Genomic DNA, 57,671 nt, shown 5'->3' with positions numbered 1-57,671 from the left:
AGCTTGCCGACTATCGGTGTTTCGTTACTTATAAAGTTGTTTGTCATTGTAATTCTCCTTCTTACTGGATATGTATTAAATTTTCTCTCTCCTCGACGGATTTTTTCCGTCTACGACCTTATTTTACATTTACATTACAAATATATCATAAGTAGCGATATTTTTCAAGTGACATATCGTATTATTTTGCATAAAAAGTATAAAAATATTTTGTACAAAATTATTTATTTTTGAATTTCACTTAAAAGTTGTTTTATTGATTTTCCATTTACGGGATTTTTTATATAAGGCGCTATCTCACAAAGCGGTTTTAAAACAAATTCTCTGTTTTCCATTTCGATATGAGGTATGATTAAATCGTCCTCGTACATAACAACATCGTCATAAAGAATAATATCCAAATCAAGTGTTCTCGGTCCCCAATGAACAATGCGTTCTCTGTTATGTGCCTGTTCGATTTTATGCAAAAAATCAAGCAATTCATACGGTGTGTAAAGCGTTTCAAGTTCAAGACAGCCGTTTAAAAAATCGTCCTGTTCAACACCGCCGACAGGCTCTGTCACGATAAACTCCGACACTTTTTTCACTCTGCAACACTTATCCGCGTCAAGTTCTTTGACAGCACCGTCAAGGTGACCTTTGCTGTCACCCATATTTGAACCGAGTGCAATATATGCCCTGTGCCATTTTCTCGTTATGCTCACTTCCACAGTATCAACACTCATCATAATCGGCGCCCAAGGTTTTTTTAATGTTATTGTTACTTCTCTTATTAAATCGTATTCAAGCAATATTTTCTCGGCAATATTTTCCGCCGCCGCCTCAATAAGCTTAAATGTGTTGTTTCTCATTACTTTGGTAATAAGATTGCACACTTCTGCATAATTCACCGATTTTTCAAGATTATCCTCTTTGCCCGCAATTCTTGTGTCACACACAAGCTCCGCATTCACGATAAATTTTTGTCCGAGTACGTTTTCTTCTTTGAAAACACCGTGATTTGCAAAAACTTCAAGTCCTCTGATAGATATTTTGTCCATTTTCCGCTCCTTTTATCAGCTGTTTATTATTGCCTCGGTCATAAGTATCGCACGTTTGTTTTCAAGCACATCGTGTACCCTTACAAATCTGCAGCCTTTCATAACTCCTATAACCGATGTTGCAACAGTCCCCTCAACTCTTTGGTCTGACGGCAAATCGAGCGTCAAGCCTATCATTGACTTTCTTGACGTACCGAGCAAAACAGGGTAGCCGAGTTCGTTAAGTCTGTCTACGTTATTCGTTATAATAAGATTTTGTTCATACGACTTCGCAAAACCCACACCGGGGTCAAGTATTATTTTATCGTCAGCAATACCCGCTTTTTTCGCAATGGCTATTGTTTCTCTAAGGTCGTCAAGTACGTCCTCCACAAAGGAATTATATTCTGCTCTTTCTCTGTTGTGCATAAGACAACACGCCGCACCCGATTTTGCAATCACTTCCGCCATATTCTTATCGTATTTCAATCCCCATATATCATTTACAAGATCCGCGCCTGCTCCGACAGCCGCCGCGGCTACCTTGCTTTTATATGTGTCTATCGAAACGGGCACATCAAAATCAGCCTTGATTTTTTCTATTACAGGCACAACTCTTTCAATTTCTTCTTCATCACTGATTTTTGTATAATTCGGTCTTGTCGATTCACCGCCGACATCAATTACATCCGCACCGTCATTTATAAGCTGTTCGGTATGCTTTAAAGCACTGTCAATATTATTAAACTTACCTCCGTCCGAAAATGAATCAGGCGTCACATTCAATATACCCATTACATATGTATGATTTCCGAATTCCTTGTTTCCTATTATCATTTTTATCCCCCTTACAACACTATATCTGTATTTTTCTCATTTTCGCTCCACTTGCAGGTATCTATTGCGTTGCACATCATACACAAACGTGTTCTCTTATCCGCAATCGCAATAATATCGCCGAGTGTTTCCGCTTTTTCGGGTATTTTCCTATGCGCCCTTACCGCTTCAACCATATATTCAATCTCATCACTTGCAAACCCACATTCACAAAGTATTTTTTTCGCAATTTCACCGCCTGCTTTGTGATGATTTGTGCCGTTTTTATATTGCTCATACCGTCCTATATCGTGCAGTAAAGCCGTACCGTATATAATCTCTTTCGGTATGTTAAGTCCGTTTTCCAAATTCAAAATATACGCACTTCTTGCAACGTCTAAAAGATGGTCAATTCCGTGATTGCAGTAAATTCTGTCCTTTTCGGCAGAATTGATTTTTGACAGAATGTCACGAAAATTTTTATTCTTCAAAATATTGTTGCATTTTCGCATACTTATTATGTCGTCCGTTTTTCTTTTCAATTCACCCAAAAACGACAATGAACCGAACGCAATAACAACGCAGTCCGTCATATTAAGGCACAATTTAAGTGCTGTATCAAAGCTTACCGCCTCAACATTTTGATTATATTCACTTATTGCACTTGCATATTTTTCGTTTGATAACGCTCGCGGATTGTTCGGTGTAATCGTGTATATCTTTTGTGCAAGCGGTGCGGTTATTTCGGCAATTTGCTTGTATGCCTTATCCGCAAACACACCTGTTATATACACGATTTTTCGATTGCCGTAATACTTTTCGATACTTTCTTTGAGCCTTTTCACACCGTCAATATTATGTGCGCCGTCAATTATAAATTCCGGTTTATCGCATATTTTTTCAAACCTGCCGTGCCATACCGTATTTATTAAACCGTTCTTTATATCATTTTCGCTCACACCGTCAATATGCCTGCACACTTCTTCCGCAACGGCGGCATTTTCGCGTTGATATTCACCGTCAAGCGATATTTCATATTCCGTCACATTGTCGGCTTTTATAAGCCGTGCATTTTTTTCACAGCACTCGTTTTCTATGACATTCATCACACAATTTTCCTGTTTTGCCGTAACGACAAGTCCGTTGTTTTTTATAATACCCGACTTTTGATATGCGATTTCTTCCAGCGTGTTGCCGAGGAATTTCATATGGTCCATACTTATCGGAGTTATCACCGATACAAGACTTTTCGGAATAATATTGGTTGCGTCCTCACGTCCGCCCATACCGACTTCAATCAAAACAACATCACATTGTTCTTCTTTAAAATACAAAAATGCCGCCGCCGTTTCCATTTCAAAAGGTGTAGGGTGCGGAGTCATTTTGTCCGCAACTTCACTGATACGGCTTATATAATAAGCATATCTGTCCTCAATCATATTTTCTGCATTTATACGAAACTGTTCAAGATAATCAAAAACCGACGGTGAAACATATCGTCCGACTTTCTTGCCGGACTCAATCAAAATCTGTTCGGCAAAAGCACCTACACTTCCTTTACCGTTAGTGCCGGCGATGTGAATAACATCAAGTTCATTCTGCGGATTACCGAGTTTATCGCAGAGATTTGATATATTATCCAATCCCGGAACAATCCCATATTGCGAGGCTTTTTTTATGTACTCTCTTGCCTCTTTGTAATTCATCAACTTCATATCCTTTCAGACAAAGCCGTCCCGTTAAAAAGAAAAAGCTCCCTTGCCATAGGGAGCTTAAATAATATTCTCTACCGTAAATCAGCGGGATGCAATCCGTATACCGCAAGCCTAAGGCTTTTCGTCAAAGTGACAACTCCCCGTTCACTCCGCACTTCACGCACACGAATCTACTCTGTTATTTTTTAATGCTGAGCCTGTCAACAAAATAAAGCAGACAAAACTGCAACGGTTTTGTCTGCAGCATATTTATATTATATACCACTTCACGCATAATTGCAATTATATTTTAATCAAATTCACACCGTCTGTCCTAAAAGTAGAAAAATAGACAAAAAATTTTATTAATTTTGTTTTTTTTGCTGTCTTGATAAAATGCACTTATAGGAGTAAAATTAATTCTTAGATTTAAAAAATTAATACTTATTTATATAGGAGGCAACAACAATGGAATCTTACAAATATTTACTCGACATTGCACTTATTTTGATAAGTACAAAAATCCTCGGACTTTTAACAAGACGTATCCAACTGCCACAGGTAGTCGGTGCTCTTATCGCCGGACTTCTTTTAGGTCCTGCCTGTTTCGGAGTTTTGCAGGAAACCGATTTTATCAAGAACATTGCCGAAATCGGTGTTATCGTACTTATGTTCGCAGCCGGTCTTGAAACAGACGTTCAGGAACTGAAAAAGACAGGTCTTGCGTCGTTTATAATCGCTCTGCTCGGCGTTATCGTACCGCTTGTCGGCGGATACTTTGTAGCCACGATCTACAACCCGATAACCGACCAACAGACAATGCTGCAAAACATATTTGTCGGTGTCGTTCTAACCGCAACATCTGTCAGTATCACAGTTGAAACACTTAAAGAACTCGGCAAACTTTCGACAAAAACAGGTAACGCAATCTTGGGTGCGGCACTTATAGATGACGTACTCGGTATTATTGCACTTACTGTTATTTCAAGCTTTGCCGGCAGTGACGTTTCTCTGTGGGTAATACTTCTGAAGATACTCGGTTTCTTCATATTCTGCGGAGTTGTGGCATTTCTTTTCATCAAGTTTGTCAATCCATGGATTAACAAATACAAAAAGGATTTAAGACGTTTCGTAATTCTTGCATTTGCATTCTGTTTGCTTATGTCATTCGCCGCCGAATATTTCTTCGGTGTAAGTGATATTACAGGTGCGTTTGTTGCAGGTCTTATCCTTTCAAACAACAAAAAAACTTCGTATATGCTAAACCGTTTCGATACGGTTTCATACGTTCTTCTTTCACCGGTATTCTTTGCAAGCGTTGGTCTTAAAGTAACATTCAGCAATATGTCTGCAACGGTTGTAGTACTTACCGTATTATTGCTTGTAGTTGCAGTTCTTTCAAAGATGATTGGTTGCGGACTTGGTGCCAAGATATGCAAATACACAAATCTTCAATCGGTTAAAATCGGTATCGGTATGATTTCAAGAGGTGAAGTTGCACTTATCGTTGCCACAAAGGGTATGTCAATGGGACTTATGAAAGACGAATTTTTCGCACCGCTTGTACTTGTCGTTGTTGCGACAACCATCGTTACACCGATACTTTTGAAACTTGCATATAAATATCAGGCAAGCCGTGAGGCGGACGTTCCTATGGCATCATCGCTTGTCGATAAGGTTGAGGAAAGAAACGACCTTGAAAAAATTACTCAAAACGCCGCAAATATGCACGAAGAAATGAAGGAAATTCATAAATAACACCACTAAAGAACCGACAATAAAATCGGTTCTTTTTTCTTGATATTATATACCGTTTTATGCTATAATATAATCAATCAAACGAAAGGATATTTAAAATGCTGACAGATTTTCATACACATATTTTCCCAGACAAAATAGCGGACAAAACGATAAAATTACTTGAATCGAACATCAGAGAAGAATACAGGCCACACAAAGCCGAACTACGCGGTACACTTGACGCACTCAAGCAGTCAATGCATGAAAACAACGTTGACATATCGCTTGTACTTCCGATTGCCACGAACGTAAAGCAATCAACAACAATAAATAACTTCGCCGCATCAATAAACGGTATTGACGGTATTTATTCACTCGGCAGTCTGCACCCTATGCAATCGGATTGGGAAAGTGTTTTGTATGACATCAAAGAAAAAGGGCTTAAAGGTATCAAGCTACACCCCGAATATCAGCAATTTTACATCGACAGCAAAGAATCAATACAAATTCTGAAAAAATGTGAGGAATTCGACCTTATAACCGTACTTCATTCGGGCAAAGATATAGGTATCGATCCGCCTGTTCACTGTACTCCCGAAAGGCTTTCTCACATTCTTGACTACGTTAAAGGCGACAAAATCGTTGCCGCACATTTGGGCGGCTGGAAGTTATGGGACGATGTCGAAAAATACCTTGTCGGCACACCGATATATTTCGACACAGCCTTTACGCTTGACTTTATCACAGATGAACAGCTTTTACGCATAATCAAAAATCACGGCAGTGAAAAAATACTTCACGCGACAGATTCACCTTGGGAAAAGCAAGGTCGAATGGCAAAACATTTATCTGCCTTACCTCTTTCAGAGGAAGATTGTAACAATATTTTTTACAAAAATGCGAAAAAACTTCTGAAAATAGGTTGAGTTAAAACGAATAATACGATATAATAATAGTATATGGCTATAAGCATTTTGCGTATAGTCCGATTTTGTTAATTTAGGAGCAGAAATATGTTCAATAATGATATAAGTATAGACTTAGGCACTGCGACGGTGCTTGTCTATATCAAAAACAAGGGCATTGTACTGCGTGAGCCTACCGTTATCGCGGTAAACACCAAAACAAACGAAGTTTGTGCCGTAGGCAAAGACGCACTCGCAATGCTCGGAAGAACTCCGCCGCATATACAGGCTGTTCGTCCGCTTATTGATGGTGTAATTTCAAATCTTACGCTTACACAGGAAATGATTAAACATTTCTTTTCAAAAATATTTTCACGAACAATCGGTCACCCACGCATAATGATGTGCGTTCCGAGCGGTGTTACGGACGTTGAACAAAGAGCCGTAATTGAGGCGGCAAGAGATGTCGGTGCAAAAGATATTTACATTATCGAAGAACCTGTTGCTGCGGCACTCGGTGCAGGGTTTGACATTTCACGTCCGCACGGTACTATGGTTGTGGACATAGGCGGAGGTACAACCGACATTGCAGTATTATCGCTTGGCGGTATCGTTGTCAGCCGTTCGCTGAAAATCGCCGGTGATGAATTTAACGAGGCGATTATTCGTTATATGCGCAAAGAAATGGGTATGATTATCGGTCCGCGAACAGCCGAAAGAATTAAAATGGAAATCGGCGGTGTTATACCGCGTTCAAATGAGCTGTTATGCAAAGCAAAAGGTATCAGCGTACTTTCGGGGCTTCCGAAAGAAGTAACTATTTCTTCAAATGACCTATACCCCGCATTTGATGATTTTGTTTATAATATGACTGAGAGAATTAAGGAAGTGCTTGAAGAAACACCTCCCGAACTTCACGGTGACATTATACAAGACGGAATAATAATGACAGGCGGCGGTTCTTTGATTTACGGTTTGGACAAGCGTATTTCGGACGACATCGGCGTCAAAGTGGTGCTTGCACCGGATATAATCGACTGCGTTGCAAAAGGTGCGGGAATTGCACTTGACAATATCGACACAGTTACCGAGCCGACTCATATATTCCACAAAAAAGCATACATCAGAGATTAAAAAAGAGAGGATATATTAATTATGAAAAACGAACCAATCACACTAACAAACGTAGAAATCCAAAAAATTCTTCCGCACCGTTATCCGTTTTTGCTTATAGACAAAATTGTTGATTTTGAAGAAGGCAAAAGCATAACAGGTATCAAAAACGTAACGGCAAACGAACCTCAATTTACAGGTCACTTCCCGGGTAACCCAATTATGCCGGGCGTACTTATTACAGAGGCACTTGCACAAGTCGGTGCTGTAATGCTTTTGTCAATGCCCGAAAACAGAGGTAAACTCGGTGTATTCACAGGTATCAACAATTTCAAATTCCGCCGTCAGGTAGTTCCGGGCGATACATTGGAGCTTCACGCTGATTTGGTTACTTACCGTCACGGAATGGGTAAAGCAAACGTAAAAGCAACAGTAGGCGGTCAAGTTGCGGCAGCAGGCGAAATCAGCTTTGCGGTTGTTGACAACATTGCAAACGAGGACTGATGATAAAAGATGATGAATGTTTAGACGATTTGCAAAACGGTCTTTTCATAATCCAAAAGAAAAACGGTTTCAAGTTTGGTATTGACGCTGTTTTATTATCCGATTTTGCAAAGGAAACAAGGTCTAAAAAAACACTTGATTTATGCACAGGTACAGGTATTGTACCCTTGCTTTTATCCGCAAAAACAAACACACCGAAAATTTTCGGTCTTGAAATACAGGAAGAGATTGCACAAATGGCACAGCGCAGTGTGGAACATAACAAGCTTGAAGATCGTATTTCCATAGAATGCGGCGATTTAAAAACCGCCGTTTCTATATACGGTCGTGACAGTTTTGACAAAATAACCTGCAATCCGCCGTATATGAAGTGCGGCAGCGGTAATCAAAATGATATTGACACAAAATCAATTTCACGTCACGAGGTTATGTGTACTGTTGATGACGTTATAAACGTCAGTGCAAAACTGCTTATTCCGAAAGGCAGATTTTTTATGATTCACAGACCTAACAGACTTGTAGACATTATGTGTGCCATGCGTAAATACAAAATAGAGCCGAAGCGTATGCGTTTCGTCCATCCGTCATATGATAAAGTACCGAATATGGTATTAATCGAGGGTATGCGTGACGGCGGTGAGGAATTAAAGCTTTTGCCGCCGCTTTATGTGTATAATCAAGACGGTACTTATTCCGATGAAATTCACAAGATTTACGGAAATTAACAAATAAAACGAAAGAAGTGATAAATGTGTTAGAGTACGATGAGTACAGACTAAAGCTGCAAGGCTTTGAAGACAGCATAAACGATTTGAGGGATTCACTTTGACATCGCAGGTGCGGAAAGTGAAATAACAAAACTTGAAGAACAAAGCGCCCAGCCGGGATTTTGGGACGATATGGATAATTCACAGAAAGTTCTTCAAAAAACAAAGCAATTAAAAGACAAGGTTGAGGCGTTTAACAACCTTGTTTCAAAATGGGAAGATACACTTGTTTTAATCGACCTTGCAAACGAGGAAAACGACGAAAGTATGTTACCCGATGTTGTTTCGGCAACTGAAGAAATCGAGGCGGATATTGACAAAATGACGCTTGAAACCCTTTTGAGCGGTCATTACGACAAAAACAACGCAATTATGACGTTCCACGCAGGTGCAGGCGGTACAGAGGCACAGGATTGGTGCGAAATGCTTATCCGTATGTATCAAATGTGGGCGCAGAAAAACGGCTATACCGCAACTGTTCTCGATTCGCTTCCGGGTGATGAGGCAGGTATTAAAAGCTGTACAATAGAAATCGACGGTCTTAATGCTTACGGCTATCTTAAAGCCGAAAAAGGCGTACACCGTCTTGTGAGAATTTCACCTTTCAACTCCGCCGGCAAGCGTATGACTTCATTCGCATCAATCGAAGTTATGCCCGAACTTGACGACAACGTGGAAGTTGATATTCGTCCCGAAGATATTAAGATGGAGGCATTCCGTGCGAGCGGTGCGGGCGGTCAGCATATCAACAAGACAAGTTCCGCAGTCCGTCTTACACATATCCCGACAGGTGTCGTAACATCTTGTCAAACACAGCGTTCTCAACACCAAAACAGAGATTACGCAATGAAAATGCTTAAAGCAAAGCTTGTCGAGCTTGCCGAGCAACAGCAGAAAGAAAAGATTTCCGACATCAAAGGTGAACAGATGGATAACGGTTGGGGCAGTCAAATCCGCTCATATGTATTCCAGCCTTACACTATGGTTAAAGACCTTAGAACAGGTTTTGAAATGGGTAATATCGGTGCGGTTATGGACGGCGACTTAAACGGTTTTATTAACGCCTATCTTAAAGCCGCAAGTCTTGGAACTCTGAAAAAATAAAAAACACGGCATTGCAAATTTTCCGCAATGCCGTATTTTTTTCTTAAAAATTGTTTTGGTTGTTTTTTTGATTGTTAAAGTTATTATTTTTCTTGTTTTGTTTTTGATTTTGCTGTTGGTTTTGTTGCTGATTTTGATTTTGATTTTGGTTCTGCTGTTGGTTTTGGTTATTGCAATTATTGAATTTACTGCTCATTTATATTCACTCCCTTCTTCAAATTCTATTTTAACCATTGTTGATTATTTTATTCAAAAAACCCTGTTTTACTTGAATTTTTCTTAAAAAAATGTTATAATAATAAGTAGTATTTATGTTAAAAAAATTGCGTTTTGGAGTAAAATATGATAGATAAGATTTGGAATATAAAAAGTAAAAAAATCAAAGAAGAAACCATTGACGAAATATCTAAGGAACACCATATTCCCCGCGTTATTTCAACCATACTTTTAAACAGAGGAATTGAAAGTGAGGATATTGCACCTTATCTGAGAAAATCAATGGCTGATATTATAAATCCAATGCTTATGCTTGATATGGACAAGGCAGTCGAACGCATAACAAACGCAATTCAAAACAACGAAAAAATCGCGGTTTACGGTGACTATGACGTTGACGGAATTACCTCAACCGCACTTTTATACAAATTTTTACTTTCACTCGGTGCAGATGTCGAATACTACATACCTGACCGCAAAGGTGAGGGATACGGTATAAACATCATGGCTGTAAACAAGCTATTCAAACAAGGTATAAAACTTATGATAACCGTTGACTGCGGTATAACCGCTATCGGTGAAGTGGAATTTGCAAAACTTCAGGGAATGGACGTTATTATTACCGACCACCACACTTGCAAAGACCGACTTCCGACAGCCGCAGCGGCTATTTTAAACCCGAAAAGACCCGACTGCGACTATCCGTTTGACGCACTTGCAGGCGTAGGTGTGGCTTTCAAGCTTATTTTGGCTCTTGCAATTAAAAACGGACTTAAAACCACAGATGTGTTTAACCAATATGTCGATATTGCCACTCTCGGCACTATTGCCGACGTTGTACCGCTTTTGGGCGAAAACAGAGTTATCGTGGATAAAGGCTTAAAAATTTTGCACAATCCAAAAAGAATAGGCATTCGTGCAGTAATGGAAGTTGCAGGTGTTTTGGATAAACCTTTAAGCGCGTCAACTATTGCTTTTTCAATCGCGCCGCGATTGAATGCCGCAGGCAGACTCGGCAGTGCGGCAACAGCCGTTGAACTGCTGCTTACAAATGACGAAAGCCGTGCAAGAGAATTGGCACTTTTACTTGATACTGAAAATAAAGAACGTCAGCAAACCGAACGTCAAATATTTGACGAGGCATTGGAACTGATTGCAAAAGATCCGAATTTCGAAAAGAAAAAAGTTATCGTGCTTGCACAGGAAAATTGGCATCAAGGTGTAATCGGAATTGTTGCGTCAAGGTTATGTGATATGTATTACAAGCCTTGCATACTTATTTCCCACACTAACGGTGTCGGAAAAGGTTCGGGAAGAAGTATAAAGGGTTTCAACCTTTTTGACGCACTTACACATTGTGAAAAACAGCTTATTGATTTCGGCGGTCACGCAGTGGCGGCAGGATTGAACGTCAATATGTCCGATATTGACTCATTCATAAAAGAGATAAACAAATATGCAGACGAAGTATTGAGCGAACAGGATATGATACCGACAGTTGATATTGACTGTCCGCTTTCAGAGCGTTCCGTAACTCTTGAAAATGCAAAACTGCTTTCAAAACTTGAGCCGTTCGGTATGAACAATGAAAAGCCCGTATTCGCACTTGCACACGCACAGGTTATGAATATCGCCCCTGTCGGTGCGGATAACAAGCATTTAAGACTTCGCATAGTGAAAAATAATCAGACAATAAACTGTATCGGTTTCGGAATGGGTGAATTTGCGGAATTTATCCATCAAGGCGATACTGTAAATATAGCATTCCAAATGGATATTAACCATTATCAAGGGAATGAAACCGTACAACTAATTTTAAAAGACATAAAAAGGAAGTGAGCATATGCCCGAAGCAAAAGAGCCGGTAATTCTTTCGCCGGAAAAAATACCTCAACACGCTGATGATACAGATGTACTTGTAGATAAAATTATCGGTATGGTTAAGGGTTACAGCCCGAATGCCAACACAGATATGATTTACGTTGCCTATAAGCTTGCAAAATCTGCTCACAGTCACCAATTCCGCCGCAGCGGTGCACCGTATATCGAGCACCCTGTTCAGCTTGCATATATTGCGGCACAGCTTTCGCTTGATGCAACGGCAATTTCGGCGGCACTTTTACACGATGTTGTAGAGGATACGCCTTACACTTATGAGAATATCGAAACGATATTCGGCAAAAGCGTTGCGGAACTTGTTGACGGAGTTACGAAACTTAGAAAAATCAAATACAACACCCGTGAGGAACAGCAGGTCGAAAACCTCAGAAAAATGTTTCTTGCAATGGCAAAGGATATACGTGTTGTTATAATAAAGCTAATCGACAGACTGCACAATATGCGTACATTGAACTTTATGCCGCGTGCAAAACAGCTTTTAATTTCAAAAGAAACGCTTGACGTATATGCTCCTCTTGCCCACCGTCTCGGTATGTCCAAAATCAAAATCGAACTTGAGGATTTGGCTTTAAAGTACCTTGACCCTGTCGCATACGAAGAAATTCGTCAGAGCATAAATCAGAAAAAGGACGAACGCGAAAAGTACATACGCGACATTATGGACGTACTTCGTGAAAAACTTGACCAAATGAATATTAAAAGTCAGGTTACGGGACGTGCAAAGCATTTTTACAGTATTTTCAGAAAAATGTACACGCAGAACAAGACAATCGACGAACTTTACGACCTTTTCGCAGTCAGAATTATTGTTGATACCGTTGCGGACTGTTACGCGGTACTCGGTATGGTACACGATTTATACACTCCCGTTCCTATGCGTTTCAAGGACTATATCGCAATGCCTAAACCGAATATGTATCAATCACTTCATACAACGGTTATAGGTCCTAACGGTACACCTTTTGAAATTCAAATTCGTACTTGGGAAATGCACAGAATTGCCGAAAACGGTATCGCGGCACACTGGAAGTACAAAGAAGGTATATCAGGCAAAACCGATATGGATTCAAAACTTGAATGGGTACGTCAACTGCTTGATACACAGACAAATATTATAGATACCGACGATTTCTTTAACACACTTAAATTCGACTTGTTTGAAGAAGAAGTTTTCGTATTTACCCCACAAGGTAAAGTTATTTCACTTCCTGCAAAAAGTACGGTTATTGATTTTGCTTTTGCAATACACTCGGAAGTCGGATATAAAATGAGCGGTGCAAAGGTAAACGGAAAAATCGTTCCGAACAACTATATGGTACAAAACGGTGAAATAGTTGAAATTCTAACTGCAAATACGCACGGTCCGAGCCGTGACTGGTTGAAAATCTGTCGCACTTCACAGGCTAAAAACAAGATTAATCAGTGGTTTAAACGTGAAAGACGTGACGAAAATATTGAACACGGCAAAGAACTTATCGAACGTGAATTAAGACGTATCGGCAACACTCACGAACAGCTTTTCAAACAAGAATGGATTGCTATTCTTTTAAGAAGATACGGTTTTCAAAGTATTGACGACCTATACGCAAGCGTCGGCTACGGTGGGCTTACCGCACAAAAAGTCGTTTTCAGACTTCGTGACGAATGGACAAAGCTGAACAAAAATCTTGAAGCAAAGAAAAATCTTGAGGCGGTATACAACGAGGAAAGCAAAACCGTTCAAGCCGAACCGGCTAAGCGTCACGCATCAAGCAAAGGTATCGTTGTTAAAGACATTGATAACTGTCTTGTACGTCTTGCACGTTGCTGTAACCCCGTTGCCGGTGACGACATTGTCGGCTTTATCACGAAAGGCAGAGGCGTAAGTGTTCACAGACGCGACTGTCCGAATATGAATCCGCAGTCAATGTCCGAAGAAGACAAGGGCAGATTTATTGACGTATGGTGGGACGATGAACGCAGTACGTCATACATTGCTAACTTGCAGGTGGAAGCACCTGACCGCGACGGTGTTTTGCTTGAAATTACAAACATTCTTTCGGCACTTAAAATACCTTTTAAATCGGTAAATGCGTATGTAAACAAAAAAGGTATCGCAATTATACAAATCGGTGTCGAAATCAGAAACACCTCCGATCTTGCACTTCTAAAAAAGAAAATAGTTCAAATTCAAGGTGTTACATCTGTAACAAGATTACAGAATTAATAATTTATTGAGGAATAAAGTCTTATGGAAAAAATGAATATAAACATCACAACCGAATATATAAAACTTGACCAACTGCTTAAATTTTCCGCACTTGCCGAAAGCGGTGCTATGGCTAAGGATATGATTTTTGACGGTATCGTATCGGTAAACGGTGAAGTTTGCACAATGCGCGGCAAAAAAATCCGTCCGGGTGACAAAGTTACGGTCGAATTTGAGGACGCGACAGTCGAAGTCGAAGTAGGAGCGGAATAAATGTATATTTCCTCACTGTCCCTTGCGAATTTCAGAAATTATACTTCCGAAAAAATTGAGTTTTCCCCGTACACAAACGTGATTTACGGCGACAATGCACAGGGTAAAACAAATATTTTAGAGGCGGTATATATTTTCTCACAAGGCAGAAGTCACAGAGCAAAGTCCGATAAAGAGCTTATAAAATTCGGTGAAGATTTTTCGCGTCTGTCGCTTGATTTTCACGATTCGGAACGTGATTACACAGCCGCTATGCAGCTTATGAAAAACGGCAGAAAGAACATTAAAATCAACCACGTTCAGATAACAAAACTAAGCAAACTTATGAATTATCTCAATGTTGTAATGTTTTCACCCGAAGATTTGGAGCTTGTCAAAGGTTCGCCGTCCGCAAGACGAAAGTTTATCGACTCATCGGTAAGTCAGCTTTATCCGCGATACCTTACAAGCCTAATCGACTATCACAAGGCGTTGGGTCAAAAAAACAGCTTACTCAAAGTTCTTCGTGCAAAAGGTGCAAAGTCGGATATGATGCTTTCCGTATGGAATGAACAGCTTGCCGCAGAGGGCGAAAAAATCATCAAATACCGTACCGATTTTGTCAAGCTGATAAATAACTTTTCAGCCGCCATACAAAATGAAATATCGGGTGAAAAATTGCAAATATCGTATATGCCGGGTATGAGGGCAAGCGGTGATGATAAAGATTCGATATACGAATATCTTGAAAAAAATCAAAGACGCGAAATTGATTTAGCCTCCGCCCAAGTCGGCGTACAGCGAGATGATTTGCACATCACAATCAACGGCAGTGAGGCGAAAATTTACGGCTCACAAGGTCAACAGCGTACATCTGCACTGTCAATGAAAATTGCACAAGCCGATTACATTCATCACATAAAAAGCGAATATCCGATACTTCTGCTTGACGATATAATGAGCGAGCTTGACATTAACCGCCGAATGTACCTTTCGCAGAAAATTCGCGATAAGCAAGTTCTTATAACTTCAACTGACACCGACCTTATCGAAAGCACCGACAATACGAAGTTATTTAAAATAAAAAACGGCTCTGTCGTAAGGGAGGAAAATTAATGTACCTTAGAGTTGAGGAAAACATTGTTGTAAATACAAAAGATATAATAGGAATATTTGATATGGATAATACGACTGTTTCAAGGCTCGGCAGAAACTTCCTTGCCGAATCTCAAAAAAACGGTCTGATTATAAATTCAACCGACGATTTGCCGAAATCCTTTGTTGTAGTTAAGGAAAAAGATGAAACGAAAGTTTTTATATCCTCCGTTTCTTCAAAAGTATTGGCAAAACGTGGTTTATAATACACGCAAAACGGATAAAATTAAGATAAAGGGAGAAAAAAATATGAGTGATTTGGAAAAGATTGAAACCACCTATGACGAAAGTCAAATACAGGTACTCGAAGGTCTTGACGCAGTAAGAAAACGTCCGGGTATGTATATCGGCTCTACCTCGTCGGCAGGTCTGCATCACCTTGTCTATGAAATCGTAGACAACTCTATTGATGAGGCACTTGCAGGCTATTGTACGGAAATTAAAGTTGATATAAACCCTGACAATTCAGTGACCGTCACAGATAACGGTCGTGGTATTCCTGTCGGTATTCACCCACAGCAGGGTATTCCGACAGTCGAAGTTGTACTTACAATTCTTCACGCCGGCGGTAAATTCGGCGGCGGCGGATACAAGGTATCGGGCGGTTTGCACGGTGTCGGTTCTTCTGTTGTAAACGCACTTTCGGAACATCTTGAAGTAGAAGTAAGTGACGGCGAACACGTTCATTATCAAAGTTACGAACGCGGTAAGCCTACTTGTAAACTAAAGGTTATCGGTGATACCGACAAGACCGGTACAAAAATTACATTTAAGCCTGACCCCGAAATTTTTGAAGTGCTTGAATTTGATTACGATGTACTTTTAAAAAGACTTCGTGAACAGGCATTTCTTAATAAGGGTGTAAAAATCCTGTTTACCGATTATCGTGTTGAAAATCCCGAAACGGTCACTCTACACGCAGAAGGCGGTATAAAGGAATTTGTACAATACTTAAACAGAAACAAAGACCCGCTTCACGATGATATTATTTACTTTGAAGCACAGCGTGAGGATATGATGGTTGAAGTTGCTATGCAGTACACAACATCATATACAGAGTCACTTCTAAGCTTCGCAAACAACATTCACACAGGCGAAGGCGGTACGCACGAAACAGGCTTTAAATCAGGTCTTACACGTGTCATAAATGACTACGCAAAAAAGAATAATTTACTAAAAGAAAAAGACCCTAACCTATCGGGCGAAGATACTCGTGAAGGACTTACCGCAGTAATCAGCGTTAAGGTTGTCGAGGCACAGTTTGAGGGTCAGACGAAAACAAAGCTTGGTAACAGTGAGGCAAGAGCGCTGGTTGAAAATGCTTTAAACGATAAGCTTTCTGCATTCCTTGAGGAAAATCCTAAAATCGCAAAAATTATTATCGAAAAGACTTTGACCGCATCACGTGCTCGTGAGGCTGCCAAAAAGGCGCGTGAGGCATCGCGTAAAAACTCAAGCAGCAATTCTTCGCTTTTGGGTAAACTTGCAAGATGTACCGATGAGGGTGCAGATTACGCAGAATTGTTTATAGTCGAGGGTGATAGTGCCGGCGGCAGTGCAAAGCAAGGCAGAAACAGACGTTTCCAAGCAATCCTTCCTCTTTGGGGTAAAATGCTTAATGTTGAAAAATCAAGAATTGACAAGGTTTACTCAAACGAAAAGTTGTTGCCTATTATACAAGCACTCGGTACAGGTATCGGCGATGATTTCAATATCGATAATTTGAAATACGGTAAAATCGTTATTATGGCGGATGCCGATGTCGACGGTGCGCATATCAGAACATTGCTTTTGACATTCTTCTTCAGACATATGCGTCCGCTTATCGAAAACGGTAATGTGTATATCGCACAACCGCCGCTTTTCAAGGTGTTCAAGGGTAAGAATAAAAACCTTGTTGAAAAGTTTGCGTTTACGGACGATGAACGTGACAGACTTATAGCCGAAATGGGACCCGGTGCAAAAGTTCAGCGTTATAAAGGTCTTGGTGAGATGGACCCTGCCGAACTTAAAGAAACCACAATGGACCCTGCTAAGAGAACTATGTTAAAGGTTGATATCGAGGACGCAATGATTGCGGACGAAACATTTACAATACTTATGGGCGATAAGGTTGAACCGCGTCGTGAGTTTATTGAAAAACACGCGAAATATGTTTCAAACCTTGATATTTAATTATAGGGCGACCAATGACCGCCCCTACAAGGCGCTCCCATTGAGGGGAGCTGTCAACGCAGTTGACTGTGGGGTGGCAACATCTCAAAACTATGTCTATCATTTGCCACCTCTCCGCTTTTCAGGCACCTCTCCTCAAGGAGAGGCTTAGTTCGGCTCCCCTTGAGGGGAGCTGTCAGCATAGCTGACTGTGGGGTGGCTTTCGTTACGTCGAGATGCCGCTCCCTACGAACGCCGACCACGAGTGACTCATTATCACATACAAAAAGCAATACAAAAGAGATGAATTAAAATGTTTAAAGACAGTTGGGTAATTTACGCAATACTATCGGCATTTTTCGCTGCACTTACATCAATACTTGCAAAAATCGGAATAAGCGACATAAACTCAAACCTTGCCACTGCAATAAGAACAATCGTTGTACTTATAATGGCATGGGGAATTGTCTTTATGACAGGCGCACAAAGCGGAATACAGGATATAACCGCAAAAAGCTGGATATTCCTTGTACTTTCGGGAATTGCCACAGGTCTTTCTTGGCTATTCTACTACAAAGCACTTCAACTCGGTGATGCGTCAAAAGTAGTTCCGATTGACAAATTCAGTGTTGTTATATCAATGATACTTGCCTTTGTAATTCTTAAAGAGGACTTGACATTCAAGACGGTTATGGGCGGTATTCTTATAACAGCCGGTACTTTTGTAATGATTCTTTGATTAAAAAACACTTGCCCTACATATAATAATATCATATCTTCTGAAAGGATTGATATTGTATGGCAAGTGTTTTAAAATACTTCTTTTTATTTTCCTTCGGCGGCATAGTATACGTCTTGATTGAAATGCTTTGGCGCGGATATTCGCACTGGAGTATGTTTATATTGGGCGGAATATGCTTTGTACTTTTAGGACTTATAAACAAAAAATACACCTGGGATATTCCTTTGTTAATACAAATGCTGATAGGCACATTTATCATAACATTAATGGAATTTATCTTTGGGTGTATTTTTAATTTATTGCTAAATCTTAACGTATGGGATTACTACGATTTGCCGTTCAATATTATGGGGCAGATATGTCTGCCGTATATGTTTTTATGGTTTTTACTAAGTCCTGTCTGCATAATCGTTGACGACTATATACGTTACCTGTTTTTCAACGAAGAAAAACCGCATTACAAATTATTTTAAATCACGCTCATAAGGTAATACACAAACGGCAATGTCAAAAGTCCCAACAGATGCGTTATAAACACACCCTCCGCACAATAAAGCACATCGCCGTCATATTCCATACCGAGTATTACAAGTATGGTTGACGCTGGCATTGCGGCTTGCAGTACGATAACCGCCGTAACCATTTCACCGAGATTAAACGGTTTTAAAACAAACATCAATATAATCGGTATAATGACCATCTTAACCGCCGTCAATACAAACAGCCACACACGTTTATATATGTGCTTAAAATCAACAAGTGCAAGCGTACCGCCTATAAAGAACATCGACAAATACGTTGTTGTACTGCCGATACCGGTCATTACCTCCCCGAATATACCGCTGAATTTCAGTCCGAATGCCATCATCACAAATGCGACAACAAACGCAATCGTTCCGGGATTTACAAGATTTTTTATACTTCCCATAAACGATTTTTCTTTTTCCTCTATCGACTTCATCTGATACACGCCGAGCGTCCAAAGACAAGTATCGTTTGCAAGTTCATAAATCGCCGCATATAAAAGTCCCTCTGCACCGTAAAGTGCCTGTATGAGCGGAAATGCCATAAACACAACATTACCGAAACACGTCATACATCGGTGCATTATCGCTCGCGATTTATCCATTTTACTTATTTTTGACGTGACCGTTCCGACTGCAAACAGAAACGCAACCACGACTATCGACACAATCAACACATAAATCGAATTTTTCAATTTTTGTGTATCAAATTCAAGGCTTGTAAGCGAAGTTATAATGAGTATCGGAAGCGTCACTCTCACGATAACTTTTGAAAGTCCGTTGTTTTGCTCTTTCGTTATGTAACCCGTCTTTATGCACACAAACCCGACAAGCATTGCAATTCCGAGTTTAATAATACTGTTTATTATTGTTTCAAATCCTTGCATACCCTTATCCTTCTGTTATACTTATTATCGAAAATTATTATATTTCTGCGTTTTTCACAGTTCGACAAAACGTCATATTCAAATGTTTCAAACTGCAAATACTTGACTGTTTCTTTTGTCGGAATATCTGCGTATTCACTCAAATTTTCTGCAATAAATTCATCCGTCAATATATCAAATCTTGTCTTTAAAATTGACCTATCGTATTTTGTAAGCGACCATTTCGGTGAATTTACGCCCTTGTTGTATGTAAAATAATCGAGTTTTAAAATATCGCAAAATAATTCATCATCACAAAAATGCGACAATATTTCATACAAAGAATTTCGCGATTGTCCGACTTTATTGTATCCGTTTCCGTCGTAAAACAGCCACAATTTTTTAAACATTTCAAACGGTGAATTATATTTTTCAAGCAAATATTCCATTGCACCCTTAAAAACACCGCTGTTATAATACCGTTCAAAAACCTCCTCTATCCCCTTTAACAAAAGCACATCTTCATAGGAAAGAAAGTCGTTTTTAAGCACTTCATACGGCGGTTTTGAGTTATATCGGTAACCGTATTTTTCTTCTTCACTTCTTATTTTCGTTCCGCGTAAAAGTTTCAGGAAACCAAGCTGAAGTACATCGGGACGAAGATTAAACACATCGTCAAACGATGTGCCGAACGAATTAAAATCTTCAAAAGGCAATCCGGCTATAAGGTCAAGGTGCATATGTACACCACCCGCTTTTTGCACGAGTTTTACGGCACGTTTTATCATCTCAAAATCGGTTTTTCGGTCTATCGCCTTTATCGTTTTGTCATTTGTTGACTGTACACCGATTTCAAGCTGAAAAAGTCCTTCCGGCGCGGTTTTAAACAATTCGACAAGTTCATCATTTATAAGGTCCGCCGCCACTTCAAAATGAAAAGTCGTATTTTTTGCATTGTCGATTAAAAACTTCACCAACTCACAAGTACGTTTTCTGTCCGCATTAAACGTTCTGTCCACAAATTTAACAATTCTCACATTATGTCGCACGAAGAACATCAATTCTTCTTTCACGACGTCCATATCCCTAAAACGCACACTATGCGTTGTTGACGAAAGGCAATAACTGCACCTAAACGGACAACCGCGGCTTGATTCGTAGTATATTAGCTTGCCGCTGTTTTTTTCAATATCTTCATCCGTCATACGGAAACGGAATTGACGTAATGTCGTGAATAAGCTCTCTGTCTTTGTTTCGTATTATCTCGCCGTTTTCACGATAGGTAATTCCGTCCGCCATTTCACCGATTTCAAGCCATTCTTTAAAAGTCGATTCCCCTTCGCCGCGCATAATCGCGTCAATAAAATCGTACTTTTGCATATATTCCGTATCGTCAAAACTGACCTCCGGACCGCCGAAAATAATCTTTGTTTCCGGCGAAACCTTTTTCAGCATATCGGCAACATCAAGACAGACCTCAACATTCCAAATATAGCATGAAAACAAAACCACGTCCGCTTTTTTCAAAAAAATCGAACGCAGTATGTCCTCTACTCTCTCATTAATCGTGTATTCCGCCATCTCAACATTATCCGAATTTGCGTATGCTTTAAGCGTTCGTACACTAAGCGAAGTATGAATATATTTTGCATTAACTGCAACAAGCAGTGCTTTCATATCAGCCACCGTACACTTCTCTCTTTAGTATACCGATGTATGGCAAATTTCTGAATCTTTCGTCATAGTCCATACCGTAGCCGACAACAAATTCGTCAGGAATTTCAAAACCTTCGTATTTAACGTCAACCTGCGTTTCACGTCTTGCAGGCTTTGAAAGAAGTGTACAGATTTCAACGTTTGCACCTCTCTTTTTTAGAAGCTTTACAAGTGCGCTTAGCGTATTTCCGCTGTCAATAATATCTTCCGCAATAATTACATTTTTACCGTTTACGTCAATTTGTCCGTCCTTCAAAATCTTCAATTCACCGGAAACAGACGAACTTCCGTAGCTTGAAACCTGCATAAAGTCAAGCGAAACATTTACGTTAAGATAACGCATAAGGTCAGCCGAAAAAACAACACTGCCCTTTAGGATAATCATAAGTACAATATCCTTACCGGCATAATCTTTATTTATTTGCTCAGCCAAATATTTTACTTTCTCTTGAATTTCGCTTTCATTAATCAATATTTCCTGTACTTCGTTTATCATTATTAATATTCCCCTTTTTAGTATGATATTTTTATTATAACATATATTTTTGAATTTTTTAATAGAAAATGCGAAAAAAAATCGAATTTTCGGAAATAATATTTTTATGAAGTAACTATTAGTTAAAAAAATCGAGAAAGGCGTGGTTTTCTATGAAGAAAATACTGTTTTTTATACCAATCCTTACACTTATGTTCAATACCGTCTTTGCCATGCCCACAAAAACGAATGATGAAATCATAGCAGATTACCCTTTTACGAACAGAGTAAATGAGCTGTCAGTTTCGGAAAAGCAGGAAATCACGAAAACCCTTACCGCCTGTGCTGATGTTATGCGGTTTAATATAAGAAATTATAACTATGACAAACTTTTCAAATATGTGCTTTACACTCACAAAAATTTTCAAATCCTCACCGACATTCCCGCCGATACGGGAAACAGCAGTAATTTGGGTTATAACAATGTTACACTTGTGAACAGTGATTATATCGATTATATTATGACGAGAGTTTTCCGCATAACACCCGAAAAACCACCTGTAAATGAGCTTTTGGAACGCGGTTTCTGTTACAATGACGGTTACTATTATTATATCGGTGGTTTCGGTGTTTATTTTGCGACGAAAATTGTTGATATAAAAGGCGTTTATGATATTGGCGGCGGTGTTACATTTGTTGTTTTCGGTGACATTTATTACGAAGGTGACACAAGAACACCCGAATACAGTTTTGCAATTCTGCAAAACACCGAAAACGGATATTCATTAATGCGTCTTGGTATGGGTGAAGATTTGCCGACAAGCGATGAAGTTCGATTGTATTCGCCGTTTAAAACTTACAACGAAATGAATTGGAATATAAATAATGTGGACAATAATAATGATGATTTTGTAAAATCGTATATCTCAATACCGATACTCTTGCTTGTCATATCGCTTGGATTGATAGGACTTACCGCGTGTATCGCTGCACTTGTAAAAAGAAAATAGAGTGGAATTGGGAAGTTACCTCAAAATTCCACTCTCAGACGTCGACAAATTGTCCGGAACGTGCAAAATATTATTTTTATACTTTAAATTATAGCTATAACAAATAACAGGCAAGCCTATCTTCGATATACGGCTTGCCTGTGCACTTTTTGTGAAAATAAACTCTAACGTACAGGGTGTACGCCGATGAGTTCATTTTCACAAAATCCGAACTAATTTCTCGTCCTCTGCCAGCTCGTATTTATAAAACAGTACCGCCGCCAAGAACAATATCACCGTCATAAAATACGACAGCCTGTCCCGGAGTAACCGCTCTTTGCGGTTCGGGGAACATCAATTTAACCGTACCGTCTTTTTGCGGGCAAAGCATTGCCGCCGCAGGCGGTGCTTGGTAACGTACCTTTGCGGTGATAAGCATATTTTCTTTAGGAAATTCACCCGACACAAAATTCACATCGTATGCGGTTAATTCATTTGAAAATTCCATTCCCTTTTCACCGAGTGTAATCGTATTGTTTTCCGCATCTATCTTCATAACAAACATAGGTCTGCCGTATGCACCGATACCCTTTCTCTGACCGATTGTATAATAAATCAAACCTCTGTGCTTGCCGATAACATTGCCGTTTACGTCAAGTATATCGCCCTCTTTAGGCTTGTAACCGGAATAGTCGGTTATAAATTTCGCGTAATCATCATCTTCAACAAAGCATATTTCCTGACTGTCAGGCTTATGTGCAACGCCAAGTCCAAGTTCTTCCGCCTTTTGACGTACCCAATCCTTATTATATCCGCCCAAAGGCATTAATGTATGTGCAAGCTGTTCTTGTGTAAAATTGTACAGCACATAGCTCTGGTCTTTCTTAACAGCCTCACTTGCACGAAGAATATACTTGCCGTCCTCACCTTTTTCGATTTTGGCATAGTGACCTGTCGCAACGTAATCAATACCCATAGCCAACGCTTTTTTTAACAATGCGTCAAACTTCAAATACTTATTGCACGCAATACAAGGATTAGGTGTTCTGCCGTGAATATATTCATCAACAAAATAATCAACGACCTTATCTTTGAACATATCCTTAAAATTCATCACATAAAAATCAATACCGAGCTTATCACACACACGTCTTGCGTCCTCAACCGCACTTTCCGCACAACAGCCCTCATGCTTCATATTACAGCTGTCCGAATACGTCCAAAGACGCATAGTCGCACCGATTACGTGGTATCCCTGCTCCTTTAAAAGAGCCGCCGCAACGGAACTGTCAACGCCGCCCGACATTCCTATCAATACACTTTTCTGTTCCAATTTATGTTTCCTCCTCAGATATTAAAACGGTAGCCTACACCCCATATGGTTTCTATATACCGCTCATTTTCAGTATTTATCTTATCACGCACACGCTGAATATGTACCGTAACGGTCGACACATCACCTATTGCGTCCATACCCCATATTCTATCAAATAAAACCTCTTTTGAAAAGGTATGATTCGGATTTTCCGCAAGAAATAATAGTAAATCATATTCTTTTGCAGTAAGCGATATTTCTTTTCCGTCCACTGTAACCTTATGCGCATCTTTGTCTATCATAAGTTTACCGACTGTTATTACATCACCGCTTTTTGATGTAAGCGTATCGTATCGCGATATATGTGCCTTAACTCTTGCGACAAGTTCGTTCGGTGAAAACGGTTTCGTCATATAATCGTCCGCACCCAAGCCAAGTCCGCGTATTTTATCTATATCGGTATTTTTCGCCGACAAAAATATTACGGGCGTTTGTTTCTTTTTTCTGAGTTCCGTTATAACCTCAAAACCGTCCATACCCGGAAGCATTATATCTATTATTATAAGGTCAAAATTTTCCGCAAGTGCTTTTTCAAGTCCCGTTGTACCCCTTGCCGCAATTTCACACTCAAAATCATTTATTTCAAGATAATCTCTTTCAAGTTCCGCGATACTGCTGTCATCTTCTATAATCAATATTTTTTTCATTTTATTCTCCTTAGATTTTCGGCAAAAATACAACCGCCGTTGTACCCTTACCCAATCCGTCACTTTTCAGCCATATCTTGCCGCCGTGTTTTTCTACAATCTGTTTTGCAATACCAAGTCCAAGTCCGCTGCCCTTAATACTCCTCGAACTGTCCACGCGATAAAATCCCTCGAACACATTTTTAAGCTCGTTTTCATCTATGCCGATACCATTATCGCTTATATTCACATACACACCGCCGTCACTGCACATTGTACTGACGGAAAGCGTCGGATTATCCTCACTTCTGTATTTCACCGCATTGTCTATCAAATTAGAAAATACTCGGCTTATTTTCTCATAATCCATTCTCACGATAACTTCATCGATCGGAATATCTGTTTCAAGTTTTATACCGTTTTTCTCAAGGTCAAGTCTGTAATCATCTACGAAATCACGCATAAACGAATTAATATCGCCCTCTTTAAATTCAAATATCAGTCTTGATAATTCCAGTTTCGAAAATACGGACAGATTATTCACCAAATCGTCTATAACCTCCGCTTTTGTATGAATTGTATCAAGATAGCGTTTCATCTTTTCGGGTGTGTCGGCAATGCCGTCCTGTATACCCTCAACGTAACCCTTGATTGACGTAATCGGCGTCTTTAAATCGTGAGAAATATTTGCAAGGAGCATATTCCTCTCCTTTTTCATATACTTTTCACGTTCTCTGGCGCGTTTCAACTCCTTACGCATCATATCAAAATTATTACAAAGCATGTCTATTTCGTCATATTCACTTCCCATAACCTCAAAATCAAGGTTATCGGCACGAATATAATCGGCGGCTCTTGCAAGATCATTTATTGAATGTTCAATGCTTTTTGTCATCAATCTTGTGGCAACGGTAGTTGAAAGCACGACAAGCAATACACATATCGTAAGCCACAACACCACATAAAATATTGCACTCGGATTACTTTTGAAAAATTCACCGACTGCCTGCAAAAAAACATACGGGTCAATCATTGATGCCCTTGATATATTTAATTCTTCGACAGGAAATTTTAATATAAATATCAGCACAAAACATACCGAAATAACACCTATCAGAAGGATAGGTGTTATCAGCATAATTATATTATATATCGCAAATTTACTTTTAATCTTCATAACATTTAATAATCCTTACTATCAAATATTATATACGATAATGTGTATAAAATCAAGATTGAGCCGAACAAAATTCCAATCTTCGATATAAGTGCCGTAAACGGAAGCACATTGCCGATCCAAATCTTGTGCCATTGTGAATATGCCGTAAATACCATTTGTCCGACAGGCGTTATATAGTAGTTCAAGTATTTAAAGAACACATACACAACTATACATAAAAGCATTGCAAGCGTCGGGCTTTTTGAAATCATATTTATGAGCAGCGCCATTGAAACTATCGCTATAAGCGGTATCATATTGATAAGATATGCCGCAAATGTTATCGGTACACTTCTTAAACTGTTGCCGGATACGATTTGAACGATTAACGAGATAACAAACATTGCAAGTGTCACCATACAACCAAGCACAAACACTGCCAATGACTTTGATGTCATAACTTTAAATCTTGTCAGCGGTCTTAAAAGCGACGCTTTCATGCTGTCCTCCTGTACTTCGCTTGCAAACAAATCCGTCACTGCCATAAATATTATAAGCGGAACAAGTATATCAAAAACAAATCCGACCATTTCCATTATCAGATTGCTTTTTATAACAACTTCACCGCCCGTAATCTTGCTTACAAGTACATTACCGCCAATTCGGAGAATACATATAATCGCACCTAAAACAGTTAAAACAAGATACTTTTTTTTCATAAGAAGTTTTTTAAGCTCACTTCCGGTATTCAAAATCAGTGCTTTCATATAATAATCTCACCCCTTCTGTCCTTAACAACACTTAGGAAATAGTCCTCCATTGACGGATGAAGTCTTAAAGCGTCCTCCGTAGTTGATGTTGCTATCAATTCGCTTTCATATATAACCGCAACCTTGTTGCAAGTCTTTTCAATCTCGCCTGCCATATGACTTGAAATAAGAAAAGTCACGTTTTTCTCTGCATTGAGTTTTTTTATAATTTCTCTGATTTCCACAACGCCCTCAATATCAAGTCCGTTTACAGGCTCATCAAGAATTATCAAATCGGGGTTAGATACGAATGCAACCGCCAAACCAAGTCTTTGTTTCATACCAAGTGAAAACTTACCCGCTTTATCATTTTTGTACGGCAGAAGATGTACAACGTCAAGTATATGTTCAATGCGTTTTCTGTCTACGTTTGGATACATATTCGCATGCATTTTTACGTTTTGATATGCCGATAAATCTTTATATATCGCCGGTGATTCAATCAACGCGCCTGTTCTTTGCATAATACTTTCAAAATTATCGTGCAAGTCCATACCGAACACCTTAACACTGCCCTCCGCATTAACAAGATTAAGTATTGCTTTCATCGCTGTCGTTTTACCCGAACCGTTCGGTCCGAGTAATCCGAGAATGTCGCCCTGTTCAACGGTTAAATTCAAATTTTTGATACCTCTGCCATTGCCGTAAAGCTTTGTCAGATTTTTAATCTCGATTACATTCATAATCTCACCCCTATCCGTTTTTATAAATTATTCGTCATCTCCGTAATATGTGTCAACTCCCGAGTTATTAGAATACTCAACATTCGGAAGTGTGGAAATATCAACTCTCTCAGGCTTTGTAGTTCCGTAGTCTGACATATCCAGTGTTATATTAACTGTTGCCTCATGCTTTTCGCCGTTTGAATCATTGCCGACCATACTTGCTTCCGCATTCAAATTAGTAAATCTGCCTTCATTGTCAACCGTAAATTTCACTGATACGTTTTTAACAATCGGATCTGTTCCAAGCAAGGTGTACGGATCACTGTCATCATCAGAATCAGCGATATTTTCTGAGAACATTGCGGATAAGCCTGCATTCGCAACTTCAGGGATTTGAATTGCGTCAAGATTCATTTCATATGTTGAAGAATTATCATCACCTGACACATAGATTATGTTGTTTTTCAAATCACCAATCATTGTATCACCGATAAGCTCAACGAAATTAACCATTTTTTGATTTCTCTTATCCTCATTTGCATCTTCGGTATAGAATTTATCAAATCCTCCAAATAAATTTAGGTATTCAGATGCGTTTTCCTCAACAAGTGTTCTTTTTTCGTCATCATAATGCGTTGACAAAATTATATTAGTATCATCTTGAACCCATTCTCTGTACTCACTGTTATAATCATATGATGAAACCTTATTTTCCTTGTTGATTTTTACGTCACCGTTTCTGTCATACAATTCTTTCAACGTGTCGCTTGAAATTTCATTACCATCAAGACTTATCTTTGTTGTCATATTCGCGGTGTAGTTTTCATTTTTCATCAAACCTTTAACAGCCGTCTTAGCCACGTCATATCCGTTTGATGTGTTGTAGCTTGCGAATGCCGCTCCGGCTAACACCGTTACACCCAAAACCATACCGATTGCCATTGTTATTTTCTTCTTGTTAGATTTCATTTTAATCATTCCTTTCTATCCCAAACACTGTCTATTATTTCTATAAGGTACCTTATGATTATATTCTATCTGTTCTTTATAAACATTATATAATACAATTCTAAATAATTTATAAACAAATATAAATAAATTATAAAATCCAACAAAAAAACCACTTGTCCAACATAACATTGAACAAGTGGTTTAATATTAACTAATTAAGTCAGTCAAAATCAATTATTTCTGAACTGAATCGTCTTCTTCATAAGCCTTGTTTAGTTCGTCGATAACCTTTTGACCACCTTGTTGTAGCCATCTGTCTCTTTGAGCCTTCCACTCGTCTTCGCTGATTTGACCAACGATGAACTTAGTATTAGCCTCACTCATGATAGCGTCAAGTTGTGGACCTCTTGTTGAATATGTATCTGATACATATGGTTCAGCAGGGTTAGCAACTGTGTGAAGTTTGTTTTCATCATAAACTTCCTGAATCTTTTCAGCAACGTCTGTTGCATACTTAATTTGAAGTTCTGTAGCAACTATACCTGTTGAGAATTGGTTAAGGTCGTTATATTCTTTAGTTAGGTTAGCATCGTCCTTCTTAACTACATAACCGTCAGCGTCAAGGTCATAGTTTCTGCCTTCGATACCGTAGTTCATTAGGTTTAGAGCTTCCTGTTCATTAGCCTTATCCATTACGCCAAGAATGAAGTCAAGGTCTTCTTCTGTAGCAACAGATGTCTTAGGGAATACATAGTATCCGTCATAACCTGTTGTAGGAAGTGTTCTTGGTTCTGAGCTTGCGTCCTTTGTAACGTAACCGAATACGTCAACAACTGCGTTAGGATCGATAGCTTGGATATTTTGTGCAAGTCTTCTTGCTCTGTCGGCAACGTCGATGATTACACCGGCTTTACCTGATAGGAACTGCTCATTCCACTTATCTGATGAATATGTAGCCATATCTTGGTTGATAAGACCTTCGTTATAGCACTTGTTCATGAACTTAAGTGCCTCAAGATATTCGTCAAACATAAATGCAGGAGCAAGCTTGCCGTCCTTTAGACCATACTGGTTAGGAGCGCCCATCCAAATAGCAATATTGTTAAGAGGACCGTTAAGGTAATCTGTAACGATCATACCGTATGTATCATTAGCACCGTTACCGTCAGGATCCTGTTCCTTAAAAGCCTTTAGTACATTATAGAAATCATCTATAGTCTTTGGCTGTTCAAGACCAAGCTTATCAAGCCAGTCTTTTCTGATTGAAACGCCGGCTCTACCAAGTTCTCTTGAACGATATACACCGTAAACTTTACCGTCGATTGATGTGTTGTGGTTTACAGTTGGATCTGTTTGAGCAAGATTTGGGAACTTTTCAGCATCTGTTAGCTTATCTGTAATATCCCAGAATGTACCTGCTCTTGAGTTTTGAATAACGCTTGAACTTCTTGAACCAACAAGCATAACCTGTGGATATTCACCTGAACCCATCGCAGCTGTAACCTTTTCGTCATAGCTTGTTGACGGTACCCAAGTGATATTTAGCTTTGTACCAAGAAATTCTTCAAGTTTTTGAAGAACAGGGCTGTCCGGTGATGCTGATTCTGTATTGTAAGCCTTTGTCATAACATTAATTGATGGATTTTCCTTGTCGATAGAAACTGCTTTTTGACCGCAGCCGGCAAGTGAACCTGTAAGCATTACTGCTGCAAGTGAAACAGTAGCAATCTTCTTCCAAGTTTGTGTCATTGTATTTTCCTCCTTAAAAATATATGTTTTTCTCTAATTAAGCGGCTATGCCGCAATAATTCATTTTAAACTACCAAAAAAATTATTTTCTTAAATTAACTCTCTTAATTAACCCTTAACGGCACCGACCATAACACCTGCTGCGAAGTGCTTTTGTAGGAACGGATATACGATAAGAATAGGAACTGTACCGATAACGATAACAGCCATCTTCAATGTATCTTCCGGAATAAGTGCATTCGGGTCAGTTTGTGTTTCAGCTGTCTGCATTACGATATTTCTAAGCACAAGCTGGAATGGGAACTTTGTTGAATCTTCAAGATATAGAAGAGCACCAAAGTAGTTGTTCCAGTGACCAACCGCATAGAACAGACCGAATGTAGCCAAACACGGAAGTGACAACGGAAGTGCTATCTTTATGAAGATACCAATGTCACTGCATCCGTCGATAGATGCGGCCTCTTCAAGTTCTCTAGGAAGTTCCATAAAGAAGTTTCTTACGATAATCATATTATACGCACTGATTGCCCCCGGCAAAATAAGTGCTGAATATGTATCGTACATACCAAGTCCTTTAACAACCAAGAACAACGGAATCATACCGCCGCCAAATACCATTGTGAAAAGAACCATATTAAGCAGTGGTTTTTTACCTATAAGATTTGATCTTGAAAGACCGTATGCCATTGTTGTTGTAAAGAATAGGTTAATAAATGTACCTATTGCTGTTACACATACTGAAATTAACAATGAATGGAATACTCTTGTACCCATATCGTTCATATCAAAAATTCTTGCATAAGCGTCAAGAGTAGGACTATCAGGAATAAAGAAAATCGGTCTTGTTTGAATTTCCGCTTCAGTCGCAAAAGACGCTGCAATAACGTATATGAAAGGTATAACCATGATAACCGCTATAAGAGTAAGTAATATGTATATTACCACATTAGCAATTATATCACCGACACTTCTTCTTTTTATACTAATCATGTCTTATTTTCCTCCTTCTATTAGAATAGACCATCCTGACCGGCCTTCTTAGCAAGACGGTTAGCTGTCTGAATACATATGATACTGATTACAGATTTAAACAAACTTACGGCAGTTGAATAACCGTAGTTACCCTGTACTCTACCTATTTGATAAACGTATGTATCGAATGTTTCTGATGTGATTCTGTTTAGGTCATTCTGCATAAGGATGATTTGCTCAAAACCTGTATCAAGAACGCTACCCATACGCAAGATAAACATTGTAACAACTGTGCCCATGATTGCCGGCAATGTTATGTATATAAGCTGTTGGAAACGGCTAGCACCGTCAACGATAGCTGCCTCGTATTGTTCTACGTCAACACCTGCCAAAGCTGCAAGGAAGATGATTGTGCCCCAACCTGTTTCCTTCCAAATGTTTTGGATAAGAAGTACCCAATAAATTGCGATAGGACTTCCAAGTGCATTTAGGTTTTTACCTGTCATTGACTTTACGATTTCATAAAGCGCACCACCGCTCATACCCTCCATTGACGGAGTCTTAACAAGCATGAATGTGATAGATGCGATGACAACCATTGATACAAAGTGAGGTACATAAACAAGTGTTTGAAGAACTTTCTTATACCATTGTACTTTGATTTCATTAAGTAACAGTGCCAAAACAATCGGCAACGGGAAGAAGAATATAATGTTCATTCCCGAAATGATTAGAGTGTTTCTCAACAGTTGCAAGAAACTTGAGTCTGTAAAGAAGTTCTTGAAGTTATCAAAACCAATCCAACCGTTAAAGAAGTTTGAACCGAAGAACGGAATTCCTGCGTAGTAATCTTTGAAAGAAATAAGAATACCCCACATCGGAACAATCTTAAAGATTATAAAATACAAAAAACCGGGCAATAATAATAAGTACATCCACTTATCTCTCTTTATTTGTGCCCATCTTTTTTGTTTCGCCTCTGCTTTCTCCTCAGGTGAAAGCACGACTTTCTGAGCTTTAGCCATAGTAGACCCTCCCTAAAAAAGTTTACTGTTGTTGTTTCAAGTCAATTGAAATCAGCAGAAACCGGGCAAGTATCCGCAAATTGCACAAAGACTAAAAACTGATAAATATATTATAGCTTATTTTATTAACTTTTGCAATAGATTTTGTGAATAAACTGCAAAAATTATTAATTTTTTTTGTGGTTTTGTATAAATTCACCACTCAAATTATGTTTTCGCATAAATATATTTAAAACGGTATTACTTATAATAACACTTCAACCGTTTAAAAGTCCATAAAAAAATCAGTGGTTTTTTGTTCAATTTAACGATAAAAAAATGACGGATTTTAGTCCGTCATTTTTATTTGTTAATTATGACTAAAAGTTTTATTCGGCTAAGAATTTGTTAAGTCTGATAACTTCGATACCCGCAAGCATAACAATACCTGTACCGTGTGTATCGTTTAAGTTCCAGCCAAGTTCATACTTATAGTAGTCGGCAATAAACGAGAACTCACTTCCGCGACATACGCCGTATACGTTACCGTTTGAGTCAACACTTGTCTTAGAAATACCTTTCCAAGCCTTGTATATAGCCTTAACGTACTTTTCAGGATTCTTTAGCCAGCCGAAACGAATACCTCTTGAGAACGCATATATAAACATTGATGTACAAGATGTTTCAGGATATGATTCGTGGTCGTTAAGTACCTGGTGCCACATTCCCTCATCGTCCTGCAATGCAAGATAACCCTCGCACAAAGTGTTAAGGAAATCAATAAGGTCGTTTCTCTTTGGATGGTCCTCAGGAAGGACTTCAAGCAATTCTGTCATTGAGAACACTACCCAACCGTTACCGCGTCCCCAAGGAACATTTGTCTTTGAATCATATTTAAAGTCATAAACGTGTGACATAATCTTTTCTTCCGGCATAAACAAACGTTTCTTAAAGCCGAAGAACTGATTTGCCGCATCGTCAAGATACTTTTGGTCGCCTGTAAACTGTGAATATCTTACAAGGAACGGAACTGACATATATAAATCATCCGCCCACATAGTCATATTATGGAAGTGGTGCATCATTTCCTTACGGAAGAATGTACCGTCCTCAAGTCTTGACTGGTGGTTGTAAATATAATCACCGACATAATCGGCAACTTTCTTTACGTCACGAAGTCCAAGATACTTGTTTACTTCAAGCATCATTGACGCAAACGAACCGCAGTCGTCAAGGCTGTCGATACTTGTAAGCAAGTTGTGTATACTTGTCGCACCGCCGTACTGCTCTTTATCCCAAAGTGCATATTCAAGCGTATCAATACATAATTGAACATGGTCTTTTATGTAATTCTTTATATCTTCCGATCCGATTGCAATGGCTGTATGAAGAAGTCCGTACATTGTAACACCCAATGGGTAGTTCCAACGACCGAACAGTGTATTTTCGTTATACGGTCTTACAAACGTATCAGGTGCGTCCAATCTCCAATATGTAGCAGGCTCACCTACAATGTGAAGCATATCAGACGCAGTGTCAAACGGAAATTCAAAATCGTTTACGAATGTACCGATATACATCCATACGTCATCTGTACCCTTAACTCTTGCCGCACTTTCAAATTCAACAGTGTCACATTCAAGTGTGTACCCCCAGTCGTTGCCATCGCAAATGCACTTTACATATACGTCATATGTGCCAAGAGGAAGTGTAGCGTCAAAAGTTTCTTTGCCGCCTTTTGTCTTGAACACTTCTTTCTTATTTATATACACAACCGTTTCACCCTTTGTATCAAGAGTAAACTTGTGTGTTGTGTTGTTAATATCGTCAGCAAATACCTTTGTGTAACCTACTGCGTATTGACCGTTAGGTGTACCGAACATACGAGTCAGCTGACCCTTTTTCATTTCGTCGTCAGACCAGTTTATTACAGGATAAAGCTTTTTGTCAAAGTCCTTTTCGCTCATACCGATTTCAAATTCAGGCACATAATCGTCCGGAACAAGTTCTGTAAATACAAAGCCCTCTTGACCGTCACGTTCCTTTGTCGGCATAAGTGTGTACATATCCCACTTACCGATCCATGTACCGAACTGACCGCCAAAGCCCGCCTTTGTCTTTTTGAACTGAATTCTGATGTCGTTCCAACCTTCTTCAACATCCATAAATACACGCGTTGAAGTTTCAGAATATCTCTCTTTGAAAATATCAGACTTATATGCAACTTCGCCGTTTACATATACAACCATAGGTCCGAAACAGTTTATATCCCAACCGAATGAAGATTTACCGGCTGAATAGAACTTTGTGAATGCCCATACACATTCCTTGTCCTTGCTGTCAGGGAAAATCTTGTTAAAATCAACAAGGTATCTGTAATCAGTTGTACGAACGATACCATTGTTTGTGTATGCACGATAATAAAGTCCGTGCTTTAGATTTTGTCCCATATATCTGTATGCAAGCGATGAAATTATCGCCTGCGGGTCAGTGCCCTCGTAAGCGTTAATGCTTTGACTGTCATCAAAATAATAACCCATTTTACTACTCTCCTTAAAAACTTTTCTTATTAGTTTATTATATCATTATCCTTTGTTGCTTGTCAATTAAAAATCAGTTGTTTTGGTTTTATTATTCGGTGTATATTAAAACGGTGTTCTTTTCTTCGTCATAGTCAACATTAATCCCAAGCACCTTGTTTTCAGCAAGTCCTCTAAGCAAGAAACAGTTATAACCGTTCACAAAAATCATTCCTCCGAAACGCACATTTTCACCGTTACGACAAAGTGAATATGTTCCGGCGGCTTTTTGTCCGGCGGTTTTAACCTCCGCAATTTCATCTGTATCATTTTCGTTAGCCGTATACGGCTTACCAGTTACAATGTTGATTTTACCAACAGTTTCATCATATTCCACATCAAATTGACTGCTTGTACCGTTTAACAGTCTTGCAAGGTCACGAATTTTTATATAGTTAAATCCGCCTCTGTTATACGCAATCAATTTTTGAGCTTCTCCGCCATTTACAGATACTTTTTGTTCGGTAGGAAAAACCTTTCCCAAATATGTACCGTTTTCAAAATAATCAAGTGCCGTATCATAATCAATGCCATATTCTGTTTTGAAAATATCATTTGTAATGCTCTTTAAATATTCGGCGGCATTGTCATCAAACGCACTGACAAGTCCGAGTTTTTCGGTTACTTCCTCGTATGTATCACCCTCACAAGCACAAGCCTCAAAATATTTGTCTATACCCGCTTGCTTGTCCTTTAAGAAAATATCATATACCTGTATCGCATTAAACATAGTCAGCGAATATCCTAAGTAAGTACCCGGATTTGTAAAACAAAATTGGCACGTTTTATACCATTCCTCACCGAACTGATTTGTAAGCGCCTTGTCCAAATCTTCGTCGCTCATTTTAAGTACATTATCATTATATAACGAATTTTCAAAGTATGCCATTGTTGCACTCGTGACTATTTGAAAACAAGATACAAGAGTATCAAACTTCATTGCACCTGCATTATCTCCGTATATTTCATCATAATAATCAGTTGCAATAAGTTCAAACATCTGCGAATCAAATTCAACTATCGGCGAACTATGAGCTGTTCCGAAATAATAATCTTCACTGTCTACTTCTTTCCCGAAAAAATTTTGATAATGTCCGAATTCGTGTATAAGCGTTCTCATAACATCATTGTCGCCAAATGCCACAATTTCGGAATCTTCACTTCCGATTAATTGGAATGTAGCTCCTGCCATATCTTTTCCGTTATCATCATAAAAGCACAAATTGTTTTTAACCATATAGTCATATGCTTTTTTCAAACGCTCATTAATCTCACCTACAAACACAAGTTTTTCAATCGGATTTTCAATATTATTTTCGCCTTTAAGCTCCGTCAATCCAAGATGTGCCCCGTAATTGTTGAATTTATTCACATAATACCCATAATCAGAAATACTATTGCAATAGTTGATTATTTTATGTAATCTTTCAGCAGTTTCTTCATCTAATTCTTCATCGTTCTTATTATGTGCAATCACTTCTTTAAGCAGACTTGCAAACTCCTTGCCGTCCGCATTTTTATTTAGAAGCTCATAATATCTGTCATTAAACTCTTTCGCCGCCATATCTGCTATGCCGCTCATATTTTGGACTTTTTCGGTTTTGTCATCGCCCCAATACTTTTTAAATTCATCAGCATATTTACTTTCAAGAATTGACTTTACCAGCTCATCAATCTTTTCTCTGTATTCACTGCATTCGTTGTAATTTTTATCAAGCTCGTCCCTCGTAGATGTTGTATTCATACCGTAATTAAGCTTTTCGGTTTCCGCCCAATTTAAGTTCATAATGTCCGATATTTCCACCGACAAATCCATCAATGATTTATAATCTTCAAACACCTTGTCATAATTGTTCGATTTCTTCAAATCACTTTCAAATGCTTCAATAGCCTTGTCCGCTTTTATCGTATCTACCGCCATAGCCCTCTGTTCAAGCGGTATGTCCGACGGTGCGGCAAGCACCGCAGCACCTGCACTCACTGTCATTGACAGAGCCAATAAAATTGATATAATTCTCTTTTTCATAAAATTCCCTCCTAATAATTCTGTTTATTTTTGTCCCGACCGTCTATCAGTTCTTTTGTTTCTTCAAAAAATATACCCTCACTTGCCCAGCTAAACTTTGTAAACACCGAAAACGGTTTTATTTTTCTTCGACTTTTTACGGCTATCATATACACCATAAAGCAAAACCACCAGCAGAAAAATTCTACACCGAACACCAAGTGGTCTTTAGGCAAAAATGGTACATAAAGCGGTGCAAACGGTATTTTCACATCGGTACAATACAAGTAATACCCATATTTAGATATACACGACGTTGATAACAGTAACACCATTGAAATCACCCAGCCGCTTAAAAAGCCTATCATTATATGTAACCAGTCACGCACCGATATTTTCAGCCGTCCTCGTCTTAAGTAGAAGAAATTCACCAAACCAAGCAATACAATCAGCATAATAACAGTGGCAGCTTCATAACCTCTTAAATTTATCGTTCTGTTTTGAATTTTATATATAAGCGGATATGCCGTATAAACGATTAACGTCACAATACCCGACCATATTGCAAGACCGAATTTGTTGTCAAACGGCATACGATACTGACGGTTTAATTCTTCGCCTATTTCCGTTGCATTACCCAATTTTGAAAGCGACATATTCACCGCCGCTTCGTGACCTCTGCTGAATTTTTCAAATTCAAACACCGCTTCATCTATATGATTTTTAAATTCCTCACGTATTTCGCTGTGCATTGTTCTATACTTCACACTTGCACATATTTTGTCAAGAAAGTCATTGATTCTGTCACTCATAACATTCTTCTCCTATAATACTGTTCATAGCTTTCTTAAACACATTCCATTCTTTTTGCTTGCTTTCAAGCATTTCTTTGCCTGTATCAGTAAGTTTATAATACTTTCGCCTGCGTCCCTCATCTGTATCGTACCAATACGACTCAACCGCACCTTCCTTTTCAAGTGCGTGCAACATAGGATATAAAGTCCCCTCTTTCATTTCAAATGTGCTGTCCGAACGCCTTTCCAGTTCCTGCGTGATTTGATAGCCGTACATATCTTCACTTTTTAAAAGAGTCAATATCAATATTGATGTACTGCCTTTCATAAGTTCTTTATTGATTTTCATTTTGCAACTCTCCTCTTTGTATACACAGAATTACTATGTATATCTTATCACTATATATGTAGTTTGTCAATACATATTAAAAAAAGACTGCCAAAGCAGTCTTTCAGAGGTTAGATAAATTGTCAATAATTTATCCCAATATTGCTTTTGCTTTAAGTATTGCAACAGCGGTTTTTGCGTCGTAAATTTTATTATCCATTACCATTTGATAAAGTTCGTCAAGGCTGTATTTTGACACATTCAAAAATTCGCCGTCGTCAAGGTTTTGACCAACAAAAGTAAGTTTTCTTGCAAGAAAAATATTAAGTTTTTCTTCACAATATCCCGGTGTTGCGTAATATTCGCCGAGATGTGTAAATTCCTCCGCCTTGTATCCCGTTTCCTCAATAAGCTCCCTTGCACCACATTCCAAAGGATCTTCGCCGTACTCCATTTTGCCGGCCGGGATTTCAAGCATTTCCGACTTAGCGGCAATTCTGTACTGCGTAACCATAAACACCTTACCATCCCCGTCAACCGCAATAATTCCGACACCGCCCGGGTGACCGATAAGTTCACGCGTTGCCAAACGTCCGTCGGGAAGTTCGACTTTTTCCTTACGCACCTTTATGATTTTACCGTCATAAATTTCTTCGCTTGACACTGTTTTTTCTTCAAAATTCATTATATTTCACCCTTTCGACAAAATCTTTCAATAGCAGGTTTAACATTCAGCATTTCTTTCAGATTTTCAAAATCCTGTTTTGACTTTTCGTTTTTCTTGCCTGTATACACCGCACGAATCATAATATTTTTAGGCGTTTCAAGCGGTGATATATACTCAATCATACTAACCTTATATCCGACACTTTCAAGATATGCCGCACGAAGTCCGTCCGTCAATGTATCGGCAAGTCTGGCTTTTAAAATGCCGTGCTTTGTTATCGCCTCAAAAGGTTCATACGAATATTGCTTCAAAATATCCTTATGACAACAAGGAACAGACACAATCGCTCTCGACTTTGCTCTTATACCAAGTGCAAGTGCCATATCCGTTGCGGTATCGCAAGCGTGGAGCGACACGACTATATCGGGTCTTATAGGCGGTGTATACTCCGTAAGGTCGGCTTTGATGAACTCCATATTGTTGTATCCGAGATTTTTAGCCATTCGCTTTGACGCTTCAATTACCGTTTCGGAATAATCAACACCGATAAAATGACACTTCTTTTTAAGTATTTCTTTCAAATAGAAATTCATAACGAACGACAAATAACTTTTACCGCAAGCCGCGTCAAAAATAACATATTCGTCCCTGTCACCGATTTCTTTAAGTACACCCTGCATTAATTCAACAAAATAATCTATCTGATTATACTTACGGATTTTATCATTTTTAATCTTGCCGTTCTTGGCAAGTATGCCTATTTCTTCAAGCAAATCTTTCGCAAGTGCGGGATTTACGACATACTCTCTGCCCGTCTGCACAACGCTCGTCTTATTTATCTCTTTCGTAACATCCTCGTGACGCATATTGACTTTTTTATCGTTTGCGTCAATTACAATCTTCGCACCGCGTTCGCTGTAAATTATCTGCGCCTCGTCATATTTAAGCAATTCTTCCGCGATTATATCCCACAAACCGTCTTTTTCCACATTGCGTTTAACCGCTTGATAATCAAGAGTTATATCGTCCGTATACAATATTTTTGCAGGGAAATTCTTAGTTCCCGACTTTAAATTAATAGTAATATCATTAAAAAAATCTTTGTTTTCTTCCATTCTCGAAACAAGTCCGCCAAAAAACAAATTTACTTTTGAAACAGTTTTCTTATTCATTATTTCTCCCTATTTTCTTTAATAAATTTATAACATTATTCTATCATTTAAGTTCTGTACTGTCAATTATTTTACCAACTAAAAAGGGATAATCTTAACGATTATCCCTTCAGGCTGTCGACAAATTGTCCGGAACGTGCAATATATTATTTTTATATTTTAAAGTTTAATTTATAGCTATAAAAACAACAGGCAAGCCTATCTTCGATATACGGCTTGCCTGTGCACTTTTTGTGAAAATAAACGCTAACGTACAAACGTACGCCGACGAGTTCATTTTCGCAAAATCCACACTAATTTCTCGACCTCTGCCAGCGTGTAGACACTTTTGTCTACACGCTGAAGGGATAATCTTAACGATTATCCCTTTTGGTTTTTATTTTTTCATATCGGCATAAGCCTGTTCTTTTTCGTCAAGAACAGCTTGATAACCTGCGTCAAGGTATTCCTTGCAAGCAGCCTCATACTTCGCGTCAAATTCTTCAGGCTTACAGTTAATCAAATCAACCTGAATAACTTCCCACTTACTCTTTAAAGTTTCGGCATACTGTGAAAGGCTGTCGATTGCTCTGTCGAACAAGAAATCTGTATACTTATATTCCTTAGTCTTTTGATAACCGTCATATGACTGTTGAATTAAGTCCTCAAATCCCGCCGGTGCGTATGTTTTCTTTTGTACGGCAAGGTTTTTCTCGTCACTGCCGTAGTCCTTACCCTCTGTTACAAGGCACCACATATCTTTATTTGAATTGTAGTTCAATCTTTCTTCACCTGTGTAATCGTCAATAAGTACAGGAATTTCGTCCTCAACTTTATATGTAACGTTTTCGATACCGTTTTGCATTACGAACAAGTTTTCATCTTGTGCAAGCCACTCAAAATACATTAGCACTGCCTCAGGGTGTTCACAGTCAACACTGATACCGCTTACCATACCAAACGGCCAATCTGCTCTGCCGGCAGGCTTTGTGCCCTCCGGATAACCTGCACCTGCGTCAAGCACTGCAACTTTTGCGTCAGGGCAATTTTGCAATAATGTTTGAAGTACAGGAGGATTTTGTGACAAATAGAAACCGAACACACCTGCTTTACCCGATACAAAATCAGCTTGCTTTTGGTTACCGTCCTTGTCAAGGTACCATTCAGGACTGATAAGTCCGTCGTTATAAAGCTGATTCATATACTTTAACTTCTGCTTTGTTGCGTCATATGTAAGCGATGCAACGGTAATATCCGAATACATCGCGTTATCTTCTTCCGAAAGCGGATATTCTCTGTATTCATAGTTCGGGAAATATGCGTTGTAAAGGCTCTCCGTTGCAGGGATTGTATTTTCGCCGCCAAGCTTTAATTCCTTAAACTTCTTTAGTGCATTTACATATTCCTCTTGATTTGTCGGCATTGAAAGTCCTGCTTTTTCAAGCCAGTCTGTACGGATAAGGGTTACCCAGTTATAAGCCAACGGACGAGTTGCCGCAAGGAAATATCTTTGGTCGTCAACCTTTGTATATTCCTCCAAATCCTTTGTCTTTTCATAGAATGTCGGTGCGTATGTCTTTAACACGTCCTCATCAATCGGCTGGAACGCTCCTCTTGAATAATATGAAATCATTGTCGGATAGTCATAGCTGAAAAGAATATCTGGTTCTTCGCCTGCCGCAAGCAATTCATTAAATACCGTTACATCTTCCTTACGCGTAACAGGTACAAATGTCATTTTGATATTGTACTTGTCACCGAAATTCTTTTGAACATAATCCGTCCAATAGTTATTGTCTACATCTGCCTGTCCCTGCATACCTCTGTCATATACAGGTATTTTAAGCTCAATTTGCTCATCATAGGCTTTCGGGCCTGTAAGCTCCGCTTTATCCATCTGCATTTTACCCTTACCGCCGCATGACGCAAGCAAAGATACCGCAGTCACTGTGCTTAATGCAGCACACAATACTTTCTTTAAATTCATTTTTCTTTTCCCCTCTCTTTTTAAATATGTTTTTTCATTATTCTTTTACTGCACCTATCATAACACCTTTAACAAAATACTTTTGTATAAAAGGATAAACAATTACGATAGGAATAGTTGCAAACATAATACAAGCCGATTTCAAAACTTCCTCAGCCTGCATACTCTCCCCTGCGACTTCCTGCGAAACCGATGAATTTGAACCTGCCGCATTAACAAGCTCATACAACTTTAACTGCAACGGTTTAAGCGGTGACTTTGTTATAAAGTAAAGTGCGTCTTGGAATGTATTCCAACGACCTACCGCATAGAACAGTGCAAGTGTCGCCAAAACAGGCACCGACAACGGCAATACAATTCTAACCAGTACAATAAAGTCGTTACAGCCGTCAATCGCAGCAGCCTCCTCCAAGCTTTGCGGTACACTGTTTTGCATAAATGTACGAAGTATTATCAGATTATATGCCGAAAATGCAAGCGGAAGTATCAAAACCGCCGCCGTATTTATAAGGTGCAACTGGCTCATAAGTATGTAATCGGGAATTGTTCCGGCAGTGAAGTACATTGTTATAAGAAATATTACACCTATAACTTTTCTGCCCTTCAGACGTTTTCTTGACAGTGCAAACGCACCGCATATTGTAAGGAACATACCGAGTGCCGTAAACGCAACCGTCACAAACACCGTAAACCACAATGAACGCATCATTGTCGCATCACCGAAAACCGTCTTATATGCGTCAAGATTGACGTCCTTAGGAATAAGGAACACTTGATTTGACATTACCGCACCGTTACCGCTGATTGAAACCGAAAGAACGTGTATAAACGGTATAAGACACAAAAGCGAAAGTACAGCCATAAACACATATATAAACACATCTGCCAAAACATCAGTAGCTTTTCTTTTCATTATATTATACCGTCCTCTCCCATAAGTTTTGCAAACTTATCCGATGCAAATACGAAGATAAGTCCTACCACCGACTGGAACAAACCAACCGCCGTTGCGATGTTATATCTGTGCGACTGCAAGCCGACACGATAAACGAATGTCGAAATAACGTCCGAGAAATCTCTTACAAGCGGATTATCCAATGTATACGGACGTTCAAACGATATACCCAAAATTCTTCCCAAACTCATTATCAGCATTACAACGATCGTCGAACGAATACAAGGAAGTGTTATATTCCATATTTTTCTCCATCTGCCTGCACCGTCAACCGTTGCCGCTTCGTAAAGGTCAGCGTTAATACCTGTGATTGCGGCAAGATATATAATCGTACCCCAACCCATACTCTGCCATACGCCGATTAAACAGTACGACACAAGCCAATGCCATTTTTCCGTCAGGAACGGTATGCTTTCACCGCCGTGACGCATTATAAGTACGTTCACAAATCCCGTAGACGGTGACAAAAGCTGATAGAATATACCTGCAATAATTACCCACGAAAGAAAATGCGGTAAATATAAAACCGTTTGGCTGATACGCTTGAAATACTTGTTGCGTATTTCATTTAATAATATCGCCAAAATTATCGGAGCCGGAAAACCGATTATAAGATCAAGACCGTTAAGCACGATAGTATTACGAAGTGCTATGTAAAAATCTTTCATTTTGAAGATTTCCTTAAACGCGTCAAAACCTATGAATTTCGCCCTCTCAAAACCGCCGACAACGTCATAATTAAGAAACGCTACCGACAACCCCAAAAGCGGTAAAAACTTAAAGACTATCGCAAATGCCAACGGAAAGAACAACAGTACATACAACTGCCAGTCCCTTTTCAGATAGTATTTAAAGCCTTTTTTATCTCTCTCTTTTAACTTTTTACCCTTTTTCATTAAACAGCTTTACCCCCTCTTTTTACCTTAATTTGTTACTATGCAATATAAATACTATCATTTTTTATGCAATATGTCAATCAAATTACGTTTTTTATATAAAAAAGCCGTCTTTTTATACAAAACAAAAAGGACGTTTTAAAAACGTCCTTTTTGAGTGTTGTTGTTTATTTTTTAATTAATCGGCTGCCGTTCCACACATAAACCGCACATTTACCTTGCAGCAGATTTACCGAAACGATCTCTGCCGTATTTGCGTTTACTTCTTTTGACACGTTTTGTACACCGTTTATGACATTGTTTTCGTCATAACCGATTACAATAACACTTACCTTTTTCGTACTGTCGGTATTGTTTTCAATTCGTGTTTTGACATTCTTTTCATCACTTGTAGTTTGGATATTGACTTCTTCCTTACTGCTTGAAGAATGTTTATATACGTCAACCGACGGAATAGCTTTTCCGTCAAAATCGAAAAGTGTTGTGTTTTCGACAACGTTAACGTCTGTCTTATCGTCACTTTCCTTTACAGCCCAACCCGACAAAGACGCATTTTTATTATCTTTATCTTCAACGTGAATCATACAAGGGTCCCAATAAAGCACGCCCAGACATCTGTTATCGTCAACGCTTTTTAATTCGTTGAAAAGTTCTGCCATAAAATTTTTATGTCCTGTCATTGTCGGCGGATAAATGTCCTTATACACATCTGAATCCTTTAACTGTCCCGCATAACCGTCTTTTCTTGTTTCGTTCCAATTAAAACCTGTTTCCATAATCATAATGTCTTTGTCGTACTTCTTTGAAATTTCATTACAAAATTCCTTACAGGTTTCCGCATTGTTGTCCGTCCAAGCAGGATAATATGACGCACCGATTACGTCATACTTTGCACCGAGTTTGTCAAGTTCATCAAAGAAATATGTGAATTTGTTTGACTTTGAACCGTCGTCAAGGTGAATTATAACCTTTGAGTCCTCCGACACCGCCTTTACCGCGTCATATCCTGCATTGATAAACTTAACAAGACCTTCCCAATCTTTTGGGCATTTTATATCTTCATCTGCGTTTTTATCGTCACCGAACACAAGTTCAAATCTATCTCTGTTCATACTTGCATCATATGTATTGCCGAACGGAAACAACATTCCGCCGCGAATTTCATTGCCAAGCGAAACATATTCCGGAACAGTCCCCTGTGCCTTTAACTTTGACATAATATCATATGTATAGTTGTATACTATTTCCGCAAGTTTATCTTGAATTTCCTCTCTTTGTTCACTTGTCATTGAGTTTAGAAAGTCCGCATTCTTAACGTCATAGCCAAGCTCGTCTTTGATCTGCTTAACCCATTCGGACGGAATAATCTGTCTTGAGCCGTTCGACCAATAATCGGAATAATTAAACGTGAACTGTATTCCCATACCTGCGTCCTTTGCACGTTTGGCAAGCTTCAGACAATCCTCCTCATCCTGAAAACCGCTCGGAAGATAATACACGCCGTCACCTGTACCCTTGCCCGGCGTATTGCTAAGACGTATTCTCGCCATATTCATACCGTTCTGTGACAAAAATTCAAACGGGTCAACCTTTTTTCCGTCACTGTCTTTATATTCACCGCCAAGGCTTTCGATATAATCAACTTCCGTCATATCGCCTCCTTGTATAAAGCCGTTTTGCTTGTCCGTCTTAACAAGGTCAACGTCCGATACTTCAATCACTCCGTTTCCGTCAGTACCAACGCCGATTGTGCATTTACCGTTTTCAACTTCAATTCCTCTTACGGTAACCTTAACACCGTCAGCCGAAACAGGTAAAACCGTACTTGCCGCAGTGTATCCGTCCGACACTCCGTACAAATACGACACACCCTCCTCCGAAGTATTTTTACATACTGCCGTAAGGTCATAATATCCGTTTTCAAGATTAGTTACTTCAACGCTTTTACCGCCCGTAACGTCACCGCTGAAATCAACGCTTTGTGCATATGCCACAGTCTGTAAAACAGCAACCGCCGCTATAACCATTAATATCTTTTTCATACAGCACACTCCTTTTTATTGTTTTAATATTTTTCTGCTTCTTATTGTAAACATTATCGTTGTACAGCTTGCCGCAACGACATCACTTACCGGCTCCGCCAAAAGCAATCCCCACACTCCCATATTTGCGATATTCGGAAGTATAAGTGCCAGCGGAAACAGAAGTATAATTTTTCTAAGGCACGCAAGAAACATTGATATTTTCGCCTCGCCCAATGCCAAAAACGTCTGCTGACACGCACACTGTGCACCCATCACAGACATACCTGCAAGGAAAAGACGAGTTGAGTTTATACCTATATCTATAAGCTCTTGGTCATTTGTGAACATCTTCAAAAACGCCGTTGGGAACACTTCGACAAGCGCAACCGCAAAAAGAGAGAAACATATACTTACCGTAAATTGAAGTTTAAACGCTTTTTTCACTCTGTCAAAACGCTTTGCACCGTAATTATATCCGATAACAGGCTGTGCGCCTTGCGAAAAACCGTTAAGCGGCATCCATATAAGCTGTGTCAAGCTGAACAGTATCGACATCAGTGCAACATACAGGTCATTTCCGTATTTAAGCATACCGTTGTTGAATGTAAGCTGAATTAAACATTCCGTTGCCTGCATTATAAACGGTGACACACCGAGCGACAAAACCGAAGTAACGATTTTTCCGTCCAAAACAAGATTTTTAAGTCTGATTTTCAAAATGGTCTTTTTACCCGTCAAAAATTTCAGCACCCACAAACACGATACACCTTGCGAAATTATCGTTGCAAGCGCCGCACCCTTTACGCCCATTCCGAACACATATATAAAAATCGGGTCAAGCACAATATTCAGCACCGCACCTATGCAAACGGTCATCATACTTGTTTTTGCAAAGCCTTGATTTGTTATAAACAAATTCAGTCCCAACGCAATCTGTACAAATATCGTACCGACAAGATATATGCTTATATAATCCGACGCATACGGCAAAGTTGCCTCACTTGCGCCGAATTTCATCAATATCTGATTTTTCGTAAGCATAAACACAACCGCCAGCACTACCGAAAATATTATAAGCAGCATTGTACAGTTGCCGAGTATTTTCTCTGCTTTGTCGTTGTCTTTTTCTCCCATGCTTACCGCCGCTCTTGACGCACCGCCCATACCTGCAAGCATTGCAAATGCCGAAACAAGCAATATTATAGGAAACGTAACACCCAAGCCTGCAAGCGAAAGTGAGCCTATCTCCGGTATTCGTCCGACATAAATTCTGTCAACTATGTTATAAAGCAAGTTTACAAGCTGTGCCATAACAGTCGGTATCGCAAGCTTAAACACAAGTTTTCCTATCGGTGCGGTTTCAAGCTGATTATTTTTATCCATTAAATACACCTCAATATACAAAACGAGCTGTTAATTTCTAACAGCTCGTTAGTCTTTATTTTATTACAGTTAGTCTTTATTTTATTACAGCTGTACTATCTGTGTATCAAATGCACTAAGTGTTACAGTCTTATCACCTGCGTCAGTCTTAACTGTTGCAGTTTGTTCTGTATCCGCATTATTGATAACAACAAGCTGTTTGCCTTCAGGATAATAGCAGCACTCTGTATTTACGTTATCTGTCAAATACTTTTGGTCTGTGCTTTCGCCTGCGGCAGTAAGAATAAGGTTAAGAAGTGTTCTGTTATTAACTTCGCCATGCTTAAAGCTTGACATATAAACACCGGTACCTTTACCGAACTTATGAGTTGTAACTGTCGGCATATCTCCGTCAGCTGCAAGCACCTTTGTTTCGCCGTCAACAAGATAAACCTTGTTTTTACCTGCAAGAACCGTGCCGTCTACAACCGCACCGTTGTTTTCAACGTCAAACGAATACTTACCGTGACAAATTCTTGCACCTGTATCTTCGCTTACGCCAAGAACGTGTGACATACGGAAGAATGTATCGTAACCATCTGTTGCAGACGGTTCGTTTACACCGATGAATGCACCGCCGTTGTTTACCCACTCTGTAAGAAGTGAAACAACCTTTTCGTCTTTCCATTGTTCTCCGCCTGACCATGCGCTTCCTGCAAATCCGGCATTAATAACAACGTCGTAATTGTCAAGTCCCTTATTCTTTAGGTCGTCAAAGCTGATAAACTCAACGTCAAACGGCATACCTGAAAGAGCCTCGATAATATTTATAAGATCAAGTTCAGGGTGTTCGTGATAGTGACCTGCACAAGTCCATGAACGCAGACTGCCCCAGAATGTAAGAACGGCAACTCTCGGTTTTAAAACGTATGGCTTACCTGCCTTATGGAATTCCTTTATTTCTCTGAATTCGTCTGCAATCTTTTCGATATAGTCGTTGAAATCAGGGAACGGCAATGTCAATGAAAGGTAACCGCCAAGACCGATTCTGTCGATAGGTGCACGAAGAAGTGCACGTCTTACGTTCTTCCAATATCCCTTTGCTTCAAGTGTAGGATTACCGCCCTCCATAAATGTAGGAGCACCGCCAAGACCTACAGGGAACAAATATGGGTGAAGTCTGATTTCGTGAGTTTCAACTACGTCAACGCCTGCACAAAGTCTTGCCTCAAAGCCGTTGAATACGCACTTGATAAGGCCGTCAAAGCCGAAGTCCTTAAATCTTTTGCCCCAAGGCTCAACACCTACCCAGCTGTCATCATAGAATACATAAGCCTTTTTACCGTATGTATGTACAAGGTCAACAAGCTTTTTACCGAAGTCAACAACAAAATCATTGATGAATTCCATCCAATCAAGCTTTTTCTTGTCACAAGTCATATGTGTAGCGTGAAGTTCGCCCTTATTGATGAAGTCCTCTGAAGTAAGTGCATAACCGTACTTCTTTTCAAATTCCTTTAGAGCAAGCGGAGAAACCGTAAAGTCATATGACGCCCAATCTGAGAATAAATCTCTGTTTCTCTCGTTTGAACCCCAAATCCATACGAAGTTATAGAACATTGATGTGAAACGAACAACTGTTGTTGCAGGGTGTGTTTCGCACCAGTTCTTCATCCAATCAAGCATATATTGCTGTGTTTCAGGGTATCTCGGATCAATCTGCATTAGATGTTCCTTGTCCCAATTATTTGTTGTATGATTGTACATTGAAATTTCTTCCCAAATTCTGTATGCAAGGAAGTTTACTGTGTACTTATGCCAAGGTGTTACACCATTTACCGTAACAACGCCGTTTTCATATGTCCAATCCTTAACTTCTTCATTTGTAGTTCTGTCGAATACCTGCCAATATGCCTTTGATTCGTCAGACTCGTTAATCTTGAACTGTTCGTTAAAGAAGTCCTTCATAAGGTCAATCTTAACACTGTCGCTTTCCGCAACAACAGGATTTGTCATAAGGAATGACTGCTGTAATTTATCTGTGTTTTGCTTTGCCCACTCGTTATGGTCACGAATAATACAAATTGTAGAATAAATTCCGTAACCCGCATTTATAATTTCAGGTGACAATTCCGTACCGTCAGAATCTCTGATTACGTCTGCACCCCATTTTTCAGCCATTTCAAGTGTTAGCTTTTCATAACCGCTTTCACCCGGAAGTGTGAAACCGCCTTTAGTCTTACCCATTTCATTCTCTCCTTTTTGTTTTTTCTCAATACTAGAATTATATCATAACGAATTGTTATTGTAAAGAAAAAAGCGGTAATTCTTTATAAAAAAGAAACCGCTTCTTTGTTAATTGTACAAATTTTCAAGCAAATTACAATAATCCGAAAAAACAGTCGTGAAAATATAATTCACAACAAGCACCTCATCAGGTGAATACTTATCCAAAATCATCTGAAAATCGCCGTCAAAAATTCTCGGATCGACAAGAATTACATTTTTATAGCTTTCTATAAGCCATGGTGCAAGTACGTTTGTATACGAATCTTTAAGCACAACCAACGTTTTACCGTCAGGATTTTTCTCATTCGTCATTTCGACAATCGGATGGTCACTGCCGAAGAAAAAGTTATAATTCGCTTTACTTCTGTCGTACATCACACCGTTGTACGAATACATTTCGCCTTTTTCGTCGGTTGCATACATTGTTGTTTTGATATGCTTATCATAGTCAATGTCGTACCATTCAATCGTGTCGGGTTCTGTCGCCACATCTGAACTTACTCTGTCATAAAAATAACCGAGTACGCCTTGTATCTTACCTGTTTCGTAATCATCTTTATTTACCGCTTGTCCGCCCTCTTTATTCATAAACGCACTGTAACCGTAATACGCGCCGAGTTGCGTCCAGTGGTGGTCGGTTCTGAAATATGTGTACTCATTTGAATGTTCGGACAGCAAACCGTATGCGTCAACAGTACCCACCCTGCTGTCAAGCTTTGAATAAATACTGTCTATCGTATCCTTTTGACTGTCCTGCAAATTCTTATATATAGGTTCTTTAAATTCAAGCTGTGTCGGAATTACCATACTGAAAAGTTTTATATTTTCAGGAAGTTTTTCGGCATAGCGATTTATCGCGTCGGCATATTCCTGCTCTGTTTTATCGTTTCTTATAAACATCTCCATAATAGTGTTATCCGCAACAAGAAGAGTTTGCTTTTGAGTTGTACCCGTTCCTATATCTTTATTTGTGGAAATAATTTTACCTGTTTTCGGTACAAATCCTCTTTTTTCGTCCAACGTTTTTGAAAAATCGGTAATTTGTGAACGATGAGCGATATTATCTCCGATAAAGCTTTCAAAACCTGTTTCAAATTCACCCGAAAACACTGTTTCCTTATTTACAGGCGGAATTGTTGCCATCACTCTGTTTTCAGATTTTATACTTTCCTCGTCCGCCGGAAGTGCGAGTACAACGATAAAAGCTGTCAGCATAAGAAGAAATGCACCGATTGTAAGCTTATTTCTCATATTCGTCACCTTTCCTTAAAATCTGAAATACAAAAACGGATTATATGTTTGTCCCACAAGCAGAACAAAGCACACTCCAAGTCCGACAATAACCAAAACCGGCTCCGATATTGCCGCAAATACCTTTGATTTTTTGCAGAAATTCTTGTGTATAATTGTCGGTATCGGAGTTGACGCTATTACGCAAACCGCAATAAGCCATGCATTCGTACAGAATGTTGACACCGCCGTCAAGTCGTACAATGCCGTACCCACGCCGAATGCACTCTTTATGAATGTCCAAAGTGCGTTTAAGTCCGTAAAATAGAACAGTGCCCAACCAAGTATTACAAAGAACATAGTGTATATATAGCAGATGGGAGCGGGAATTTTTTGAAGTTTCTTTTTAAACAGTGTTTTTTCAATAAACAAAAGTACACCGTAAAACAATCCCCAAAATATAAAATTCCAGCTTGCTCCGTGCCAAAGTCCGGTTAAAAGCCATACTATGAATATATTTCGTATTGCGTGGTATCTGTTACCGCCGAGCGGTATATAGACGTAATCTCTGAAAAATGTTGACAGCGATATGTGCCACCTTCTCCAAAATTCGGTTATACTTCTTGAAATGTACGGATATTCAAAGTTTTCACCAAAGTGAAAACCCAACATTCTTCCCAAGCCTATCGCCATATCACTGTAACCAGAAAAATCGAAATAAATCTGAAATGTATACATTATTATTCCGAGCCATGATGACGCAACCGTAAGTCTTGTACTGTCAAGCACCATTGACGCAACCGCACCCGAACTGTTTGCAAGCATTACTTTTTTGCACATACCTGCGGTAAATCTTTTTACGCCGTATGCAAAATCATCAGCCGTAACACGTCTGCTGTTCAGTTCGCTCGCAACCGTACTGTACCGCACAATAGGTCCTGCGACAAGCTGCGGAAACATTGAAACGTATGCCAAAAATCCCAAAAACGATTTTTGCACCCGCGTTTTTCCTCTGTACATATCTATCGTATACGACAACGTTTGAAATGTGTAAAACGATATTCCGATAGGCAGTTTGAAATTCGGATTAGGGATTGACGTGTGTAAAAACGTGTTGATGTTTTCAATAAAAAATCCCGAATATTTAAACATTGCAAGCAAGCCTAAATTTATCACAAGTGACGAAACAAGCGCAATCGTTGCACCTGCCCTCGCATAGTATTTATCAATTATACGTCCGTTTATATAATCCACAAACGCACTGAATATCAAAAGCACTACCCATATCGGCTCCCCCCACGCGTAGAAAAAAAGTGAGGCGATAATCAGTACTGTATTTTTATATGTAAGATTTTTCGATAAATTATATGCAATCAGCACTATCGGCAAAAATATGCACATAAACATTAAACTTGAAAATACCAAAAGAACAATCCTCCTGTTTTTTTCATTACAAAAACGATTATACTACATTACCGTCGTATAAGTCAATATCGCATAATAAATTCCATACAAGAAAAGGCTGTCTGAAATTTATCAGACAGCCTCAGACTGTCGACAAATTGTCCGGAACGTGCAATATATTATTTTTATATTTTAAAGTTTAATTTATAGCTATAAAAAGCAACAGGCAAGCCTATCTTCGATATACGGCTTGCCTGTGCACTTTTTGCGAAAATAAACTCTAACGTACAAACGTACGCCGACGAGTTCATTTTCGCAAAATCCGAACTATTTTCTCGACCTCTGCCAGCGTGTAGACACTTTTGTCTACACGCTGAGGCTGTCTGAAATTTATCAGACAGCCTTTATAATTATTTCGCAAATATTTTTGCAATTTCGGTCATTGTGTGACTGATTTTAATACTCTGCGGACAGACTTTTTCGCATTTTTTGCATTTCTTACATTGGTCCGCACCCTTGTTAAGTTCTGCATAAATTGCCTTTGCTCTGTCTGTACCGAGTGAAGCGGTTGCATTGTACGCCTCAAATGTTTTAGGTATGTCAAGTCCGAACGGACAAGGCATACAGTACGCACATTTTGTACACGGTACAAGTGCCATTTTGTCAAATACCTCTTTTGTCTTTGCAAGCATATCAAGATTTTCTTCCGTCAGCATACCCACTTCCGCTTTATCCGCATAGTCTATATTTGACTGCACCTGTTCCATTGCACCCATACCGCTCAAAAGAAGTGATACTTCTTCTCTGTTCCACAGGAAATCCATTGCCCACTCAACAGGCGTCTTTTCGTCAGACAGCATTTTTGCGACCTGCGGTGACGGGTTCGCAAGTTTACCGCCCAAAAGCGGTTCCATTATAACCACGTCAAGTCCTTTTTTATGTGCATATTCAAGCCCCTCAAGACCAGCCTGATATTTTACGTTAATATAGTTAAGCTGTATCTGACAAAACTCCCAATTAGGGTTTGCGTCAATAATCTTTTTTAATGTTTCAACGTCATCATGGAACGAAAAACCGATATGACGGATTTTGCCGTCGGCTTTCGCCTTGTTGAGCTTGTCTATAAGATTGAATTTTTCGACAACATTCTTAAATCTGTCCTTATCAAGTGCATGCATAAGGTAAAAATCAATATAATCGGTTTGAAGTCTTTCAAGCTGTTCGTTAAGCAAACGGTCGAAATCCTCCTCACACTTCACTTCCCATATAGGACATTTCGTGGCAATATGTATTTTGTCACGATACGGCTTTAAAACTCCGCCTATAAAACTTTCACTTTTTCCGCCGTGATAAACATACGCTGTATCAAAATAGTTCACACCGTTTTCAATAGCGTATACAAGCATTTTTGCTGATTTTTCGGCATCAATGTCTTCCGCATTTTTTGACGTTGTCGGAAATCTCATACAACCGAATCCCAATACCGATATTTTCTCTCCCGCCATTTCTCTGTACTTCATATAATCTTCTTCTCTCTGTTTTTAGTTATCTTTTTCTTTTAGTATAATAAATTACAGTCAAATATTCAAGCGATATTCGTAAAAATAGTGTCAGATTTGACAACACTAAAAAATTTTAGTATAATACAGATATTTAAAAAGAACTCGAACACTTTTTATTATGAAAGGAAAAATAAAATGAAAAAGATTATTTCGGCGATAATTGCCACTGCTATGATGTTTACGCTTTGCGTAACAAGTACATTTGCGGCAGAGAGTTGGCGTGAGGCGTTCGTTACACGTCTTATGAAAATTATGTCCTCAGATCCGTCATACAATCAAGTAGTTCTTACCGATCTTGACAGAAACGGTATACCGGAGGCATTCGTTATGCGTGACGGTATGGACGGAGGTATTTCAGCCGCGTTCACTATGAAAGGCAATACAATTTCAAATATTGACGTTCCTAACAACATTATCGGTACTTGCCTTTCAGACATCACCGTATACCAAGACGGTGGAAGATACATATTTGTCGGTCGTGAAGTACCGCGCTATTCTTCGGTTATCAACTTCTACAAACTTATGTTTGACGGTCAGACTTTCTCAACAGAAAAAATACTTAAATCATATGTAAGCTCATATCAAACCGTTCCTTACGTTGATATGTACGGCAACGACTTTTTGACAAACGGTTATCCGAACAGAGCAAAAATCAAGGATTTCGTTGACAGATACGAGGGTATCAACACTCTTACCGCAACAAATTCAAATGCAAAACTATCCGTAAACGGTGTAGACGTTGAAGTATCGGGTTATTCCGTAAACGACTCAAACTATTATAAAATTCGTGATATTGCAATGGTACTTCGTACAACAAACGCACGTTTTGACGTTGCGTGGGACGAAAATTTGAGTGCTATCGCAATTTCAACGGGAGTTAAATACACAATAGTCGGCGGCGAGCTTAACAGCGACCATTCAGCCGCACTTAATGTTGACCAAAACACCGCCCCTGTTTATGTGGACGGCGAAGAAAAAGAAGTTCTTTCTTACAACATCAACGGAAATACTTACTTCAAAATCCGTGACATTGCCGATATGGTAGGCTTTGACGTTGACTGGGACGGAGATACACAGACCGTTGTTATTCGTACAAACTAAAAATTACAAAAACATAAAAAAGCCGATTAATTAGATTTATTCGGCTTTTTTTATACCACTTTTGCGTTTTTTGTTGAATATTGCCTTGATTAAAGGCAGAATATATAGTATAATATAAATTCAAAGCTAAATTATGGGGGAATACATAATGTCAATTTCAGAAATAGTGCTTATCGGTATAGCACTAAGTATGGACGCTTTTGCGGTCTGTGTCGCAAGTTCAATGGTCTATACGAATATGACATGGCTGAGAAAACTTTCAATGCCGATTATGTTCGGGCTTTTTCAGGGAATAATGCCGATTTTAGGGTTCTTTCTCGGAAGTCTTTTCGCATCGTTTATTGAAAAATGGTCAGGACCGATTTCACTGCTTATTCTCGGTATAATCGGTATTAATATGATTCGTGAGGGTCTTGCCAAAGACGAAGAGACCGAGCCGAAAAAGCTCACGCTTTGGATATTACTTGTTCAAGCAGTTGCAACAAGCATTGACGCATTCGCCGTAGGTGTTTCATTTGCCGCAAACAGTGCAAACATATGGCAGTCCGCACCGATTATTGCGGTAACTACATTCGTTCTAAGTCTTATCGCATTATTTGTCGGTACAAAAGCAGGTGAGAAACTTGGCGACAAAGCAGAAATACTCGGCGGAATTATTCTTATTATAATAGGTATAAAATCATTATTCTAAATAAACGAGCAGACGTGAAAGGAGGTTTTTAATATGTACAATGTACGACGCAAATTATGGATACTTACCGTACTTCTTTTTGCCGTGTCTGCTGTTATGTTAAAATTCTTTCCTTCTTCCGATAATAATGACGCAATCGCCACTCCGGCGAATGCACAGCAAGCCGAAAGCGGTACATCAACCGTATTTTCAGACGGCAGCACGGAACGCTTTGTCGCACACAGAGGATATTCAAACTATGCACCCGAAAACAGTATTCCGGCATTTGAGCTTGCCGGTAAAATCGGCTTTTGGGGTATCGAAACGGATATTTGCGAAACAAGCGACGGTCAATTCGTCTGTATGCACGATGACACTCTTGACAGAACAACAAACGGTTCGGGAGCTATTTCCGACTACACGCTTGACGATTTAAGTCAGTTCCAAATTGACTACGGAAATTATCTCGACACAAACGAAAACTTAAAAATACCTACTCTTGAAGAATATCTTTCGATATGCAGTACATACGGAAATGTACCGATTATCGAAATCAAAAATATCGCTAATTATGACGCATTTCTAAACACAATCATAGCAAGCGGACTTGAAACGCATTGTATAATCACAGGTGCGATTGATGATGTAAAAGAAATTCGTGCAAGAAACAATATTATCCCTGTTATGACAATCGGTTACACTCCTGCACCGTATACGGATAATCTTGAACATATTACGGAAATATCCGAAAACAGAGGTATTTTGTATAACTATCCGCAAGTGGATCAAGCCGCAATAGATATACTCCATCAACAAAACATTTTCTGCGGTGTATGGTCTGTTGACGACACGGAAACAGCACAGAAATACATTGATTACGGTGCTGATTTTATAGTAACAAACGAAATCCCCGCAAGAATTAATCATATGGTAAATGACAATGAATAGCAAAAAATGTGTGTCATTTGATATGACACACATTTTTTATTTGTGATTTTTTTGTGATTCCAACCATACAATCAATACCGACATATCAGACGGTGAAACACCGGAAATTCTTGACGCTTGTCCGAGTGACTTTGGCTGTATCTTATTCAATTTTTGTCTTGCCTCCAAACGCAAGCCGTGTATATCCGAATAATCTTGATTTTCGGGAAGAAGTTTTTCCTCCATTTTCTTAAACTGCTCAACCTGTGCTATCTGTCTTTTTATATAGCCGTCATACTTTAGTTTTATTTCAACCTGTTCACAAACTGCGTCCGGAAGTGTCGGACGGTTATGGTCGACAGGTGCAAGTTTTTCATAATCAAGTTCTGGACGTTTTATCATATCGCTAAGACGTATTCCCGTCTTAACTGCGGTCGAATTATACTGTTCCAAAAGCGGATTTGCGTCTTTCGGCGGTACTATAACCGACGTCACACGCTTAATTTCATTTTCAATCATATCCATTTTTTCAAGGAACTTTTTATATCTTTCTTCCGATATAAGACCGATTTTATATCCGAACGGAGTAAGTCTTTCATCTGCGTTATCCTGTCTTAAAAGCAAACGGTATTCCGAACGTGATGTCATCATTCGGTACGGCTCGTTTGTACCCTTTGTTATAAGGTCATCTATAAGTGTGCCGATATATCCGTCCGAACGTTTTAATGTAAGCGGTTCTTCGTTTTTAAGTTTCAATGCCGCATTAATTCCGGCAATAAGTCCTTGTGACGCCGCCTCCTCATAGCCGGACGTACCGTTAAACTGTCCTGCACCGTAAAGTCCATGTACATTCTTAAATTCCAACGTTGCATACAGTTGAGTCGGATCGCAGCAATCATATTCTATTGCATATGCAGGACGCATAATTTCAACATTTTCAAGTCCCTCAACGCTTCGATACATTTCAAGTTGTACATCCTCAGGCATACTCGTTGAAAAGCCTTGTGCGTATACTTCCTTTGTATCAAGTCCCATAGGCTCCATAAAAAGCTGATGTCTTGGTTTTTCCGCAAAACGCACAACCTTATCTTCGATAGACGGACAGTATCGCGGACCTATACCCTCAACCATACCGCCGTACATTGCCGAACGACCGAGATTGTCGTGTATAATTTGGTGAGTTTTTTCATTTGTATACACAAGATAGCAAGGAACAAGATTTTTGCCGACATTCTCCGTTTCAAACGAAAACGGCACGATTTTTTCGTCACCCTCCTCAAGCTCCATCTTACTGTAGTCAAGTGTATCCGCGTGCACTCTTGCTGGAGTACCTGTTTTAAATCGCTTTAATTCAATACCCAATCTGCGAAGATTTTCCGAAAGTTCATTTGCAGGGAACATTCCGTCAGGACCGCTTTCACGCGAATAACTTCCGATAAGAATTTTACCCTTTAAATAAGTTCCGCTGGCAATAATAACCGCTTTTACCTTATATTCAACGCCTGTATGTGTTACAACTTCCGTTACATTATTATCTTCATCGGTAATTACATTTACGATTTCCGCTTGTTTAACCTGCAAATTCTCTTGAT

The 57,671-nt window shown here is 39.2% G+C and carries 52 protein-coding genes and 1 riboswitch (2 of these 53 cut by a window edge); of the genes, 18 read left to right on the top strand and 34 right to left on the bottom strand.

Annotated elements, in window-relative coordinates:
* From LKE05_RS03270 to LKE05_RS03255, 4 genes are all read right to left on the bottom strand, one after another.
* Positions 1–47, bottom strand: the start of a protein-coding gene (locus LKE05_RS03270; RefSeq protein ID WP_308455920.1) for a ribose-phosphate pyrophosphokinase. Its footprint begins 1,096 nt before the window's first position; the window shows 47 of its 1,143 coding nt (coding positions 1–47); its start codon is at positions 45–47; its stop codon lies beyond the left edge, outside the window.
* 177 nt (positions 48–224) lie between these two features.
* Positions 225–1,040 carry a 2-amino-4-hydroxy-6-hydroxymethyldihydropteridine diphosphokinase gene (folK, locus tag LKE05_RS03265; RefSeq protein ID WP_308455919.1) on the bottom strand — a complete coding sequence of 272 codons (816 nt, stop codon included), beginning with the start codon at positions 1,038–1,040 and terminating at the stop codon, positions 225–227.
* A 15-nt stretch (positions 1,041–1,055) separates the two neighbouring features.
* A complete protein-coding gene (folP, locus tag LKE05_RS03260) occupies positions 1,056–1,856 on the bottom strand; it encodes a dihydropteroate synthase (protein WP_308455918.1) in 801 nt (266 codons plus the stop codon).
* Positions 1,857–1,867: 11 nt separating this feature from the next.
* Entirely contained in the window at positions 1,868–3,541 is a 1,674-nt protein-coding gene (locus LKE05_RS03255; RefSeq protein WP_308455917.1) for a glutamate ligase domain-containing protein, read from the bottom strand.
* An 89-nt stretch (positions 3,542–3,630) separates the two neighbouring features.
* Positions 3,631–3,730, bottom strand: a riboswitch (THF riboswitch).
* A gap of 267 nt (positions 3,731–3,997) precedes the next feature.
* Here LKE05_RS03255 and LKE05_RS03250 point away from each other — a divergent pair.
* The 6 genes from LKE05_RS03250 to prfB all read left to right on the top strand — a co-directional run bounded on the left by LKE05_RS03250 (position 3,998) and on the right by prfB (position 9,662).
* Positions 3,998–5,287: a cation:proton antiporter gene (locus LKE05_RS03250; protein WP_308455916.1), complete on the top strand. Its 1,290-nt coding sequence runs from the start codon at positions 3,998–4,000 to the stop codon at positions 5,285–5,287.
* A 98-nt stretch (positions 5,288–5,385) separates the two neighbouring features.
* Positions 5,386–6,195: an amidohydrolase family protein gene (locus LKE05_RS03245; protein ID WP_308455915.1), complete on the top strand. Its 810-nt coding sequence runs from the start codon at positions 5,386–5,388 to the stop codon at positions 6,193–6,195.
* 87 nt (positions 6,196–6,282) lie between these two features.
* Complete coding sequence (locus tag LKE05_RS03240) at positions 6,283–7,308, top strand: rod shape-determining protein (RefSeq protein WP_022231015.1); 1,026 nt, start codon at positions 6,283–6,285, stop codon at positions 7,306–7,308.
* Between the two features lie 21 nt (positions 7,309–7,329).
* Positions 7,330–7,791, top strand: a complete 462-nt coding sequence (gene fabZ, locus LKE05_RS03235) for a 3-hydroxyacyl-ACP dehydratase FabZ (protein WP_022231014.1) — start codon at positions 7,330–7,332, stop codon at positions 7,789–7,791.
* The gene (locus LKE05_RS03230) at positions 7,791–8,516 is read left to right on the top strand and encodes a tRNA1(Val) (adenine(37)-N6)-methyltransferase (protein WP_308455914.1); all 726 of its coding nucleotides are present in this window, start codon (positions 7,791–7,793) and stop codon (positions 8,514–8,516) included. Before fabZ ends, LKE05_RS03230 begins: the two co-directional genes overlap by 1 nt.
* Before the next feature lie 26 nt (positions 8,517–8,542).
* A protein-coding gene (gene prfB, locus LKE05_RS03225) for a peptide chain release factor 2 (protein ID WP_303672447.1) occupies positions 8,543–9,662 on the top strand; the annotation gives its coding sequence in 2 pieces (ribosomal slippage) (positions 8,543–8,617 and positions 8,619–9,662; 1,119 coding nt in all).
* 43 nt (positions 9,663–9,705) lie between these two features.
* Here the strand turns inward: prfB and LKE05_RS03220 are convergent.
* A complete protein-coding gene (locus tag LKE05_RS03220; protein WP_308455913.1) occupies positions 9,706–9,858 on the bottom strand; it encodes a hypothetical protein in 153 nt (50 codons plus the stop codon).
* Positions 9,859–10,004: 146 nt separating this feature from the next.
* Here LKE05_RS03220 and recJ point away from each other — a divergent pair, with 146 nt between their 5' ends.
* From recJ to LKE05_RS03180, 8 genes are all read left to right on the top strand, one after another.
* Positions 10,005–11,717, top strand: coding sequence for a single-stranded-DNA-specific exonuclease RecJ (gene recJ, locus LKE05_RS03215; RefSeq protein ID WP_308455912.1), 1,713 nt, complete (start codon positions 10,005–10,007; stop codon positions 11,715–11,717).
* 4 nt (positions 11,718–11,721) lie between these two features.
* Positions 11,722–13,983 carry a RelA/SpoT family protein gene (locus LKE05_RS03210; RefSeq protein ID WP_022231009.1) on the top strand — a complete coding sequence of 754 codons (2,262 nt, stop codon included), beginning with the start codon at positions 11,722–11,724 and terminating at the stop codon, positions 13,981–13,983.
* Between the two features lie 24 nt (positions 13,984–14,007).
* Positions 14,008–14,238 (top strand): RNA-binding S4 domain-containing protein, encoded by a 231-nt coding sequence (locus LKE05_RS03205; protein ID WP_022231008.1) that lies wholly within the window; start codon positions 14,008–14,010, stop codon positions 14,236–14,238.
* Positions 14,239–15,333 carry a DNA replication/repair protein RecF gene (recF, locus tag LKE05_RS03200; protein WP_308455911.1) on the top strand — a complete coding sequence of 365 codons (1,095 nt, stop codon included), beginning with the start codon at positions 14,239–14,241 and terminating at the stop codon, positions 15,331–15,333. It begins immediately after the preceding gene.
* The gene (gene remB, locus LKE05_RS03195) at positions 15,333–15,578 is read left to right on the top strand and encodes an extracellular matrix regulator RemB (RefSeq protein ID WP_022231006.1); all 246 of its coding nucleotides are present in this window, start codon (positions 15,333–15,335) and stop codon (positions 15,576–15,578) included. The genes recF and remB overlap by 1 nt, the downstream gene beginning before the upstream one ends.
* A 43-nt stretch (positions 15,579–15,621) precedes the next feature.
* A complete protein-coding gene (gene gyrB, locus LKE05_RS03190; protein WP_022231005.1) occupies positions 15,622–17,547 on the top strand; it encodes a DNA topoisomerase (ATP-hydrolyzing) subunit B in 1,926 nt (641 codons plus the stop codon).
* Between the two features lie 292 nt (positions 17,548–17,839).
* Positions 17,840–18,265 (top strand): EamA family transporter, encoded by a 426-nt coding sequence (locus tag LKE05_RS03185; protein WP_117965286.1) that lies wholly within the window; start codon positions 17,840–17,842, stop codon positions 18,263–18,265.
* Positions 18,266–18,324: 59 nt separating this feature from the next.
* Positions 18,325–18,741 carry a putative ABC transporter permease gene (locus tag LKE05_RS03180; protein WP_308455910.1) on the top strand — a complete coding sequence of 139 codons (417 nt, stop codon included), beginning with the start codon at positions 18,325–18,327 and terminating at the stop codon, positions 18,739–18,741.
* Here the strand turns inward: LKE05_RS03180 and LKE05_RS03175 are convergent.
* From LKE05_RS03175 to hpt, 4 genes are read right to left on the bottom strand one after another with little or no spacing between them, the layout of a single operon-like run.
* Positions 18,738–19,679 carry an AEC family transporter gene (locus LKE05_RS03175; RefSeq protein ID WP_308455909.1) on the bottom strand — a complete coding sequence of 314 codons (942 nt, stop codon included), beginning with the start codon at positions 19,677–19,679 and terminating at the stop codon, positions 18,738–18,740. The genes LKE05_RS03180 and LKE05_RS03175 overlap by 4 nt on opposite strands.
* Positions 19,658–20,863: a B12-binding domain-containing radical SAM protein gene (locus LKE05_RS03170; protein ID WP_308455908.1), complete on the bottom strand. Its 1,206-nt coding sequence runs from the start codon at positions 20,861–20,863 to the stop codon at positions 19,658–19,660. Before LKE05_RS03170 ends, LKE05_RS03175 begins: the two co-directional genes overlap by 22 nt.
* Positions 20,853–21,335 (bottom strand): B12-binding domain-containing radical SAM protein, encoded by a 483-nt coding sequence (locus LKE05_RS03165; RefSeq protein WP_308455907.1) that lies wholly within the window; start codon positions 21,333–21,335, stop codon positions 20,853–20,855. The genes LKE05_RS03170 and LKE05_RS03165 overlap by 11 nt, the downstream gene beginning before the upstream one ends.
* A 1-nt stretch (position 21,336) precedes the next feature.
* Positions 21,337–21,870 carry a hypoxanthine phosphoribosyltransferase gene (hpt, locus tag LKE05_RS03160; protein ID WP_308455906.1) on the bottom strand — a complete coding sequence of 178 codons (534 nt, stop codon included), beginning with the start codon at positions 21,868–21,870 and terminating at the stop codon, positions 21,337–21,339.
* 152 nt (positions 21,871–22,022) lie between these two features.
* On the opposite strand from hpt, the gene LKE05_RS03155 reads away from it, so the two are divergent.
* Positions 22,023–22,859, top strand: coding sequence for a hypothetical protein (locus LKE05_RS03155; protein WP_308455905.1), 837 nt, complete (start codon positions 22,023–22,025; stop codon positions 22,857–22,859).
* Positions 22,860–23,100: 241 nt separating this feature from the next.
* Here the strand turns inward: LKE05_RS03155 and mnmA are convergent, their stop codons facing one another.
* The 24 genes from mnmA to LKE05_RS03035 all read right to left on the bottom strand — a co-directional run bounded on the left by mnmA (position 23,101) and on the right by LKE05_RS03035 (position 53,339).
* On the bottom strand, positions 23,101–24,171 hold the full coding sequence (gene mnmA, locus LKE05_RS03150) for a tRNA 2-thiouridine(34) synthase MnmA (protein WP_022230998.1): 1,071 nt from the start codon (positions 24,169–24,171) through the stop codon (positions 23,101–23,103).
* 14 nt (positions 24,172–24,185) lie between these two features.
* Positions 24,186–24,860 carry a response regulator transcription factor gene (locus tag LKE05_RS03145; RefSeq protein WP_022230997.1) on the bottom strand — a complete coding sequence of 225 codons (675 nt, stop codon included), beginning with the start codon at positions 24,858–24,860 and terminating at the stop codon, positions 24,186–24,188.
* A 10-nt stretch (positions 24,861–24,870) separates the two neighbouring features.
* Positions 24,871–26,016: a sensor histidine kinase gene (locus LKE05_RS03140; protein ID WP_308455904.1), complete on the bottom strand. Its 1,146-nt coding sequence runs from the start codon at positions 26,014–26,016 to the stop codon at positions 24,871–24,873.
* 5 nt (positions 26,017–26,021) lie between these two features.
* Complete coding sequence (locus LKE05_RS03135; RefSeq protein ID WP_022230995.1) at positions 26,022–26,765, bottom strand: ABC transporter permease; 744 nt, start codon at positions 26,763–26,765, stop codon at positions 26,022–26,024.
* The gene (locus LKE05_RS03130) at positions 26,762–27,490 is read right to left on the bottom strand and encodes an ABC transporter ATP-binding protein (protein WP_308455903.1); all 729 of its coding nucleotides are present in this window, start codon (positions 27,488–27,490) and stop codon (positions 26,762–26,764) included. Before LKE05_RS03130 ends, LKE05_RS03135 begins: the two co-directional genes overlap by 4 nt.
* Positions 27,491–27,517: 27 nt before the next feature.
* Positions 27,518–28,450 (bottom strand): hypothetical protein, encoded by a 933-nt coding sequence (locus LKE05_RS03125; RefSeq protein ID WP_308455902.1) that lies wholly within the window; start codon positions 28,448–28,450, stop codon positions 27,518–27,520.
* Positions 28,451–28,657: 207 nt separating this feature from the next.
* Positions 28,658–30,172, bottom strand: a complete 1,515-nt coding sequence (locus LKE05_RS03120) for an extracellular solute-binding protein (protein WP_308455901.1) — start codon at positions 30,170–30,172, stop codon at positions 28,658–28,660.
* Between the two features lie 108 nt (positions 30,173–30,280).
* A complete protein-coding gene (locus tag LKE05_RS03115) occupies positions 30,281–31,162 on the bottom strand; it encodes a carbohydrate ABC transporter permease (protein ID WP_308455900.1) in 882 nt (293 codons plus the stop codon).
* Positions 31,163–31,182: 20 nt separating this feature from the next.
* Positions 31,183–32,169 (bottom strand): ABC transporter permease, encoded by a 987-nt coding sequence (locus LKE05_RS03110; protein ID WP_022230990.1) that lies wholly within the window; start codon positions 32,167–32,169, stop codon positions 31,183–31,185.
* A gap of 368 nt (positions 32,170–32,537) precedes the next feature.
* A complete protein-coding gene (locus tag LKE05_RS03105; protein ID WP_308455899.1) occupies positions 32,538–34,688 on the bottom strand; it encodes a glycoside hydrolase family 88/105 protein in 2,151 nt (716 codons plus the stop codon).
* A 91-nt stretch (positions 34,689–34,779) separates the two neighbouring features.
* Positions 34,780–36,753 (bottom strand): gluzincin family metallopeptidase, encoded by a 1,974-nt coding sequence (locus tag LKE05_RS03100; protein ID WP_022230988.1) that lies wholly within the window; start codon positions 36,751–36,753, stop codon positions 34,780–34,782.
* A gap of 11 nt (positions 36,754–36,764) precedes the next feature.
* Positions 36,765–37,544: a hypothetical protein gene (locus LKE05_RS03095; protein WP_308455898.1), complete on the bottom strand. Its 780-nt coding sequence runs from the start codon at positions 37,542–37,544 to the stop codon at positions 36,765–36,767.
* Positions 37,537–37,875 (bottom strand): PadR family transcriptional regulator, encoded by a 339-nt coding sequence (locus LKE05_RS03090; protein ID WP_117965315.1) that lies wholly within the window; start codon positions 37,873–37,875, stop codon positions 37,537–37,539. The genes LKE05_RS03095 and LKE05_RS03090 overlap by 8 nt, the downstream gene beginning before the upstream one ends.
* Positions 37,876–38,005: 130 nt before the next feature.
* Complete coding sequence (locus tag LKE05_RS03085) at positions 38,006–38,539, bottom strand: NUDIX domain-containing protein (RefSeq protein WP_308455897.1); 534 nt, start codon at positions 38,537–38,539, stop codon at positions 38,006–38,008.
* Positions 38,539–39,693 (bottom strand): class I SAM-dependent methyltransferase, encoded by a 1,155-nt coding sequence (locus LKE05_RS03080; protein WP_147513921.1) that lies wholly within the window; start codon positions 39,691–39,693, stop codon positions 38,539–38,541. Before LKE05_RS03080 ends, LKE05_RS03085 begins: the two co-directional genes overlap by 1 nt.
* 376 nt (positions 39,694–40,069) lie before the next feature.
* Positions 40,070–41,659 (bottom strand): type 2 periplasmic-binding domain-containing protein, encoded by a 1,590-nt coding sequence (locus LKE05_RS03075; protein ID WP_308455896.1) that lies wholly within the window; start codon positions 41,657–41,659, stop codon positions 40,070–40,072.
* 37 nt (positions 41,660–41,696) lie between these two features.
* Positions 41,697–42,572: a carbohydrate ABC transporter permease gene (locus tag LKE05_RS03070; protein WP_308455895.1), complete on the bottom strand. Its 876-nt coding sequence runs from the start codon at positions 42,570–42,572 to the stop codon at positions 41,697–41,699.
* Positions 42,572–43,510: an ABC transporter permease gene (locus tag LKE05_RS03065; protein WP_022230979.1), complete on the bottom strand. Its 939-nt coding sequence runs from the start codon at positions 43,508–43,510 to the stop codon at positions 42,572–42,574. The genes LKE05_RS03070 and LKE05_RS03065 overlap by 1 nt, the downstream gene beginning before the upstream one ends.
* Before the next feature lie 167 nt (positions 43,511–43,677).
* Entirely contained in the window at positions 43,678–45,552 is a 1,875-nt protein-coding gene (locus tag LKE05_RS03060; protein WP_308455894.1) for a glycoside hydrolase family 53 protein, read from the bottom strand.
* A 15-nt stretch (positions 45,553–45,567) separates the two neighbouring features.
* Positions 45,568–46,917: an MATE family efflux transporter gene (locus LKE05_RS03055; protein ID WP_308455893.1), complete on the bottom strand. Its 1,350-nt coding sequence runs from the start codon at positions 46,915–46,917 to the stop codon at positions 45,568–45,570.
* Between the two features lie 84 nt (positions 46,918–47,001).
* Positions 47,002–49,143 (bottom strand): 1,3-beta-galactosyl-N-acetylhexosamine phosphorylase, encoded by a 2,142-nt coding sequence (gene gnpA, locus LKE05_RS03050; RefSeq protein WP_308455892.1) that lies wholly within the window; start codon positions 49,141–49,143, stop codon positions 47,002–47,004.
* A gap of 108 nt (positions 49,144–49,251) precedes the next feature.
* On the bottom strand, positions 49,252–50,436 hold the full coding sequence (locus LKE05_RS03045) for a DHHW family protein (protein WP_308455891.1): 1,185 nt from the start codon (positions 50,434–50,436) through the stop codon (positions 49,252–49,254).
* Between the two features lie 15 nt (positions 50,437–50,451).
* Positions 50,452–51,840 carry an MBOAT family O-acyltransferase gene (locus tag LKE05_RS03040; RefSeq protein ID WP_308455890.1) on the bottom strand — a complete coding sequence of 463 codons (1,389 nt, stop codon included), beginning with the start codon at positions 51,838–51,840 and terminating at the stop codon, positions 50,452–50,454.
* Positions 51,841–52,229: 389 nt separating this feature from the next.
* On the bottom strand, positions 52,230–53,339 hold the full coding sequence (locus LKE05_RS03035) for an aldo/keto reductase (RefSeq protein WP_308455889.1): 1,110 nt from the start codon (positions 53,337–53,339) through the stop codon (positions 52,230–52,232).
* A gap of 177 nt (positions 53,340–53,516) precedes the next feature.
* On the opposite strand from LKE05_RS03035, the gene LKE05_RS03030 reads away from it, so the two are divergent.
* From LKE05_RS03030 to LKE05_RS03020, 3 genes are all read left to right on the top strand, one after another.
* Complete coding sequence (locus tag LKE05_RS03030; protein ID WP_308455888.1) at positions 53,517–54,482, top strand: stalk domain-containing protein; 966 nt, start codon at positions 53,517–53,519, stop codon at positions 54,480–54,482.
* Between the two features lie 148 nt (positions 54,483–54,630).
* Positions 54,631–55,173, top strand: a complete 543-nt coding sequence (locus LKE05_RS03025) for a manganese efflux pump MntP (protein ID WP_022230971.1) — start codon at positions 54,631–54,633, stop codon at positions 55,171–55,173.
* Positions 55,174–55,206: 33 nt separating this feature from the next.
* On the top strand, positions 55,207–56,100 hold the full coding sequence (locus tag LKE05_RS03020) for a glycerophosphodiester phosphodiesterase family protein (protein WP_308455887.1): 894 nt from the start codon (positions 55,207–55,209) through the stop codon (positions 56,098–56,100).
* A 36-nt stretch (positions 56,101–56,136) separates the two neighbouring features.
* Here the strand turns inward: LKE05_RS03020 and mnmG are convergent, their stop codons facing one another.
* Positions 56,137–57,671 carry the 3' portion of a tRNA uridine-5-carboxymethylaminomethyl(34) synthesis enzyme MnmG gene (gene mnmG / locus LKE05_RS03015; RefSeq protein WP_308455886.1) on the bottom strand. Its footprint extends 337 nt past the window's final position, so the window shows 1,535 of its 1,872 coding nt (coding positions 338–1,872); the start codon falls outside the window, past its right edge — the gene reads right to left on this strand; its stop codon occupies positions 56,137–56,139.

The organism is Hominilimicola fabiformis, from assembly GCF_020687385.1.
Taxonomy (GTDB): domain Bacteria; phylum Bacillota; class Clostridia; order UBA1381; family UBA1381; genus Hominilimicola; species Hominilimicola fabiformis.
This window is presented reverse-complemented; position numbering and strand designations above follow the sequence as displayed.

Excerpts from the sequence above, each read along its gene's own strand:
- folK (WP_308455919.1), bottom strand. The coding sequence starts at position 1,040 with ATGGACAAAATATCTATCAGAGGACTTGAAGTTTTTGCAAATCACGGT.
- folP (WP_308455918.1), bottom strand. The coding sequence starts at position 1,856 with ATGATAATAGGAAACAAGGAATTCGGAAATCATACATATGTAATGGGT.
- LKE05_RS03255 (WP_308455917.1), bottom strand. The coding sequence starts at position 3,541 with ATGAATTACAAAGAGGCAAGAGAGTACATAAAAAAAGCCTCGCAATAT.
- LKE05_RS03250 (WP_308455916.1), top strand. The coding sequence starts at position 3,998 with ATGGAATCTTACAAATATTTACTCGACATTGCACTTATTTTGATAAGT.
- LKE05_RS03245 (WP_308455915.1), top strand. The coding sequence starts at position 5,386 with ATGCTGACAGATTTTCATACACATATTTTCCCAGACAAAATAGCGGAC.
- LKE05_RS03240 (WP_022231015.1), top strand. The coding sequence starts at position 6,283 with ATGTTCAATAATGATATAAGTATAGACTTAGGCACTGCGACGGTGCTT.
- fabZ (WP_022231014.1), top strand. The coding sequence starts at position 7,330 with ATGAAAAACGAACCAATCACACTAACAAACGTAGAAATCCAAAAAATT.
- LKE05_RS03230 (WP_308455914.1), top strand. The coding sequence starts at position 7,791 with ATGATAAAAGATGATGAATGTTTAGACGATTTGCAAAACGGTCTTTTC.
- LKE05_RS03220 (WP_308455913.1), bottom strand. The coding sequence starts at position 9,858 with ATGAGCAGTAAATTCAATAATTGCAATAACCAAAACCAACAGCAGAAC.
- recJ (WP_308455912.1), top strand. The coding sequence starts at position 10,005 with ATGATAGATAAGATTTGGAATATAAAAAGTAAAAAAATCAAAGAAGAA.
- LKE05_RS03210 (WP_022231009.1), top strand. The coding sequence starts at position 11,722 with ATGCCCGAAGCAAAAGAGCCGGTAATTCTTTCGCCGGAAAAAATACCT.
- LKE05_RS03205 (WP_022231008.1), top strand. The coding sequence starts at position 14,008 with ATGGAAAAAATGAATATAAACATCACAACCGAATATATAAAACTTGAC.
- recF (WP_308455911.1), top strand. The coding sequence starts at position 14,239 with ATGTATATTTCCTCACTGTCCCTTGCGAATTTCAGAAATTATACTTCC.
- remB (WP_022231006.1), top strand. The coding sequence starts at position 15,333 with ATGTACCTTAGAGTTGAGGAAAACATTGTTGTAAATACAAAAGATATA.
- gyrB (WP_022231005.1), top strand. The coding sequence starts at position 15,622 with ATGAGTGATTTGGAAAAGATTGAAACCACCTATGACGAAAGTCAAATA.
- LKE05_RS03185 (WP_117965286.1), top strand. The coding sequence starts at position 17,840 with ATGTTTAAAGACAGTTGGGTAATTTACGCAATACTATCGGCATTTTTC.
- LKE05_RS03180 (WP_308455910.1), top strand. The coding sequence starts at position 18,325 with ATGGCAAGTGTTTTAAAATACTTCTTTTTATTTTCCTTCGGCGGCATA.
- LKE05_RS03175 (WP_308455909.1), bottom strand. The coding sequence starts at position 19,679 with ATGCAAGGATTTGAAACAATAATAAACAGTATTATTAAACTCGGAATT.
- LKE05_RS03170 (WP_308455908.1), bottom strand. The coding sequence starts at position 20,863 with ATGACGGATGAAGATATTGAAAAAAACAGCGGCAAGCTAATATACTAC.
- LKE05_RS03165 (WP_308455907.1), bottom strand. The coding sequence starts at position 21,335 with ATGAAAGCACTGCTTGTTGCAGTTAATGCAAAATATATTCATACTTCG.
- hpt (WP_308455906.1), bottom strand. The coding sequence starts at position 21,870 with ATGATAAACGAAGTACAGGAAATATTGATTAATGAAAGCGAAATTCAA.
- LKE05_RS03155 (WP_308455905.1), top strand. The coding sequence starts at position 22,023 with ATGAAGAAAATACTGTTTTTTATACCAATCCTTACACTTATGTTCAAT.
- LKE05_RS03145 (WP_022230997.1), bottom strand. The coding sequence starts at position 24,860 with ATGAAAAAAATATTGATTATAGAAGATGACAGCAGTATCGCGGAACTT.
- LKE05_RS03140 (WP_308455904.1), bottom strand. The coding sequence starts at position 26,016 with ATGAAGATTAAAAGTAAATTTGCGATATATAATATAATTATGCTGATA.
- LKE05_RS03135 (WP_022230995.1), bottom strand. The coding sequence starts at position 26,765 with ATGAAAGCACTGATTTTGAATACCGGAAGTGAGCTTAAAAAACTTCTT.
- LKE05_RS03130 (WP_308455903.1), bottom strand. The coding sequence starts at position 27,490 with ATGAATGTAATCGAGATTAAAAATCTGACAAAGCTTTACGGCAATGGC.
- LKE05_RS03125 (WP_308455902.1), bottom strand. The coding sequence starts at position 28,450 with ATGATTAAAATGAAATCTAACAAGAAGAAAATAACAATGGCAATCGGT.
- LKE05_RS03120 (WP_308455901.1), bottom strand. The coding sequence starts at position 30,172 with ATGACACAAACTTGGAAGAAGATTGCTACTGTTTCACTTGCAGCAGTA.
- LKE05_RS03115 (WP_308455900.1), bottom strand. The coding sequence starts at position 31,162 with ATGATTAGTATAAAAAGAAGAAGTGTCGGTGATATAATTGCTAATGTG.
- LKE05_RS03110 (WP_022230990.1), bottom strand. The coding sequence starts at position 32,169 with ATGGCTAAAGCTCAGAAAGTCGTGCTTTCACCTGAGGAGAAAGCAGAG.
- LKE05_RS03105 (WP_308455899.1), bottom strand. The coding sequence starts at position 34,688 with ATGGGTTATTATTTTGATGACAGTCAAAGCATTAACGCTTACGAGGGC.
- LKE05_RS03100 (WP_022230988.1), bottom strand. The coding sequence starts at position 36,753 with ATGAAAAAGAGAATTATATCAATTTTATTGGCTCTGTCAATGACAGTG.
- LKE05_RS03095 (WP_308455898.1), bottom strand. The coding sequence starts at position 37,544 with ATGAGTGACAGAATCAATGACTTTCTTGACAAAATATGTGCAAGTGTG.
- LKE05_RS03090 (WP_117965315.1), bottom strand. The coding sequence starts at position 37,875 with ATGAAAATCAATAAAGAACTTATGAAAGGCAGTACATCAATATTGATA.
- LKE05_RS03085 (WP_308455897.1), bottom strand. The coding sequence starts at position 38,539 with ATGAATTTTGAAGAAAAAACAGTGTCAAGCGAAGAAATTTATGACGGT.
- LKE05_RS03080 (WP_147513921.1), bottom strand. The coding sequence starts at position 39,693 with ATGAATAAGAAAACTGTTTCAAAAGTAAATTTGTTTTTTGGCGGACTT.
- LKE05_RS03075 (WP_308455896.1), bottom strand. The coding sequence starts at position 41,659 with ATGAATTTAAAGAAAGTATTGTGTGCTGCATTAAGCACAGTGACTGCG.
- LKE05_RS03070 (WP_308455895.1), bottom strand. The coding sequence starts at position 42,572 with ATGAAAAGAAAAGCTACTGATGTTTTGGCAGATGTGTTTATATATGTG.
- LKE05_RS03065 (WP_022230979.1), bottom strand. The coding sequence starts at position 43,510 with ATGAAAAAGGGTAAAAAGTTAAAAGAGAGAGATAAAAAAGGCTTTAAA.
- LKE05_RS03060 (WP_308455894.1), bottom strand. The coding sequence starts at position 45,552 with ATGAAAAAGATATTAATGGTTATAGCGGCGGTTGCTGTTTTACAGACT.
- LKE05_RS03055 (WP_308455893.1), bottom strand. The coding sequence starts at position 46,917 with ATGGATAAAAATAATCAGCTTGAAACCGCACCGATAGGAAAACTTGTG.
- gnpA (WP_308455892.1), bottom strand. The coding sequence starts at position 49,143 with ATGGGTAAGACTAAAGGCGGTTTCACACTTCCGGGTGAAAGCGGTTAT.
- LKE05_RS03045 (WP_308455891.1), bottom strand. The coding sequence starts at position 50,436 with ATGAGAAATAAGCTTACAATCGGTGCATTTCTTCTTATGCTGACAGCT.
- LKE05_RS03035 (WP_308455889.1), bottom strand. The coding sequence starts at position 53,339 with ATGAAGTACAGAGAAATGGCGGGAGAGAAAATATCGGTATTGGGATTC.
- LKE05_RS03030 (WP_308455888.1), top strand. The coding sequence starts at position 53,517 with ATGAAAAAGATTATTTCGGCGATAATTGCCACTGCTATGATGTTTACG.
- LKE05_RS03025 (WP_022230971.1), top strand. The coding sequence starts at position 54,631 with ATGTCAATTTCAGAAATAGTGCTTATCGGTATAGCACTAAGTATGGAC.
- LKE05_RS03020 (WP_308455887.1), top strand. The coding sequence starts at position 55,207 with ATGTACAATGTACGACGCAAATTATGGATACTTACCGTACTTCTTTTT.